This window comes from Bacillus haynesii, assembly GCF_001969855.1.
Taxonomy (GTDB): domain Bacteria; phylum Bacillota; class Bacilli; order Bacillales; family Bacillaceae; genus Bacillus; species Bacillus haynesii.
Genome location: NZ_MRBL01000043.1, coordinates 1 through 54430 on the forward strand (window position 1 = coordinate 1; position 54430 = coordinate 54430).

A 54430-nucleotide genomic window follows, 5' to 3' on the forward strand; every position below is an offset into this window, starting at 1 on the left:
CGCCGCTAACCTAAGGGAGCAAGCTCCCGTTGGTCCGCTCGACTTGCATGTATTAGGCACGCCGCCAGCGTTCGTCCTGAGCCAGGATCAAACTCTCCATGAAGTTTGATAATGACTACGCACACTCACATGTGCGATTTATTTAATGAATTAACAGGTACGTTTGTCTTGTTTAGTTTTCAAAGATCATTTCCGCTTCGTTCAGCGGCTTTAATAATATAACATCAAGCTCACATATTTGTCAATAACTTTTCTCAAAATTATTTTTTGGAGCTTTTTCATGTCGGCTGTTTATCAGCGACGAATAATAATATAACATGTTTATTCAAATCCGGTCAACCCTCTTTTTAATTTTTTTCTTAAGATGAATTATTGTTATGTTCTATTTTAAACAAGCATAGGATGAAAACAAAGCAGCATGGACAAGGAGGAGTTTTTCTGTGAACCATTTTTATGTGTGGCATATCAAACGGATTAAGCAGTTAATCATTATTATGATAGCTGCTTTTGCGACAGCAAGTTTTTTTTATGTACAAAACCTGCTCCCTCTTCCTGTGTTTTCTACAGAAGGCGGAGCAAAAGCGGTATATAGAGGAGATTCAGATACAAATGAAGTGGCCCTTACTTTTAATATCAGCTGGGGAGATCAAAAGGCCATACCTATTTTAGATACATTAAAAGCAAACGGTATTAAAGACGCGACCTTTTTTCTTTCAGCTTCATGGGCGGAACGCCATCCGGATGTCGTGGAAAGAATCCGTAAAGACGGTCATCAGATCGGGAGCATGGGCTATGCTTATAAAAACTATTCACAAATGAAGAAAAGCGAGATCAAAAAAGACTTAACAAAAGCACAAAACTCCTTTCAAAAACTCGGGCTTGACGACCTCACGCTTTTAAGGCCGCCGACCGGCCAGTTTAATAAAGACGTACTCGATGTCGCTAAACAGTACGGCTACACCGTCGTTCACTACAGTATTAACTCGGATGACTGGACGAACCCGGGGGTTCAAAAGATCGTCCAAAATGTAAATGAAACGGTGAACGCTGGCGATATCGTGCTCTTTCACGCTTCAGATTCGGCCAAACAAACAAAAGAAGCCCTGCCTGAGATCGTGCACCACCTCAGAGGCAAGGGACTCAAAAACGTAACCGTCAGCGAATTAATCGCCAATACGGATGCAAAATCATCAGAAGTAAAATAGGAACCGGTCTAAGTGCGCGCCTGAAACTTTGGCAGCATTAAAAGCTGAAAAGCGTTGCAGGCTAATAAAGGTAGCAGCATTAAATAGAGCCAGTCCTCTTCATTGACCCTTAACGCCGGGAACCACTCCATCACAGTAAAAACAAACATTAGAAATAATGCGGAAACGAACGTTTTTTTAGAGGACTGTTTTTGCTTTGCATAAGCGGCCGCAATGCCTACCGCCAAAATAAAGAGCGGCAGCCAAATATACGGAATGATGGAGCCTCCCTCTTTTTCAAAAAACAGAAAACGCAAGTAAACCAAATCAAACGCAACAAATATAATCAAAAACAGCTGAATCGAATTCCACAATGAATGAGATCTGAAGATTTCCAGTGCAAAGCGGTGAATCGTTAAGAAAATCACAAACCCCATTTGAGCAATCACGCTAAAGATCATGCCAACCCCGATAAACCAAAATAGAACAGAAAGAATCTCCAATACCTCGAATGAAAGAAACAGCTCCTGATATCTTCCCCACTCTAAGGCAAAACCGACAATACTTGTAGTCAAAGCTCCGACACCCAATACGGAAAAGAAAAATCGGACGAGATTACGGCTTTTCATTGAGACTTCCCAACCCCTAAGTAAACCGCTGTAACAGCGATATTTGTTATGTATAAATTTTTAAAAGACATTCATATTAAAGGTAAGACGAGTTTTCGAAAGGAGCTTAAGCATGTTCAAGACCACAATGCTATCGATAAGCTGTTTTCTGTTTCTATCTGTAACAGCTTGTGCTCCCACGGACCAAGCAGCTGAGATGGACTATGATCAAACCAAAAAGATGGTTGTCGATATATTAAAGACAGATGACGGAAAAAAAGCGATTCAAGAAATATTAAATGATGACAAATTAAATGAAACACTTGTAATGGATGAAAAAACGGTCAAGGAAACCGTTGAAAAAACAATGACCTCCAAAAAAGGAGCTGAATTTTGGAAAAAAGTCTTCGAAGATCCAAAATTCGCGGAAGGCTTTGCCAAAACACTTCAAAATGAACACGAAAAAGTGCTGAAAAAACTGATGAAAGATCCTGAGTACCAAAAAATGCTGATGCAGGTCATGCAGGATCCTGAAATGGCTAAAAAATACGGTGAACTAGTCAGAAGCCAGGAATTCCGAACCCACCTGCAGGAAGTCATATCCGACACCCTGACAAGCCCTCTCTACAGAAAGCAGTTTGAAGAGGAACTGAAAAAAGCTGCTTCTGAGAGCATGAAAGAAGAAATGAAAGGCGGCGAAGAAAAACAAAGTTGAGCCGCTTTTCATTCACCAAAAGCTTCTTCCGCGGAGGAAGCTTTTTAAGCTTTTGTGCAAATGCTTTCGTCGATTTTTTTGGCAATATCCAAATAAATGGCGCCGGTCGGGTGGCTTTCATCATAAACGGACGGCGCAAATTCGCTGTCATCCCAATCCGGCTGCTTCAGCGGAATTTTGCCCAGAATTGGAACGCCGAGTTCTTCTGCGAGCTTCTCGCCTCCGCCTTTGCCAAATACGTATTCTTTTTCACCTGTTTTGACGCTTTCGTAATAAGCCATATTTTCAACGATCCCCAAGATTTCATGATCGGTCTTCAAAGCCATCGCGCCCGCTCTTGCAGCGACAAACGCAGCAGTAGGATGCGGCGTCGACACGATCACCTCTTTGCAGCTTGGAAGCATGGAGTGAACATCAAGCGCTACATCGCCTGTTCCCGGTGGCAGGTCTAAGATAATATAATCGACATCTCCCCATTCAACCTCATGGAAGAAGTTATTCAGCATTTTTCCAAGCATGGGGCCTCTCCAAATGACAGGGGCATTGTCTTCAACAAAAAACCCCATCGAAATCACTTTGACCCCGAATCTTTCAACCGGCATGACCTTTTCTCCTTCGATCGTCGGCCGTACAGTGATTCCCATCATATCCGGAACGCTGAATCCGTAAATATCGGCGTCGATTAGTCCGACTTTTTTTCCGATTCGCGCCAGAGACACAGCCAAATTGACCGACACCGTCGACTTGCCGACGCCGCCTTTACCGCTTGCCACCGCTAAAAACACAGGCTGTTTTTCACTATTCAGCAGAGATTGATCCTGCCCTTGGGCAGACTCTTGATAACTCATCACGACTTCTTCAGGCAGCTCTTCAAAACGCAGGCCGACCGTCTCTGCACCGGCTTCCTTCAACCGTATGACGATTTCCTGCTGAAGCTGCATTTGTTCGGCAGACCCCGTTTTTGCGAGCGCCACCTTTACGCTGACGTGCCGCTTTTCGGGTTTTATTTTAATTTCCTTGACGGCATCCAGCTCTCTGAGCGGCTTGTGAAGAAATGGCTCGTCCAAATCGCCGACTATTTTTTTTACATCGTCTTCTCGCAACATTGATCTCACCCTTTGTTGTATTCGTTTACAAAATAAGTATAGCATATCTTTCCTTATAGTGTCTTTGACACAAAAAGAAACCCTCTTATTCAGGAGGGTCTCTGTCTTCTGTAAAGTAGCGCAATACGCCTTTATAAACGGATGCGGCGATTTTGTCCTGATATTTGGGCTTGGCCAGCTGTTTTGCCTCTTCCGGGTTAGACAAAAACCCGATTTCGACGAGGGCCCCCGGCTTTTTCACATTTTGCATCAAATAAATTCCGTGTATCCGCTTTGCCTTACGCGTCGTGTTTTCAAGATTATGTCTTAATTCATCCTGAATAAACTTGGCGGCCCGTTCGTTTTCTTCATATTGCCCGTAATAGAAGCTTTGCGCACCGCTCCATCGCGCAGAAGGAATCGCATTCAAATGGATGCTGAGGTAAAGGTCGGCTTCAGAATTGTTGATCATGTCGACCCTCTTCCGCAAGTCTTCCGCTTTCCTTCTGCTGAGTCCCTTCGTTTCTTCAGGAGCGAGATCATGATCGTCCTCCCTTGTAAGCATCACCAAGGCGCCCTGCTCCTGGAGATAGTCCCTGATTCTAAGGGATACTTCAAGTGCCACGTCTTTTTCAAGGAGTTCACCGCTTGATGCTCCTCCATCCGCGCCCCCGTGTCCAGGATCAATATAAATGATTTTGCCGCTTAGCGGAAGATTCCATGACCGCCAAGAATCATCATTGTGGAATTGATATTGAAATAAACATAATAAAACGACAAAGCCGAGTAAAAACCCGAGCCATTTTATTTTTTTCTTCATCCCTTTCCCTCCCGCTCGTCCTTACTACAAGATATGGGACAAGGAAAGGAAATATGATTCAGCTTGGCCGCACTTTTACATAAAACTTTGTTTTATCTGAGCCGAAGCTTAAAGCGTCTTTCCCGTTGACTGAAGCCTTCCTTCCACCAGCTTTGGATGAAGTATTCGCAGGCATAATAGAGCGGTTCATGAGCCGCTTGAATATTAAAAGCCTCAGACCAGCTGACCGCATATTCATAAAGCTCGTGCAGAAGCTGTTTTTCTTCTTTTTCTGAGCGGACCATCGCTCGTTGAACGGGTTCTCCGTGATAGCCGAACTTCCCGTACTCGGCTCCCAGCAAATATGCTTCAATGGCAAAATCGATGCAGCCGTCATACAAGATATCCGCGTGCTTAGAAAAAAAGTGAAAAAGAGGAGCAAAGCATTCCTCCGCAGAACTCAGCATTTTTTCCAAAGACAGCTCACGCAGAAGCTTTTTTTCCAAATTGATCTGCTTCTTTTGTTTTTCATTATTAAAAGATACGACCGTCCCCATAGAACCGCCTCCTTTTTACCTTGTATTGTGCAATCGGGAGCCGGAAATCATGCTTTTCTAAGGAAGGGAAACGGAGGAAGAAGCCGAAAATATTAGAAGAGGTGAGATGAGTGAAAGGATTATTTCAATATAATTGGGAAGTTCGACATGCGTGGTTTAAGTGGTGCCTCAGCCAGCCACAAGAGGAGCTGGTCAAGAAGCGTTCAGGCGGAATGGGAAGCATGATGAAAAATCTGTTTCATATTGTAGATGTGGAAACAAGCTGGATTTACGCCATTTTAGAAAAACCGGATATTCAACCTGATTACTCTCATTACCAAACGATTCAGCAGATCGTCCAATTTTCTGACGTGCACCGCTCCGAAATTGAAAGTGTGGTTTTCAATTATCACAGCGCATTCGAACATCTACCGGTTAAAGCGGCTTGGTCAGTTGAAACCTACACGCAAGGCGATATTTTAAGGCATTTAATCGCACACGAGATCCACCATATCGGCCAAATCTCCGTCTGGGCGAGGGAATCGGGCTCTGCTCCAGTATCCGCTTCATATGTAGGGCGGAAAGTATAACCAAAAAAACTCCCAAACCAAATGGTTTGAGAGTCTTTGAAACGCCAGAAATTAACGTTTTGAGAACTGAGGTGCACGGCGTGCGCCTTTAAGTCCGTATTTTTTACGCTCTTTCATACGTGCGTCACGAGTCAGTAGACCGGCACGTTTTAGAGTTGAACGGTATTCCGGATCTGCTTCAAGCAAAGCGCGAGCGATACCGTGACGGATTGCTCCAGCTTGACCGGATAAGCCGCCTCCATGTACGTTTACTAAAACGTCATAAGTACCAGCTGTTTCAGTCAAAGTTAATGGTTGTTTGATATCTTCGATTAGAGCTGCAGATGGGATGTGTTCGCTGATTTCACGATTATTAACGACGATACGGCCTTCTCCTGGAACTAAACGCACACGCGCTACAGAGCTTTTACGACGGCCAGTACCGTAATATTGAACCTGTGCCAAATTGGTAACCTCCTTTTTAATTAACCGCGAAGTTCGTAAACTTCAGGTTTTTGTGCTTCGTGTGGATGCTCAGAACCACGGTATACGTTCAATTTTTTGAACATTTGACGACCTAGAGAACCTTTTGGAAGCATGCCTTTGATAGCTAGCTCAAGCATTTTCTCAGGGTAGTTTGTACGCATTTCAAGAGCAGTTCTTGATTTTAATCCGCCTGGATGTTGAGTGTGACGGTAGTAGATTTTGTCCGTTAACTTTTTACCAGTTAACTCGATTTTTTCAGCGTTGATGATGATCACATGATCTCCAGTGTCAACGTGTGGTGTGTAAGTTGGTTTATGTTTTCCGCGAAGGATAGATGCAACTTCTGTAGAAAGACGTCCTAGCGTCTTGCCAGCAGCATCAACAACTAACCACTTGCGTTCAATATTACTTGCGTTAGCCATAGGTGTTGTACGCATTAAATTTCCCTCCTAAATGATCTGCCATTTTCAATAAACTTCAATTACGTTCTATTTCAAAACACAATAAGTTTCCGGGGCTTATCGTGGGGTTGAAATACATACCATATGATATCTTATAACTTTCTGTACTCTCTGTCAAGAAAATGTTACACCTGGTTTAGTTGTCATAGATAACACGCCATAAATACAAGCCGTGCGCCGGTGCAGTGCGCCCTGCGGCATCGCGGCTTCTGGCAAGAATCATCTTTTCAATGTCACCAGGGGAAAATTTGCCGGTTCCTACATCAAGAAGCGTGCCGACAATGATTCTAACCATGTTATACAAAAATCCGCTTCCCACAATTCTCATCTGCAGTCCGTCCCCTGTGTCAGACCATTCCAGTTCATGGACCGTTCTGACTTTGTCCTTCACTTCGGTTTTAGTCGCACAAAAGCTTGTGAAGTCATGGGTTCCGACCAGATAGCGGCAGGCTTCTTTGACTTTCTCCATATCAAGATCATATGGAACATGGTATGCATAGTAGCGCTTAAAAACGTCCGGATGTTTGCCCCTGTAGATCATATACCGGTATTCTTTTCTTTTCGCAGAAAACCTCGCATGAAATTGATCATCGACAGCTTCCGCCTTGTGGACCGATATATCATCAGGCAGCAGGGCATTCAAAGCATACGGCCATTTCGCCTCAGGGATGGATAGCGGACTGTCAAAATGAATCGTCTGTCCGACTGCGTGGACGCCGCTGTCGGTGCGCCCGGATGAAACGACAGGAATACGCTCCTTCGCTTTATGGAGCGTTTGCAGCGCTTTTTCAAGCTCATCCTGAACCGTTCTTTGCCCAGGCTGCACTTGGTAGCCGTAAAAAAGGTGTCCGTCATATGAAATCGTGCACTTCATTCTCATCGTCTATCACCTAAGTCCGCAATAAAATTAGCAAAACGCCAAGAACAGCTAAAATGAGGAGCACGGAAGTATCCTTCCATTTCCACGTCAGCTGCCTGTATTTTGTACGGCCTTCCCCTCCCCTGTATCCTCGCGCCTCCATCGCGGTTGCAAGCTCTTCGGCTCTTTTAAAGGCACTGACAAACAGCGGGACAAGAAGAGGAACGATCGCTTTGACACGCTCTTTCAGCGGGCCGTTCGTAAAATCGACGCCTCTTGCCATTTGCGCTTTCATGATTTTATCCGTCTCTTCGATCAGAGTCGGTATAAATCTGAGGGAGATGGACATCATGAGAGCGAGTTCATGAACAGGAAGCTTCAGTTTTTTAAACGGACCGAGCAAATGCTCCAAACCATCGGTCACTTCGATTGGAGTCGTCGTCAATGTTAAAATCGTTGTGATCATGATGAGGTAAACAAAGCGCAGCGAAATAAAAAGCCCTTGAACAAGCCCCTGCTCATAAATTTTAAACAGGCCGAGATCGGCGAGAACCGGTCCTTCCCTTGTCATAAAAATATGAAGCAGAAACGTAAACAGCACAATCCAGAACACCGGCTTCATTCCTTTTAAAAGGAATCGCACCGGAACGCCCGACAAAGCTGCGGCTGCAACCGTAAACAGGCCGAGCAATGCATATGTTTCCGTATTATTCGCGAAAAAAACGATAAAGACAAAAAGGAAAATGGTTAACAGCTTTGTACGCGGATCGAGCCGATGAATGATCGATTTCCCGGGTACATATTTGCCGATAATGATATTGTCCATCATAGAGCATTTTCCTCCTGAAAAAGAGCTTTAATTTCGGAGGCTGCTTCTTCAACCGTCAAGATCGGCGCTTTGAACGTAATGCCCAGCGTCTCTTCAAGGCGTTTTTGGAGTTTAATCGTTTCCGGCAAATCAAGCCCTAAGGCGGCGATATCGTCTTTCCTTGAAAAAAGCTCCCGCGGCGTTCCTTTTGCTTTGACCGTGCCTTTATGCATCACAATCAGTTCATCTGCATACGCTGCCGCATCTTCCATACTGTGGGTGACGAGAATCGTCGTCAGCTTCCTCTGCTTATGGAGGCTGTAGAACATGTCCATGATCTCTTTGCGGCCTCTTGGGTCAAGCCCTGCCGTCGGTTCATCGAGGACGAGAACTTCAGGCTCCATCGCCAGCACTCCCGCAATGGCGACGCGTCGCATTTGCCCGCCGCTTAGTTCAAACGGGGACCGGTCGGACAGCTCCTCATCCAAACCTACAAGCTTCAGCATTTCCCTCGCTTTTTCTTCCGCCTTCTCCCGGCTCATGCCGAAGTTGATCGGGCCGAATGCGATATCCTTTAAAATCGTTTCTTCAAACAGCTGATGTTCGGGAAACTGAAAGACAATCCCGACCTTTTTCCGCAAAGCTTTTAGGTGTTTATTCTTTTTGCCTGCTTCAAGAACGTCCTCGCCGAGGCGTATCTGTCCTTTTGTCGGTTTTAAAAGCCCGTTCAGGTGCTGAAGCAATGTCGATTTTCCCGAACCTGTATGACCGATCACAGCGACATAGCTTCCTTCTTTAATCACAGCGTTGACATCATAGATCGCCAGGCGTTCAAAAGGCGTTTTCATCTGGTATCGGTGCTCTACATCTTTGATTTCAATGTCCATAGCTCATTCACCAATCCTTCTTGTGTCAGATGATCGCCTTTCAGAGCCAGACCGCTTTCCTTCAGCATTTGGCTAAGCTGAAAAGAAAAAGGCAAATCAAGCCCGATTTTAATCAGGTCTTGATTCAGACGAAAGACTTCCTGCGGCGTGCCTTCGGCAAATTTTCTCCCGCTGTTCATGACGATGATCCGGTCGGCCTTAGCCGCTTCGTTTAAGTCATGTGTAATCGAAATGACCGTAACCATTCCTTGGTCTTTCAGCCTTCTAACCGTATCCAGCACTTCTTCCCGCCCCATCGGGTCGAGCATGGAAGTCGCTTCGTCGAGAATCATGATGTCAGGCCGGGCGGCAAGTACTCCCGCAATCGCAACACGCTGCTTTTGTCCTCCCGAGAGATGGTGCGGCTCTTGATCGAGAAATTCTTGCATGTTCACCTGTTGAACGGCCCAATCCACCCTTTCCACCATGTCTTCTCTTGGAACTCCGCTGTTTTCTAAACCAAAAGCCACATCATCGCGGACGGTTGTCCCGACAAATTGGTTATCCGGATTTTGAAACACCATGCCGACTTTTTTTCGGACATCCCAGACCGTCTCTTCCGTCAGCTTGATACCGCCGACTTCAATCGATCCTTCGTCAGGCAGGATTAGTCCGTTTAAAGCACGGGCGAGCGTCGACTTCCCTGAGCCGTTGTGACCGACGATCGCAAGCCATTCTCCTTTCGACACATGGAAAGATACGTGATCAAGTGCAGGCCTGTCTGCATCCTTCTGGTAGCGAAACGTGATATTCTCTGCAGCGATTAATCGCTCTTGATTCATTTGCCCGTCCGGCCTCCTCTCCTCTAAAGCTCTGCTTTTCTGACTATTCTTTTATCATAGAAAATTCCCCGGTATCTAAAAAAAGGGCATAGATCCAGTTAAAAACTGTCCCGCCCTTCTTTAGACACACAAAATATGTGATTAAACCAATTCGATGATAGCCATTGGTGCTCCGTCACCACGGCGAGGACCAAGCTTCATAATACGTGTGTATCCGCCTTGGCGCTCTTCATAACGAGGTGCTACATCAGAGAAAAGTTTTTGAAGTGCATCTTGGTCTTTCTCTGCATCTGCAACCTCATTGCGGATGTATGCAGCTGCTTGGCGGCGTGCGTGTAAATCTCCGCGCTTGCCAAGTGTAATCATTTTTTCTACAACAGAGCGAAGTTCTTTCGCGCGAGCTTCTGTTGTTTCAATTCTCTCGTTGATGATCAAGTCTGTTGTAAGATCACGCAGCATTGCTTTACGCTGTGCACTAGTGCGTCCTAGTTTTCTGTATGACATGTGGTGTCCCCTCCTTTATTGAAATACTCTATCTGAAATAAAAAACACACGAAAATCCTAGTTCACATGGAAACTAGTCAATCGTCTTTGCGAAGGCCAAGTCCAAGTTCTTCAAGTTTCGCTTTTACTTCTTCAAGCGACTTGCGACCCAGGTTGCGAACTTTCATCATATCTTCTTCAGTTTTGTTCGCAAGTTCTTGAACTGTATTGATTCCCGCACGCTTCAAGCAGTTGTAAGAACGGACAGAAAGATCGAGCTCTTCAATAGTCATTTCAAGAACTTTTTCTTTTTGATCCTCTTCTTTTTCAACCATAATTTCAGCATGCTGAGCTTCGTCGGTCAAACCGACAAAAATATTAAGGTGTTCAGTCAAAATCTTTGAACCAAGCGCAATTGCTTCTTTTGGTCCAGTGCTTCCATCTGTCCATACGTCAAGCGTAAGTTTGTCATAGTTTGTAATCTGACCCACACGAGTATTCTCAACTTGATAAGATACACGAGAAACCGGTGTAAAGATGGAATCAATCGGGATGACGCCAATCGGCTGATCGTCTCTTTTATTCGAGTCAGCTGGTGTATACCCGCGACCTCTTTGAGCGGTTAAGCGAACTCGAAAACTCGCATTTTGGCCAAGAGTCGCAATGTGAAGATCAGGATTCAAAATCTCAACATCACTGTCGTGGGTAATATCAGCAGCTGTTACAACTCCTTCACCCTGAACATCAATCTCAAGCGTCTTCTCTTCTTCAGAGTAGATTTTCAGTGCAAGTTTTTTAATGTTTAAGATAATCGTTGTAACATCTTCAACAACGCCTTCGATCGTCGAGAATTCATGCAGTACACCATCTATTTGGATCGATGTTACAGCGGCACCAGGGAGTGAGGATAAAAGGATACGACGTAAGGAGTTACCCAAAGTTGTACCATATCCACGCTCAAGTGGCTCTACGACAAATTTACCATACTTGGCATCGTCGCTGATTTCAACCGTTTCGATTTTTGGTTTTTCAATCTCGATCATTTCATAAAACCCTCCTTCAAAACGTCGAAACCCCGGAAAGAATTTCTCTGATTCTATCCGAAATTCCCCATTGTTTAGTCCCGTATGTGCTCAGGCAACGAGTGTGCATTCGTTTTATAAATTAACTGTATCATAACCCATTATTGACAGGGACACAAAATCTATACAAACAAATTACACGCGGCGACGTTTTGGCGGACGGCATCCGTTATGAGGAACAGGCGTTACGTCTCTGATCGCTGTAACTTCTAGTCCAGCAGCTTGAAGTGCACGAATTGCAGCTTCACGGCCGGAACCTGGTCCTTTTACAGTAACTTCAAGAGTTTTAAGTCCATGTTCGATAGAACCTTTAGCAGCTGTTTCAGCAGCCATTTGTGCAGCGAATGGAGTGGATTTTTTAGAACCTTTAAATCCTAGAGATCCGGCACTTGACCAAGAAAGAGCATTGCCATGAACATCTGTGATAGTAACAATCGTGTTGTTGAAAGTTGAACGGATATGAGCAATTCCAGCTTCAATATTCTTTTTCACGCGGCGTTTACGCGTGTTTGTTTTACGAGCAGCAGCCATTGTTTAATTACCTCCCTTGCTTATTTTTTCTTGTTAGCTACAGTACGACGCGGACCTTTACGAGTACGCGCATTATTTTTAGTATTTTGACCGCGAACAGGCAATCCGCGACGATGACGAATTCCGCGGTAGCTTCCGATTTCGATCAGACGTTTGATGTTAAGAGACACTTCACGGCGAAGGTCACCTTCAACTTTCAATTTGTCGATCACGTCACGGATTTTACCAAGTTCTTCTTCAGTCAAATCACGAACGCGAGTATCTTCAGAAACTCCAGCATCTTTTAAGATTTGCTGAGCCGTTGTACGACCGATTCCAAAGATGTATGTTAATGAAATAACAACACGCTTATCACGTGGGATATCTACACCAGCAATACGAGCCATCTCTCTCGCACCTCCTTAAAAATTATCCTTGTTTTTGTTTATGCTTTGGATTTTCACAGATCACCATTACTTTTCCTTTTCTGCGAATGACCTTACATTTTTCACAGATCGGTTTAACTGATGGTCTCACTTTCATGTGTTTCCAACCTCCTTCAATTTCCGGAGTGCTTTATTTGTAACGGTACGTAATTCTACCACGAGTTAAGTCATATGGAGATAATTCTACCGTAACTTTGTCTCCAGGTAAAATGCGAATGAAGTGCATGCGGATTTTACCAGATACGTGAGCCAAAACTGTGTGGCCATTCTCAAGTTCAACTTTGAACATTGCGTTTGGCAGCGTTTCGACTACAGTACCTTCCACTTCAATTACATCGTCTTTCGCCATTCAAGTGTTCTCCCTTCTTCAAATCAGTAACTTGCTCTCTGACAAATTTCAAAAGAGAAAATCTCAATTTTCCGTTTGTCACACGCCCTGTTTCGTTTATACTGTTCTGAACTTCCGGAGATACGCAATCATAAAAGGTTAAATGATTGATATTCTTTTTCTTAGGAGAATGAAATTTACGCTTTTCTCCGTCTGCTACCAGCACATGATGATGATCGACTATATCAATAACAACTGCGTATTGGTTCATTTCGCGGCCTCTTGTCATGCGTACGAACTGTCCAATTTCAGGTGTTTTCCGATACATCCCATTTCACCTAGGCTTTTGTCAGTATCTCAAAACCGGCATCCGTAATGGCAATCGTGTGTTCAAAGTGAGCACACTTCTTCCCGTCCACAGTTACAACCGTCCAGTTGTCAGCCAATGTTTTGACATAGCGTGTGCCTGCATTGACCATCGGCTCAATCGCCAATACCATGCCAGGCTTTAAACTCGGGCCTTTGTTCGGCGGACCGTAGTGAGGAATTTGCGGATCCTCATGCAGATCCTGCCCTACCCCGTGTCCTACATATTCCCTGACGACTGAAAATTGTTCGCTTTCGACATACGTTTGAATTGCGTGGGAAATATTCGACAAACGTTCTCCCGGTTTCGCTTCCTTCAAGCCTCTATATAAAGACTCTTCTGTCACATCCAGCAGCTTCTGATCATCATCGCTAATCGTACCCACTGGATAAGTCCATGCAGAGTCACCATGATAACCGTTCAGCTTCGCACCGATATCGATGCTGATGATGTCTCCGTCGCGAAGGACCCGGTTTCCCGGAATACCGTGCACGAGTTCTTCGTTGACCGAAACGCAAATGCTCCCGCGAAAACCATTATACCCTTTAAAAGATGGGATTGCACCTTGCTTTGTAATAAAACGTTCGGCAATTTGATCCAGTTCTTTTGTCGAGATGCCGGGTTTAATGTGCTTTTTTAGCTCCTGATGAGTTAAAGCGACAATTCGTCCAGCTTCCCGCATGATTTCGATTTCTCGGGGAGTTTTACAAATAATCATTTGTCCTGGCCTCCGAGAAGCTCCTTTATATCAGCGTAAACTTCATTGATGTGCTTCTGCCCGTCAATGTTTACGAGATATCCTTTATCCTCGTAGAAATCGAGTAAAGGCTGAGTTTGCTTCATGTTGACCTCTAACCGCGTGGATACGGTAGCTTCATTATCGTCTTCACGCTGATAAAGCTCGCCTCCACACTTGTCGCATACATTTTCTTTTGCAGGCGGATTAAAGACTAAATGATAAGTTGCACCGCAGTTTTTGCAGATTCTGCGTCCTGTCAGACGTTCCATCAATGCATCTTTATCGACTTGAATGTTGATGACATGGTCAATCGACTTGCCAAGTCCTTTAAGAATTTCCTCAAGTGCTTCTGCTTGAGCGACTGTTCTCGGAAATCCGTCCAGAAGAAAACCTCCGTCACAATCATTCTTGCCAAGTCTCTCCCTGACAATACCAATTGTCACTTCATCCGGAACTAGCTCGCCTTTATCAATGTATGATTTGGCTTCAAGTCCCAGATCCGTTTCTTCTTTCATCGCAGCGCGGAACATGTCTCCTGTTGAGATATGAGGTATCCCAAAATCTTCAACAATCCGTTCAGCCTGTGTCCCTTTACCGGCTCCAGGCAGTCCCATTAAGACTAAGTTCATTTCGGATTCCCCGTCCTCTCTATTTTAGAGGGAATGGGCGCGCCCCATTTCCTCTAGTGCTTCATAAATCCACGATAGTTTCGTTTTACCAGCTGGCTTTCAAGCTGCTTCATTGTTTCAAGTGCAACCCCGATGACAATCAGCAAACTTGTTCCGCCAATTTGTGCAGATGAAGGCAGCCCAGCAATATTAACGAACAAGACAGGAAGAATGGCAATCACGGCCAAGAATATGGAGCCTACAAATGTAAGTCGATACAAAATGCTCGTAATTCTATCTTGAGTCATTTTTCCTGGACGAACTCCCGGAATATAGCCACCTTGTTTTTTAAGATTATCGGCCATTTGCTCAGGGTTTACCTGCACAAATGCATAGAAATAGGTAAAGGCAATGATCAATGCCGCATAAACTCCCATTCCGACCGGATGCGTGTAATCAAACGTTTTTTGAATCCAATTCGTGACGTCATTGGTACCAAAGAATGTTGCCACGGTCCGCGGAGTGGTGATAAATGCTACTGCAAAGATAACCGGAATAACTCCCGCCGGGTTAACCTTCAGCGGCAAGTGTGTAGACTGGCCGCCAGGAACCGGTGAACGGCCTGAACCTTTCGCATATTGAATTGAGATTTTTCTAACTGCCTGTTGGATGAAAATAACGCCAACGACAATCGCCAAAATCGCAACCAATATAACGACAACCTTTATGATTTGCAAGAATAACTGATCTCCAGCATCTACAAACTGCTGAGCGTAGATCTGATTAATCGTCTGCGGAATGCCGGCAACGATACCGGCGAAGATGATAATGGATATTCCGTTACCAACTCCATGAGACGTAATTTGTTCTCCCAACCACATTAAAAAAGCAGTTCCAGCAGTTAGTACAATCGCAATAAGCAAATAAGTACCGACTCCAGGGTCTGTAATCAACGCGCCGCCGGCCATGTTGTTAAACCCGTAAGACATACCTAAAGCCTGGATAAATCCAAGAACGATTGTGAAGTACCTTGTGAACTGAGCTAGTTTTCGGCGACCAACTTCCCCTTGCTTAGACCATTCGGTAAACTTCGGTACAACATCCATCTGCAGGAGCTGGATGATGATTGAAGCTGTGATGTAAGGCATGATTCCCATCGCAAGAATGGAGAAGTTGAACAATGCACCGCCGCCAAATGTGTTTAGAATCCCAAATACGCTCATTTGATCCTGTGCCTTTAAAACTTCTGTGTTTACGTGCGGCACAGGAATGAACGAACCGAGACGAAAGACGATAAGCATTAAAAGAGTGAAGATAATCTTATTCCGAATATCCTTCACACGCATAAAATTGGAGATTGTCTTAAACAAGTTAGATCACCTCAGCTGTACCGCCAGCAGCCTCAATTGCTTGTTTAGCAGAAGCGGAGAATTTATTGGCTTTAACAGTTAATTTCTTTTCTAATTTACCGTCGCCAAGAATTTTCACTCCAGATTTCAACTTGCTGATTACACCTGTTTCTAAAAGAAGTTCAGGAGTAACTTCCGTCCCTTCTGCAAAGCTGTTGAGTTTGTCTAGGTTGACCACAGCGAATTCCTTGCGGTTGATGTTTGTGAAACCGCGTTTAGGAAGACGTTGGAACAAAGGCATTTGTCCACCCTCGAATCCAGGACGTACACCGCCGCCAGAACGAGCGTTTTGACCTTTATGACCTTTACCAGCTGTTTTACCGTTACCAGAACCAATACCACGACCTACGCGGTTGCGCGTTTTACGTGAACCTTCTGCGGGCTTTAATTCATGAAGTTTCATTTGGACACCTCCTTAGCCTATCGTTTATTTTTAAAGTTCTTTAACAGAAACTAAATGAGATACTTTGTTAATCATACCGCGGATTGCAGCGTTGTCTTCATGAACGACAGTTTGGTTTGTTTTCTTTAAACCGAGCGTTCTTACAGTAGTGCGCTGATCTTCCGGGCGTCCGATTACACTGCGTTTGAGGGTAATTTCTAATTTAGCCATTAATGTTCCCTCCTTATCCTAACAGTTCTTCTACAGATTTTCCACGAAGCTTCGCAACGTCCTCAGCGCGTTTCAGTTCGCTTAAACCTTGGACTGTTGCACGGATCATGTTGATCGGTGTGTTAGAACCTAAAGACTTAGAAAGGATATCAGCTACACCTGCAAGCTCAAGTACCGCACGTACTGGGCCTCCAGCGATAACTCCCGTACCTTCAGAAGCAGGTTTTAACAAGATGTTTCCTGCACCGAAACGTCCGATGATTTCGTGTGGAATTGTAGTTCCAACCATTGGTACTTCGATCAAATTCTTTTTCGCATCTTCAACAGCTTTGCGAATCGCTTCCGGAACTTCTTGTGCTTTACCAGTTCCGAAACCAACGTGACCGTTTTTGTCACCGACAACGACTAGAGCTGCGAAACGGAAACGACGACCACCTTTAACAACTTTCGCTACGCGGTTAACGGTAACTAAGCGTTCTTCTAACTCTAATTTGCTTGGGTCAATACGACGCATATTCATATGTCCCTCCTTCTTTTATTAAAATTCTAATCCAGCTTCGCGTGCAGCATCAGCTAATGCTTTTACACGTCCATGGTAAAGGTAACCGCCACGGTCGAACACGACATTTGTGATACCTTTTTCAGAAGCGCGTTTTGCAACAAGCTCTCCAACTTTTGCAGCCGCAGACGTATCGCTGCCATTTTCAGCGTTAAAGTCTTTATCAAGAGTAGATGCACTCACAAGTGTAACACCGTTCACGTCATCGATCACTTGTGCGTAAATATTTTTGTTTGAACGGAAAACATTTAGACGAGGTCTTTCAGGGGTTCCTGAAAGCTTCGCACGAACACGAGCGTGTCTTTTAAGACGTGCAGCATTCTTGCTTGTTTTCGTAATCATCTGGGTCACTCCTTTCTCACATTAAGCGGTTTTACTTAGCAGATTTACCTTCTTTACGACGAACCATTTCTCCTTCATAGCGGATCCCTTTGCCTTTGTAAGGCTCTGGAGAACGTACAGCGCGAATGTTTGCAGCGGTAGCTCCAACACGTTCTTTATCTGTACCTTTTACAACTACTTTTGTTTGAGATGGAACTTCGATTTCAATTCCGTTTTCAGGAACGATTTCTACAGGGTGAGAGTATCCAACGTTCAAAACAAGTTTGTTTCCGGATTTAGAAGCACGGTAACCGACACCGACTAATTCCAAACCTCTTTCAAAACCTTTAGATACACCTTCAACCATGTTTCCGATGATGCTGCGAGTTGTGCCATGCAGCGCACGGTGTTCTTTATTATCAGAAGGACGTTCTACAGTAAGTACATTGTCCTCAATTTTAATCTTCATATCAGGATGAAACGTACGAGTTAATTCTCCTTTTGGTCCTTTCACGGTTACAGTGTTGTCGTTCATAGTAACTGTAACGCCTGAAGGAATCTCAAGTAGCTTCTTACCTACACGAGACATACCAAACACCTCCATTCATGTTAAACTTCTTACCAAACGTATGCTAATACTTCTCCGCCAGCCTGTTTAGCGCGGGCTTCTTTATCCGTTAACACACCTTGTGATGTAGAAAGAATTGCGATTCCAAGTCCATTAAGTACGCGAGGCACTTCGTTTGACTTAGCGTAAACGCGCAGACCTGGTTTGCTGATTCTTTTAAGGCCAGTGATGACACGCTCGTTGTTTTGTCCGTATTTCAAGAAAACACGGATGATGCCTTGTTTGTTATCTTCAATGAATTCTACGTCACGGATGAAACCTTCTCTTTTCAAGATTTCAGCGATTTCTCTTTTCAACTTAGAAGCAGGAATTTCGAGCTTCTCATGACGCACCATGTTTGCATTACGAATACGAGTCAGCATATCTGCAATCGGATCTGTCATAACCATTATTTAATAACCTCCTTCCCATAAACGGGGATTACCAGCTGGCTTTTTTAACGCCAGGAATTTGTCCTTTATATGCAAGTTCACGGAAACAAATACGGCAAAGTTTAAATTTACGAATAACTGAGTGCGGACGGCCGCAGCGTTCGCAGCGAGTGTACTCTTGTACTTTAAACTTCGGTGTGCGTTTTTGTTTCGCAATCATTGACTTTTTAGCCACGATTTCGCCTCCCTTTCATTGATTATTTCTGGAATGGCATACCTAATTGAGTTAACAGTTCACGAGCTTCTTCATCAGTGTTGGCAGTCGTTACAATAACGATATCCATACCGCGAACTTTAGTTACCTTATCATAGTCAATTTCAGGGAAGATCAGCTGTTCTTTGATTCCTAGTGTGTAGTTACCGCGACCGTCAAAAGATTTTTTTGAAATTCCGCGGAAGTCACGTACACGCGGTAAAGAAACAGAAATTAGTTTATCAAGGAAATCGTACATGCGCTCTCCGCGAAGAGTTACTTTCGCACCGATTGGCATTCCTTCACGAAGACGGAATCCAGCAATAGATTTCTTCGCACGAGTAACGACAGGTTTCTGACCAGCGATAAACGTTAGTTCTTCAACAGCGCTATCGATAGCTTTAGCATTTTGAACAGCGTCACCAACACCCATGTTGATTACGATTTTTTCGATTTTAGGCACTTGCATCACAGATTTGTATTCGAACTTTTTCATTAATGCAGGTGTAATTTCTTTACTGTACTTTTCTTTAAGGCGGTTCATGAGATAGACCTCCCTTCCTTTATTACTAGTTATCTAGAACTTGCCCAGATTTTTTTGCAATACGAACTTTTTTGCCATTTTCTACTTTGTATCCTACGCGAGTCACTTCACCTGTTTTAGGATCGAGCGGCATTACGTTTGACACATGAATTGGCGCCTCTTGATTTAAAATCCCGCCTTGAGGGTTTGCTTGAGTCGGCTTTGCGTGCTTCTTCACCATGTTGACACCCTCAACAAGAACGCGGTCTTTTTTAGGGAAAGCTGCAAGGATCACACCTTGTTTCCCTTTGTCTTTACCAGAGATAACCATTACTTTATCGCCTTTTTTAACATGCATCCTGATCGCACCTCCTTAGTCCGGCATTAATATCATTAAAGTACTTCTGGAGCTAGAGAAACAATTTTCATGAAGTTGTTATCACGAAGTTCACGTGCTACAGGTCCGAAGATACGAGTTCCGCGCGGGCTTTTGTCGTCACGGATGATAACACATGCATTCTCATCGAATTTAATGTAAGATCCGTCATTTCTGCGCGCACCGCTCTTAGAACGTACGATTACAGCTCTTACGACCTCACCTTTTTTGACAACGCCTCCTGGTGTTGCTTGTTTAACCGTGCAAACAATGACATCACCAATGTTAGCTGTTTTGCGTCCAGAACCGCCAAGTACCTTGATTGTTAACACTTCACGGGCACCAGAGTTATCAGCTACTTTTAAACGAGTCTCTTGTTGAATCATTATTTGTTACCTCCCTTCGGAAAAAGGATTTCCGAACTTTATTAGATAATAACAGCTTCTTCGACAACTTCAACTAGACGAAAACGTTTAGTCGCAGATAATGGACGAGTTTCCATGATCTTTACAATGTCACCGATTTTAGCTTGATTATTTTCATCATGTGCTTTGAATTTTTTAGAGTACTTTACGCGCTTACCGTAGAGTGAATGTTTTTTGTAAGTTTCTACAACAACTGTGATGGTTTTATCCATTTTGTCAGAAACAACACGTCCTTGGTAGACTTTGCGCTGATTGCGTTCGCTCATGTTTTAGAGAACCTCCCTCCGGAATTATTTGTTGGCAGCAATTTCTCTTTCCCGAATCACAGTTTTCATGCGCGCGATTGACTTGCGCACTTCACGAATGCGAGCAGTATTTTCAAGTTGTCCTGTCGCTAATTGAAAGCGAAGATTGAAAAGTTCTTCTTTAAGAGACTTTACTTTTTGTTCAATTTCAGCAGTGGTAAGGTCACGAATTTCATTAGCTTTCATTTGATTCACCACCAATTTCTTCACGTTTTACGAACTTCGTTTTAATTGGCAATTTGTGAGATGCAAGACGAAGAGCTTCACGAGCGACTTCCTCAGACACACCAGAAATTTCAAATAAAACTTTGCCCGGTTTTACAACAGCTACCCATCCTTCAGGAGCACCTTTACCGGAACCCATCCGAACCTCTAGAGGCTTAGCTGTATAAGGCTTAGAAGGGAAAATTTTGATCCAAACTTTACCGCCACGTTTCATGTAACGAGTCATCGCAATACGAGCTGCTTCGATTTGGCGGTTTGTGATCCAAGAAGCTTCTTGAGCTTGGATACCGTATTCACCGAAATGCACTTCCGTGCCGCCTTTCGCACGGCCGCGCATTTTTCCGCGATGCTCTCTGCGATATTTAACGCGTTTTGGCATTAACATATTATTTTCCTCCTTCCTCAGTTTTCTTCTTAGTAGGAAGAACCTCTCCACGATAGATCCAGACTTTTACACCAAGCTTGCCGTAAGTTGTGTCGGCTTCAGATGTAGCATAGTCGATGTCTGCACGCAAAGTGTGCAATGGAACAGTTCCTTCACTGTAGTATTCAGAACGAGCGATGTCAGCTCCGCCAAGACGACCGGATACCATTGTTTTCACACCTTGTGCACCAGCGCGCATTGTGCGTTGGATTTGTTGCTTTTGCGCACGACGGAATGAAATACGGTTTTCCAATTGACGAGCAATGTTATCAGCAACTAGCTGAGCATCAAGATCAGCTCTCTTGATTTCAAGAATGTTAATGTGTACACGCTTGCCAGTAAGGCTGTTAAGGGCTTTGCGAAGCGCTTCGACTTCAGAGCCGCCTTTACCGATAACCATACCAGGCTTAGCTGTGTGGATCGTAATATTTACACGGTTTGCCGCACGCTCAATTTCCACTTTAGAAACAGAAGCGTCAGACAGGCGTTGATTAATAAATTCACGGATTTTTAGATCTTCGTGAAGGAAGTCAGCGTAATCTTTACCAGCGTACCACTTAGATTCCCAATCACGTATAACCCCAATACGAAGACCGACTGGATTTACCTTTTGACCCACGAGTTATCCCTCCTTCTTTTCTGATACAACGATAGTAATGTGGCTCGTACGTTTGTTGATTTGGCTTGCACGTCCCATAGCGCGCGGACGGAATCTTTTCAACGTCGGGCCTTCGTTTACGTAAGCTTGAGTAACTACCAGGTTGTTTGCATCCATTTCGTAGTTGTGCTCAGCGTTAGCGATAGCAGATTTTAAAACTTTTTCAATAATCGGGGAAGCAGCTTTTGGCGTAAGGTTTAAGATCGATACTGCTTCACCTACTTGCTTGCCTCGAATCAGGTCCATTACTAGACGTGCCTTACGAGGAGCAATACGGACTGTTCTTGCGACAGCTTTAGCTTGTTGCATTTAAAAGCCTCCTCTCATTAGCGTCTTGTTTTTTTGTCATCACTAGCATGACCTTTGTAAGTACGAGTCGGTGCGAATTCACCCAACTTGTGACCTACCATATCTTCAGAGATGTAAACAGGCACATGTTTGCGTCCATCATAGACTGCGATTGTGTGACCGATAAATTGCGGGAAAATAGTAGAACGGCGAGACCAAGTTTTCACAACTTGTTTCTTATCCGTTTCATTTAATTTCTCGATTTTTGTCATTAGATGATCATCGACAAATGGTCCTTTTTTTAAGCTGCGAGCCATTTTGGAACCTCCCTTCGTGATTGCACTACGGTCCGATACGAACCGTAGACAACCCCGTTATTTATTTTTACGACGACGTACGATGAATTTATCTGATTTGTTCTTTTTCTTACGAGTTTTGAATCCAAGAGTTGGTTTACCCCATGGAGACATAGGTGATTTACGTCCGATTGGCGCGCGTCCTTCACCACCACCGTGCGGGTGATCGTTAGGGTTCATAACAGAACCGCGAACTGTAGGACGGATGCCTTTCCAGCGTGAACGTCCTGCTTTACCGATGTTGATCAGTTCATGCTGTTCGTTACCCACTTGACCGATTGTTGCGCGGCAAGCTGAAAGAATCATGCGAACTTCACCAGAGTTCAGACGTACAAGAACGTACTTTCCTTCTTTACCAAGAACTTGGGCAGATGTACCAGCTGAACGTACAAGCTGTCCGCCTTTTCCAGGTTTTAATTCAATGTTGTGCACAACTGTACCAACAGGGATGTTGATCAGCGGAAGTGCGTTACCTACTTTAATGTCAGCTTCTGGACCTGACATAATTTCAGTACCTACTTGAAGGCCCTTAGGAGCCAGGATGTAGCGTTTTTCTCCGTCTACATAGTTAATTAGAGCAATGTTAGCTGAACGGTTTGGATCGTACTCAACTGTAGCAACGCGTCCAGGTATACCATCTTTATCGCGTTTGAAGTCGATAATACGGTATTGGCGTTTATGTCCGCCGCCTTGATGACGTACAGTTAATTTACCTTGGTTGTTGCGTCCGCCTTTTTTGTGAAGCGGAGAAAGCAAGGATTTTTCCGGCTGATCTGTCGTGATTTCTGCGAAATCAGAAGTTGTCATGCCGCGACGTCCGTTAGAGGTCGGTTTGTACTTTTTAATCGCCATTTTGAATTTCCCTCCTTCTTTTCACAAATAATTAAGCTTCAAAAATTTCGATTTCTTTGCTGTCTTCAGTAAGCTTGACAATCGCTTTTCTGCGTTTGTTCGTCATACCAGAGTAGCGGCCGACACGTTTGAATTTCCCTTTGTAGTTCATGATGTTGACTTTTTCAACCTTCACTCCAAAGATTTGTTCAACAGCGTCTTTCACTTCTGTTTTGTTGGCTTTTACGTCTACTTCAAACGTATACTTCTTTTCAGTCATTAAATCAGCAGAACGTTCAGTAATGACGGGGCGCTTTAGAACATCACGAGGATCTTTCATTATGCAAGCACCTCCTCTACTTTTTCAACCGCTGCTTTTGTCATCACAAGCTTCTCGTGACCGACAACATCGAGGACGTTGATTCCGTTAGCTTCAACAACAGTAACTCCTGGAAGGTTGCGAGCAGATAGTTCAACTGTCTCGTTTGCATCCGCAGTTACGATTAAAGCTTTCTTCTCGATAGACAGACCTTTAAGGATAACTGCCATTTCTTTTGTCTTAACCGCATCAAGAGTAAGATCTTCAAGAACGATCAAGTTGTTGTCATTCACTTTAGAAGACAATGCTGATTTGATAGCCAAGCGGCGAACTTTTTTCGGTAATTTATATGCATAGCTGCGTGGTGTAGGACCGAATACGATACCACCTCCGCGCCATTGCGGTGAACGGATAGATCCCTGACGAGCACGGCCGGTACCTTTTTGACGCCAAGGTTTACGACCTCCGCCACGTACTTCAGAACGATTTTTTACTTTATGAGTTCCTTGACGTAAGGAAGCTCTTTGCATAAGAATAGCGTCGAATACTACGCTCTCATTTGGCTCGATTCCAAATACAGAGTCGTTTAATTCGATATCACCAGCAGTAGAACCGTTTTGGTTATATAAAGCTACTTTTGGCATGATCAATTTCCTCCTTTCCTAAGAGAATTATTTAGATTTAACAGCACTTTTAACAGTGACTAGTGATTTTTTTGCACCAGGAACGTTACCTTTAACTAAAAGAAGGTTGCGCTCTGCATCCACTTTTACGATTTCAAGGTTTTGAACAGTGATTTGCTCTCCGCCCATACGTCCAGGCAACAGTTTACCTTTGAATACACGGTTAGGGTCTACCGGTCCCATTGAACCAGGACGACGATGGTAGCGTGAACCGTGAGACATAGGTCCGCGAGATTGTCCGTGGCGTTTGATAGCGCCTTGGAAACCTTTACCTTTCGATGTTCCTGTTACATCTACGACTTCTCCGTTAGAGAAAATATCAACTTTGACTTCCTGACCAACTTCATACGCACCCATATCCACTCCGCGTAATTCCTTAACGAAGCGCTTAGGAGCAGTTTCCGCTTTTGCAACGTGTCCTTTTTCCGGTTTGTTGGCAAGCTTCTCACGCTTGTCGTCAAAACCGATCTGAATCGCTTCATAGCCGTCGTTTTCAGAAGTTTTCTTCTGAAGTACAACGTTAGGAGCAGCTTCAATAACAGTTACCGGAATAAGATCACCGTTTTCTGCGAAAACTTGCGTCATACCAATTTTTCTTCCTAAGATTCCTTTGGTCATTCGTCACACCTCCTATAAAGATCATTCTATATTTTAGATTAAAGTTTAATTTCGATATCGACACCAGATGGTAAATCTAATCGCATTAGAGCATCGACAGTTTGTGGTGTTGGGTTCACAATGTCGATTAAACGTTTATGTGTACGCATTTCAAATTGCTCACGAGAATCTTTGTATTTGTGCACCGCACGAAGGATTGTGTAAACTGATTTCTCAGTTGGCAACGGAATCGGACCAGAAACGCTGGCTCCGGAACGTTTAGCCGTTTCAACAATCTTCTCAGCAGATTGATCAAGGATTCTATGATCATACGCTTTTAAACGAATACGAATTTTTTGTTTTGCCATTATTTTCCCTCCTTTTCGCCTACTTACATTAGACAATTCTCCGTGAGAAAAACCTGAATCACCTTGCCATGGCAAAGCGGCCGGGTGTGTCAGCAACCTCTCACTTCATCGCAGTCAAAGACCAACATGCACTATTATACAAAATTTATAGGCATGTTGCAAGGTAATATTGAATATTACCGGCTTTTGCACACTTTTTTTATTATACAGATTCCAGCAATGATAATCAAGGACTTACAGGCGGAAAATAAATCCCATTAACATGACAGAGCAAATAAAAAACGAGACCCGGCTGGATCTCGTTTTTTATTTTATAAGTATTATTCAGTGATAGAAGAAACTACGCCAGAACCAACTGTACGTCCGCCTTCACGGATAGAGAAGCGAGTTCCGTCTTCGATCGCAATTGTTGAAATCAATTCAACGGTCATTTCGATGTTGTCTCCAGGCATAACCATTTCTACGCCTTCAGGAAGCTGAATGATACCCGTTACGTCAGTTGTACGGAAGTAGAACTGAGGACGGTAGTTAGAGAAGAATGGAGTGTGACGTCCGCCTTCTTCTTTAGAAAGAACGTAAACTTCAGCTTTGAATTTTTTGTGCGGAGTGATTGTACCTGGTTTAGCAAGTACTTGACCGCGTTGGATATCTTCACGAGATACACCGCGAAGAAGTGCACCGATGTTGTCACCAGCTTCAGCATAATCAAGAAGCTTACGGAACATTTCAACACCTGTAACAGTTGTTTTGCTGTTTTCTTCTTGAAGACCGATGATTTCAACTTCGTCACCGACTTTAACTTGTCCGCGCTCAACGCGTCCAGTTGCAACTGTTCCACGACCAGTGATTGAGAATACGTCCTCAACCGGCATCATGAACGGTTTTTCAGTATCGCGCTCTGGAGTTGGGATGTATTCATCAACCGCATCCATCAGTTCGAAGATTTTAGCTTCGTAATCAGCGTCACCTTCAAGAGCTTTAAGAGCTGAACCTTTGATAACTGGTACATCGTCACCAGGGAACTCATACTCAGAAAGAAGATCGCGAACTTCCATTTCAACTAGTTCAAGAAGCTCTTCGTCGTCTACCATGTCGCATTTGTTCAAGAATACTACGATGTAAGGCACACCTACGTTACGAGAAAGAAGAATGTGCTCACGAGTTTGCGGCATTGGGCCGTCAGCAGCAGAAACAACAAGGATCGCTCCGTCCATTTGTGCAGCACCAGTGATCATGTTTTTAACATAGTCAGCGTGTCCTGGGCAGTCAACGTGTGCATAGTGACGAGTTTCTGTTTCGTACTCAACGTGTGCAGTAGAGATTGTGATACCGCGCTCACGCTCTTCTGGAGCACCGTCGATTTGGTCGTATGCCATAGCAGTACCTTTACCAGATTTCTTATGAAGCACAGTTGTGATAGCAGCTGTTAATGTAGTTTTACCATGGTCAACGTGTCCAATTGTACCAATGTTGGCATGTGATTTGGAACGGTCGAATTTTTCTTTAGCCATTCTGAAAATCCTCCTTAAAAAGGTTAGTTTTTGTTATATAGAGTGATAGAAAGTGAAAGCGATGTTTCACTTTCTCATCTTACAATAGTATTTATACTTTAATGAAGAGGCAAAATCAATTATTCACCTTGATTTTTTTTGATGATCTCATCAGCAATGCTCTTAGGCACTTCTTCGTAGTGGTCAAAGACCATTGTGAACGTACCGCGTCCTTGTGTGTTTGAACGGAGAGCCGTAGCGTAACCGAACATTTCAGAAAGTGGAACCATCGCGCGAACGACTTGAGCGTTTCCGCGTCCTTCCATACCTTCTACGCGACCGCGGCGTGATGTAATGTCACCCATGATGTCTCCCATGTATTCTTCTGGGATAACGACTTCAACTTTAGAGATCGGCTCAAGAATAACCGGGCTACACTTGCTTGCCGCGTTTTTAAGCGCCATTGAAGCAGCAATTTTAAACGCCATTTCGTTTGAGTCGACATCGTGGTAAGAACCGTCAAACAGTTTCGCTTTGATGTCGATAACAGGGTAACCTGCGACTACACCATTTTGAAGTGAATCTTCAAGCCCTGCTTGAACAGCCGGAATGTATTCACGAGGAACGACACCACCGACGATTGCGTTTTCGAACTCAAAGCCTTTTCCTTCTTCGTTTGGAGAGAATTCGATCCAAACGTGTCCGAACTGTCCGCGTCCACCAGACTGACGTACGAATTTACCTTCAACTTGCGCGCTCGCACGGAATGTTTCACGATACGCAACTTGAGGTGCACCAACGTTGGCTTCAACTTTAAATTCGCGTTTCATACGGTCAACGATGATATCAAGGTGAAGCTCACCCATACCGCCGATGATCGTTTGACCTGTTTCAGGGTCAGTATGCGCACGGAATGTTGGATCCTCTTCAGCCAATTTAGCCAGTGCAGTGGACATTTTGTCTTGGTCAGCCTTAGATTTAGGCTCGATTGCAACGTGGATAACAGGCTCAGGGAATTCCATTGATTCCAGAATAACAAGGTTTTTCTCGTCGCAAAGCGTGTCCCCTGTAGTCGTGTCTTTCAAACCTACAGCAGCAGCGATATCCCCTGCGTACACAGTAGCGATTTCTTCACGGCTGTTGGCGTGCATTTGCAGGATACGGCCGACGCGCTCACGTTTACCTTTTGTTGAGTTTCTCACGTATGAACCGGAATCAAGAGTTCCTGAGTACACACGGAAGAACGTCAATTTACCAACGTAAGGGTCAGTCATAACTTTAAATGCAAGTGCTGAGAAAGGTGCGTCGTCAGAAGATTCACGAGTAACCTCTTCTTCAGAATCAGGCAGAGTACCTTTGATTGCTGGTACGTCAGTTGGAGACGGCAGGTAGTCAAGAACTGCGTCAAGCACCAATTGAACACCTTTGTTTTTGAAAGCCGAACCACAAAGAACCGGATAGAACTCAACGTTACAAGTTCCTTTGCGGATTGCCGCTTTCAGCTCGTCAATTGTGATTTCTTCGCCTTCCAAGTACTTCATCATAAGCTCTTCATCAAGCTCAGCGACAGCTTCAATCAAGCTAGCGCGAAGCTCTTCAGCTTTGTCTTTGTACTCGGCAGGGATTTCACGCGCATCAGAGCGTGTTCCGAGATCATCTTCATAGTAGTACGCAACGTTTTCTACAAGGTCAATGATCCCTTCGAAATTGTCTTCGGCGCCAATCGGTAATTGGATCGCGTGAGCGTTCGCCTCAAGACGGTCTCTAAGAGTTCCTACAGAGTAAAGGAAGTCCGCACCCGTTTTGTCCATCTTGTTGACAAATACGATACGAGGTACTCCGTAAGTTGTTGCCTGACGCCAAACTGTTTCAGTTTGCGGCTCAACGCCTGATTGTGCGTCAAGAACGGCAACGGCACCATCAAGTACGCGCAGGGAACGTTCAACCTCAACTGTGAAGTCTACGTGTCCTGGTGTGTCGATGATGTTTACGCGGTAGCCTTTCCACTGTGCAGTTGTTGCAGCAGATGTGATTGTGATACCGCGTTCTTGTTCCTGCTCCATCCAGTCCATTTGGGAAGCCCCTTCATGAGTTTCACCAATTTTATGGATACGGCCTGTGTAGAACAAGATACGTTCAGTTGTTGTCGTTTTACCGGCATCGATGTGAGCCATGATTCCGATATTACGAGTTTTTTCTAAGGAGAACTCTCTTGCCATTGGGTCTTTTCTCCTTCCTTCTTAGGGAATAATATTTTGTCGTGTGAGATTACCAGCGATAGTGAGCGAACGCTTTGTTTGCTTCAGCCATCTTATGAGTATCTTCACGTTTCTTAACAGCAGCACCAGTGTTGTTAGCTGCATCAAGGATTTCGTTAGCTAAACGCTCTTCCATCGTTTTTTCTCCACGAAGACGAGCGTAGTTTACTAACCAGCGAAGTCCAAGAGTCGTACGGCGTTCAGGACGAACCTCTACAGGTACTTGGTAGTTCGCACCACCTACGCGGCGTGCTTTAACTTCAAGCACTGGCATGATGTTCTTCAATGCTTGTTCGAAAACCTCCATTGCATCGTTGCCGGTACGTTCTTTAATAATATCGAATGACTTGTATAGGATTGTTTGAGCTTTACCTTTTTTACCGTCGATCATCATTTTGTTGATCAAACGAGTAACCAGTTTAGAGTTGTAAAGCGGATCAGGTAAAACGTCTCTTTTTGTTACAGGACCTTTACGTGGCATCTGATTATCCTCCCTTCTCTTGTTACGGGTTTACAGTAAGCAGAGGGATTTCACGGTTCAGCTGCCGGGATCAAACTGACGCTTGGCGCGAAAAGCCTGATGCCCTTAACAGCATTGCCAGAACTCCTTGCTTTTAAAAACCCTATTATTTGTATTTAAACGCAATTATTTTTTCTTAGGACGTTTTGTACCGTATTTAGAACGGCCTTGTGCACGGTTTTCAACTCCGGCAGTATCAAGTGCACCACGCACGATGTGGTAGCGTACCCCCGGTAAGTCTTTTACACGTCCACCGCGGATCAATACGACACTGTGCTCTTGCAGGTTGTGTCCGATACCAGGAATGTAGGCCGTAACCTCGATTCCGTTAGTTAAGCGAACACGGGCATATTTACGAAGCGCTGAGTTCGGCTTCTTCGGTGTCATAGTACCAACACGGGTACATACTCCGCGTTTTTGTGGTGAAGATACGTTAGTGTGCTCTTTCTTGAAGCTGTTGTATCCTTTGTTAAGTGCTGGAGACTTAGATGTTTCAACTTTGCTTACGCGTCCTTTGCGGACTAGCTGATTAATTGTAGGCATTTTGTATTTCCTCCCTTCATCATGTTTTATAACCCACATACCCAGGTGGTTCATTTAAAAGCAAAAAACAATGCCTTTGCATAAAAGCAAAAACAACGAGTACGTTATTGAATAATGGCAACAGCTGCAGCTCCGACTTCAATTCCGCAGGCTTTGCCGAGCTTTTTCATGGACTCTGCCATTGAGACGGGAACCCCTTGTTCATTTGCCAGGTTAATAACACCAGACGTCAGACAAGGATCAGCGTCTTCTGCTACGACGACTTCCTTAACAGAATTGCGCTTCAGCGCTTTGACTGTCTGCTTCGTACCGATAATAATAGATTGAGCCTGTGATACTTTATCATAAGACATCATATATCCTCCAAAGTAACAGGTTTAAATTGAGCACCTTGGTTATATTATCATCCTGAAAGAAGGATGTCAACAGATGATGACAATTTTTAGTGACATCCTTCTTTAGGATTTTTTTATCTATTCAGCCGGAACCATTTCATCAGATGATTGGACTTGCAATACCGGCTTCACTTTACGATAGTTCAGCATACCCGTTCCAGCAGGAACAAGCTTACCGATGATAACATTCTCTTTCAGGCCGAGAAGCTCATCACGTTTTCCTTTGATCGCGGCATCTGTCAGGACACGTGTTGTTTCCTGGAATGACGCGGCAGACAGGAAGGAATCCGTTTCAAGCGATGCTTTGGTGATACCGAGAAGCACCGGACGGCCTGTTGCAGGGCGTTTGCCTTCAAGCAGAACTTTTTTGTTTGCTTCTGTAAACTGGTGAATATCGAGCAGCGTGCCTGGCAGCACATCCGTGTCGCCGGCATCAATGACACGCACTTTGCGAAGCATCTGGCGAACCATAACCTCGACGTGCTTATCTCCGATTTCAACCCCTTGCATACGATAAACCTTCTGCACTTCATGAAGGAGGTATTCTTGCACCGCGGTGATGTCAGTGACTTTTAGAAGCTCTTTCGGATCGACCGAACCTTCTGTCAGTACTTGACCACGGGAAATTTTCTCTCCTTCAGTGACTTTCAGGCGCGCGTTGTAAGGCGCCGTATATGAACGGCTTTCAACTTCGCCCTGAACGACGATTTCCTGCTGTTTATCGCGGACTTCATTAATTTCGGCCACGACACCGTCAATTTCAGAGATTGTCGCTTGACCTTTAGGGTTTCGCGCTTCAAACAATTCCTGGATACGCGGCAAACCTTGTGTAATATCGTCTCCGGCAACCCCGCCCGTATGGAAGGTACGCATCGTTAACTGTGTACCCGGCTCACCAATGGACTGGGCAGCGATGATTCCGACTGCTTCCCCGACTTCGACATCGGTTCCTGTTGCCAGGTTGCGGCCGTAGCATCGTTTACATACACCATGTGACGTATTACATGTAAATGCGGAGCGGATCCACACTTCTTCAATGCCTGCTTCGACAATTTCGAGCGCTTTATCTTCGTCGATCAGCTCGTTTTCATTCACGAGCACTTCTCCTGTTTCCGGATGTTTAACAGGTTTTCTCGCGAATCGGCCGACAAGACGCTCTTCAAGACGCTCGATCACTTCTGTGCCTTCCGTGATGGCCTTGGCAAGAATGCCTCGGTCGGTACCACAGTCAGTCTCACGAATGATGACGTCTTGGGCTACGTCTACGAGACGGCGTGTCAGGTAACCTGAGTCGGCTGTCTTCAGGGCCGTATCCGCAAGACCTTTACGCGCACCGTGAGTAGAAATAAAGTACTCGAGTACCGTTAAACCTTCGCGGAAACTTGACTTGATCGGAAGTTCGATGATCCGTCCAGCCGGGTTGGCCATCAGACCGCGCATACCCGCAAGCTGCGTAAAGTTTGATGCGTTACCCCGGGCTCCGGAATCACTCATCATGTAGATCGGGTTGATTTCATCCAAGGATTTCATCAGCTTGCCTTGGATCGTATCTTTAGCTGCACTCCAGATGGAAATGACCCGTTCATAACGCTCTTCTTCAGTAATCAGACCGCGTCTGAACTGCTTCATCACGTTATCGACTTTTCCTTGCGCTTCTTCAAGGATTTCCTGTTTGTCATCCAATACGACGATATCGGAAACACCAACCGTAATTCCGGCTTTTGTAGAATATTTAAAGCCGAGGTTTTTCATGCGGTCAAGCATTTTTGATGTTTCTGTAATATGGAATCTTTTGAAGATCTCCGCAATGATTTTACCCAAAATGCCTTTTTTGAACGGCTGGTTGATTTCCTGGTTCTTGATGGCTTCTTTAACATCTGCACCGTAATCCAAGAAGAAACGGTCAGGCGTTTTTTCTTCAATGTTGCTCTTCGTCGGTTCGTTCATGTACGGGAACGACGGCGGAAGAATTTCGTTGAAGATCAGTTTTCCGACAGTTGTAATGAGCAGCTTGGAACGCTGTTCTTCTGTAAATGTTTCATTTTTCAGGGAGTTAACCGCAACGGCTACTCTCGTATGCAAATGAACATATCCGTTTTGATAAGCAAGAAGCGCTTCATCCGTATCTTTGAAAACCATACCTTCGCCGACTGCACCAGAGCGTTCCAGCGTCAGATAGTAGTTTCCAAGTACCATATCCTGAGACGGCGTAACAACCGGTTTTCCGTCTTTAGGGTTCAGGATGTTTTGCGCAGCAAGCATAAGAATGCGCGCCTCAGCTTGCGCCTCTGCTGATAAAGGAACGTGAACCGCCATTTGGTCTCCGTCAAAGTCAGCGTTGTATGCCGTACATACAAGCGGATGAAGACGGATGGCACGGCCTTCAACAAGCGTTGGCTCAAACGCCTGAATACCCAATCTGTGAAGCGTAGGTGCACGGTTGAGAAGCACAGGGTGTTCTTTGATAACTGATTCAAGGACATCCCAGACTTCCGGCTGAACGCGCTCAATTTTACGCTTCGCACTCTTAATGTTGTGAGCAAGACCTTTTTCAACAAGCTCTTTCATGACGAATGGCTTGAACAGTTCCAGCGCCATTTCCTTCGGAAGACCGCATTGATACATTTTCAGGTTCGGACCTACGACGATAACCGAACGTCCTGAGTAGTCAACACGTTTACCGAGAAGGTTTTGACGGAAACGGCCTTGTTTACCTTTCAGCATGTGAGAAAGGGATTTTAACGGTCTGTTTCCCGGACCTGTAACAGGACGGCCTCTGCGTCCGTTATCGATCAACGCGTCTACGGCTTCTTGAAGCATGCGCTTTTCGTTTTGCACGATAATGCTTGGCGCTCCAAGATCCAAGAGACGTTTTAAACGATTGTTTCGGTTGATGACACGGCGGTACAAATCGTTCAGATCGGAAGTTGCAAAACGTCCACCGTCAAGCTGTACCATAGGTCGCAGCTCAGGCGGAATGACCGGAAGAACGTCCAGGATCATCCATGACGGCTTATTTCCGGAGTTGCGGAATGCTTCCAATACTTCCAAGCGTTTGATCGCACGTGTGCGGCGCTGTCCTTGTGACGTTTTAAGCTCTTCTTTCAGCATATCCACTTCTTTATCGAGGTCGATATCCTGAAGGAGCTTATGAATCGCTTCAGCACCCATTGATGCTTGGAACTTATTTCCGTATTTATCAAGGTACGCGCGGTACTCTTTTTCAGAAAGAAGCTGTTTTTTCTCAAGCGGTGTATTGGCCGGATCTGTTACAACGTAAGAAGCAAAGTAAATGACTTCTTCCAATGCGCGCGGAGACATATCCAGCACAAGACCCATACGGCTCGGAATACCTTTAAAATACCAGATGTGAGAAACCGGGGCTGCCAGCTCGATATGCCCCATTCTCTCACGACGGACTTTAGCCCGGGTTACTTCAACTCCACAACGGTCGCAGACTACGCCTTTATAACGAACCCGCTTGTACTTTCCGCAGTGGCATTCCCAGTCCTTTTGAGGACCGAAAATGCGCTCGCAGAAGAGACCATCTTTTTCAGGTTTCAAAGTACGATAGTTGATTGTTTCAGGCTTTTTCACTTCTCCGTAAGACCATGAACGGATTTTGTCAGGTGAAGCGAGACCGATGTTCATATACTCAAAATTGTTCACATCCAGCAAGGGGCCTACCTCCCTTTTTATCTTCGGGTTATACCCTGTCACTTGCGTATATCATTCGTTTATTCTTTTGTGACGACATCGCGTTCTGCGTCAGCAGAAACGAACTCTTCGGACTCTTCATCATTCGGCAGAGAAAGCCCTTCGTTTTGTTTCGCGTCTTCGTCGTCTTCCAAGTCTCTCATTTCGATTTCTTCTTCGTCGCTTGATAGAATTTTGACGTCCATACCTAAGCTTTGAAGCTCTTTGATCAATACTTTGAATGATTCCGGAACACCAGGTTCTGGAACATTGTCGCCTTTTACGATGGCTTCGTATGTTTTCACACGGCCTACGACATCATCCGATTTAACAGTCAGGATTTCTTGAAGCGTGTATGCTGCACCGTAAGCTTCAAGCGCCCAAACTTCCATCTCTCCAAAACGCTGTCCACCGAACTGCGCTTTACCTCCGAGAGGCTGCTGAGTAACGAGTGAGTAAGGACCTGTTGAACGTGCGTGCAATTTGTCGTCAACCATGTGAGCCAGTTTGATCATGTACATGATACCGACAGAAACACGGTTGTCAAACGGCTCTCCAGTTCGGCCGTCGTAAAGGACGGTTTTTGCGTCTCTTGACATGCCGGCTTCTTCAAGCGTTTCCCACACGTCTTCTTCACGGGCACCGTCAAATACCGGTGACGCGACATGGAGACCGAGGCGGCGTGCAGCCATACCAAGGTGAAGCTCCAACACCTGCCCGATGTTCATACGCGATGGTACGCCCAGCGGGTTTAACATGATGTCAATCGGCGTTCCGTCAGGCAGATACGGCATATCTTCCTCCGGAAGGATTTTCGAAATAACACCTTTGTTACCGTGGCGTCCGGCCATTTTATCCCCTTCAGAAATTTTACGCTTCTGAACGATGTAGACGCGGACGAGCTGGTTAACGCCCGGAGGCAGTTCGTCTCCGTCTTCGCGGTTGAACACTTTTACATCAAGGATGATACCGCCGCCTCCGTGAGGTACACGCAGCGACGTATCGCGAACTTCACGCGCTTTTTCTCCGAAGATGGCGTGAAGCAGGCGCTCTTCGGCTGTAAGCTCAGTAACACCTTTAGGCGTTACTTTACCAACAAGAAGATCTCCGTCTTTCACTTCAGCACCGACACGGATAATTCCGCGTTCATCAAGATTGCGAAGAGCGTCTTCGCCGACGTTTGGAATATCGCGTGTGATTTCTTCAGGTCCGAGCTTAGTATCCCGGGCTTCTGATTCGTATTCTTCAATATGAATAGACGTGTATACGTCGTCTTTTACAAGGCGTTCACTCATGATGATGGCATCCTCGTAGTTGTAGCCATCCCATGTCATAAAGCCGACCATGACGTTGCGTCCAAGGGCAAGCTCACCTTTTTCCATGGACGGACCGTCAGCTAAAATTTCACCTTTTACAACCTCATCACCGACGCTTACGATCGGACGCTGGTTGTAGCAAGTTCCCTGGTTGGAACGAACAAACTTCAGCAGGCTGTATTTATCAAGGTTCCCTTTGACTTTCTGGCCGTCGACTTCTTCATAGCGACGCACCCAGATGTTTTTCGCTTCCACCCGTTCAACGATTCCAGGGTGGCGGCAAATAACAGCGGCACCGGAGTCTTTCGCAGATACATACTCCATTCCGGTTCCGACGATCGGCGATTCAGGCTGCATAAGAGGTACAGCCTGACGTTGCATGTTCGCTCCCATAAGGGCACGGTTTGAGTCATCGTTTTCCAAGAAAGGAATACATGCAGTCGCGGCAGAGACAACCTGTTTAGGCGAAACGTCCATATAGTCGACGCGGTCTTTCGGAACAACGGTGTTCTCCCCTCTGAAACGGGCGACGATGCTGTCGTCCACAAAAGATCCGTCATCATTCAGGCGTGCGTTTGCCTGGGCAACGACATAGTTGTCTTCTTCATCAGCTGTCAAGTAATCGATTCTCGGCGTTACTTTTCCAGTCTCAGGGTCAACGCGGCGATAAGGCGTTTCGATGAAGCCGAAACGGTTCACTTTCGCGAATGAAGAAAGCGAGTTGATCAAGCCGATGTTTGGACCCTCAGGGGTTTCAATCGGACACATCCGGCCGTAGTGGGAATAGTGAACGTCACGGACTTCCATTCCGGCGCGCTCACGGGTCAAACCGCCCGGTCCGAGCGCTGACAGACGGCGCTTATGCGTCAGCTCAGCAAGCGGATTCGTTTGATCCATAAACTGAGAAAGCTGCGAGCTTCCGAAAAACTCTTTAATTGATGCGATGACAGGGCGAATATTGATCAGCTGCTGCGGCGTGATCGTGTTTGTATCTTGAATAGACATTCTTTCACGAACAACACGCTCCATTCTGCTTAAACCGATACGGAATTGGTTTTGCAGAAGCTCTCCCACTGAACGGAGACGGCGGTTTCCTAAATGGTCGATATCGTCGGTATCGCCCACTCCGTGAAGCAGGTTAAAGAAATAGCTGATGGAAGAGATAATATCAGAAGGTGTAATATTTTTAACGCCTTCTTCAATATAAGCATTTCCAATCACATTGATTGTCTGCTCCCCTTCTTGATCTGTCGGGGCATAGATTTTGATAGACTGAAGCGTCACTTCATCTTCGACAACTCCGCCGTTCGGATACAGCTTTTTAAAACCGATTCCGTTTTCAAGGTACGGCAGGACTTTGTCAAGCGTTCTTCTGTCTAAAATCGCGCCTTTTTCGGCAAGGATTTCGCCTGTTTCAGGATCGACCAGCGTTTCAGCAAGCCGCTGATTAAACAGTCGGTTTTTGATGTGAAGCTTTTTATTAATTTTATAACGTCCTACACTTGCAAGGTCATATCTTTTCGGATCAAAGAACCTTGAATCAAGCAGGCTTTTTGCGTTTTCTACTGTAGGCGGCTCCCCTGGACGAAGACGCTCGTAGATTTCAAGAAGCGCTTTATCGGTGTTTTCCGTATTATCTTTATCAAGCGTATTGCGCAAATACTCGTTTTCACCGATGAGATCAATGATCTCTTGGTCAGATCCGAAGCCAAGAGCACGCAAAAGAACCGTAACCGGCAACTTACGTGTGCGATCGATGCGTACGTAAACAACATCTTTCGCATCAGTCTCGTATTCTAACCATGCGCCACGGTTTGGAATGACAGTCGCGGTAAAACCTTTCTTACCGTTTTTGTCTACTTTACCACTAAAATATACACTTGGAGAACGAACGAGCTGAGATACAATGACCCGTTCCGCACCGTTGATAATAAAGGTTCCAGTGTCTGTCATAATAGGGAAATCACCCATGAAGACATCCTGATCCTTTACTTCGCCGGTCTCTTTGTTGATTAAGCGAACTTTAACCCGCAGCGGAGCTGAGTAGGTCACATCGCGCTCTTTTGATTCTTCTACCGGATACTTAGGCTCGCCCAAGCTGTAGTCGATAAATTCCAGAGAGAGGTTACCAGTGAAATCCTCAATTGGCGATATGTCTTGAAACATCTCTCTAAGACCCTCATCAAGAAACCACTGATAAGAAGAGGTTTGAATTTCAATGAGATTTGGTAATTCTAACACTTCGCTAATGCGTGCATAGCTTCTGCGCTGGCGGTGTCGTCCATACTGAACTAGTTGACCTGTCAACTGATTCACCCCTCAAATCATGCGTAATATATGTGTAACAAGCATTTCTTCCGCAAATATGTAAGAAATACTTTTACAAGACAAAAGAAAAAAGGGTTTCTAATTTAGAAAACCACATCCAAAAACAAAATACCGATTTTATTAGTGTTCCCAATAATGTATATTTTATACAAACCTAGGCGTTTCTTGAAAACAGCAGCAAAATATATACATTGGCATTTTATAATATTAACATAGCTGAAAATCCGAGTCAAACTTTTTTTGCTTTGATGATATAGTACCCTTTCTTTTTGTGAACGACTTCAACGTCCGCAAAAAGTTCTTTTAATTTTTCAATGGCAGAAGGCCCGCCTTGTTTTTTCTGAATGACGACCCACAGCTCTCCTGAAGGCCGCAAATGTTCAGCGCTTTTTTCAAAGATGGCGTGCACAGTTTTTTTCCCGGCGCGTATGGGGGGATTAGTAATAATAGAAGCGAATTTTTTTGCAGGTTCGACGTTGGCAAACAGATCACTCTGATAGATCTTTATGTTGTCGATCTGATTATTTAACGCGTTTTCCTTCGAAAGTTCGACAGCTCTTTCATTAACATCGATCATGTGAACCATTCGATCTTCGAAATCCGCAGCAAGCGAAAGACCAATCGGGCCATAGCCGCAGCCTACATCCAAAAAATCACCTTCTGCATCCGGTTCCCGGAAAGCTTCAATCAGCAGCCTTGAGCCAAAGTCCACTTCTCTTTTTGAAAAAACTCCGCTGTCGCTGATAAAAGTAAACGTCCGGTTTCTCAAGTGAAATGCCCACGTTGATCTGCTGCTTTTTGCTGAAGGTTTTTCCGAATAATAATGGTCAGTCATCACAGAACCTCCTCAGTTGGTGAACTCTCAAGATATCTTGAAACAAGATGGCTTATCTTATGCGGAAGGGACTACAATTAATTAGCAAAGAAAAAGCCCGCTTTTAAAAGCGAGCTTTCCCCTAAAGATTAGGTGAAGATTACTTAACTTCTACAGAAGCGCCAACTTCTTCAAGTTTAGCTTTAAGCTCTTCAGCTTCTTCTTTCGCAATACCTTCTTTAAGAGGTTTTGGAGTGTTGTCAACAAGTTCTTTAGCTTCTTTCAAGCCAAGACCAGTGATTTCACGAACCACTTTGATAACTTTGATTTTTTGATCTCCTGCACCAGCAAGAACAAGATCAAATTCAGTTTGTTCTTCAGCAGCACCGCCTGCAGCAGCTCCGCCAGCTACAGCTACAGGAGCAGCAGCAGTTACGCCGAATTCTTCTTCGATTGCTTTTACTAAGTCGTTCAATTCAAGTACAGTTGCTTCTTTAACGGAAGCAATGATTTCTTCGATATTTAAAGCCATTTGTAATTCCTCCATTTTGTTTTATTTTTTAGATACTGACAAAATTAAGCGCCTTGTTCTTCCTTTTGTTCTGCAACAGCTTTAGTTGCAAGAGCAAGGTTGCGAACTGGAGCTTGAAGTACGCTAAGCAACATAGAAAGCAAGCCTTCGCGAGATGGAAGTTCAGCAAGAGCTTTCACTTCTTCAACTGTAGACACTTTGCCTTCGATTACGCCCGCTTTGATTTCAAGAGCTTCGTGCTTTTTAGCAAACTCGTTAAGAACTTTAGCTGGAGCGACAACATCTTCAGTGCTGAATGCAATCGCATTCGGTCCTGTTAAGAAATCGTTCAAACCATCAAGTTCAGCTTGTTCAACCGCACGGCGAGTCATCGTGTTTTTGTACACTTTGAACTCAACGTTAGCTTCGCGAAGCTGTTTACGAAGTTCTGTTACTTCAGCTACGTTAAGGCCGCGATAGTCAACGATGATCGTTGATTTACTTTCTTTCAGTTTAGAAGTAATTTCTTCAACAACAACTTTTTTTGTTTCAATTGCGCTGCTCATGGTTACACCTCCTGTAAGATTCATCTGTGTAACACTTATACCGTTCGGTGATCACGTTCTTTAACGACATGTTCCATATAAAAAGCCTCCATTCGACATGGAGGCTGTATATACAAGCATACGTAACGCTAGAGCTGTGATATATATACACCTCGGTAGGAAATTAAGCCTTATCGGCACCTACTGTCTACGGTATAAATGGACATATTTTATTTTTACAACGTTTTGAATTATATCAGAACGTCTTATTAAAAGTCAATATTATTTTACGTTGAAAGTTGAAGGGTCCACTTTGATTCCAGGTCCCATTGTAGATGTAACAGAAACGTTTTTCACGTATACACCTTTAGCAGCAGCAGGTTTCGCTTTCAAAATTGTGTCGTACATTGTCGCGAAGTTTTCTACAAGCTTGCCTTCTTCGAATGACACTTTTCCGATTGGAACGTGGATGTTTCCTGCTTTATCAACGCGGTATTCAACTTTACCCGCTTTGATTTCGTTGACTGCTTTTTCAACTTCAAATGTAACCGTTCCTGTTTTAGGGTTTGGCATAAGACCTTTTGGTCCAAGCACGCGTCCGATTTTACCGACTTCACCCATCATGTCAGGAGTCGCAACGATCACATCAAAATCAAACCAGCCTTGCTGAATTTTGTTGATGTAATCTGCATCGCCTACGTAGTCTGCACCAGCAGCTTCTGCTTCTTTCGCTTTTTCACCTTTAGCGAAAACAAGAACGCGCTGAGTTTTGCCTGTTCCGTTTGGAAGTACAACTGCACCGCGGATTTGCTGGTCGTTTTTACGAGGGTCAACACCTAAACGGAATGCTGCTTCAACAGTAGCATCGAATTTAGCTGTGTTTGTTTTTTTCACAAGCTCAATCGCTTCGTTTACGTCGTAAGCTTTTGTACGCTCTACAAGCTTGGCAGCTTCGACGTATTTTTTACCTTTTTTAGCCATTTTAAAATTTCCTCCTTAGTGGTTTTAGCGGAATAACCTCCCACGAATAAGGGTTGCGAACTTGTCTATCCAAACTCGCAACCCAGCAAAGAGACAAAAATTAGTCTTCGATCACAATACCCATACTGCGGGCAGTTCCTTCAACCATACGCATAGCCGCTTCAACATCTGCCGCATTTAAGTCAGGCATTTTTGTTTCGGCGATTTCACGTACTTTATCGCGTTTAACAGTTGCGACTTTATTACGGTTAGGCTCACCAGAACCTGACTCAATGCCAGCCGCTTTTTTAAGCAATACAGCAGCAGGCGGAGTTTTTGTGATAAATGTAAATGAACGGTCTTCGTAAACCGAAATTTCTACAGGAATGATCAGACCAGCTTGGTCAGATGTACGAGCGTTAAACTCCTTACAGAATCCCATGATGTTAACACCGGCTTGACCTAACGCAGGACCAACTGGCGGAGCTGGATTCGCTTTCCCAGCAGGAATTTGCAATTTTACAACTTTAACTACTTTTTTAGCCACGAGACACACCTCCTTAAGTCCGTGATGTGGTAATAGGGTGAACCCTCCCACTCAAGGTCTCATTCTTTATATGAATGATGAAAATATCAAGCTAGCTGCCTTGACCTTTTTGCCAAGACGCACCTTTGTATATTATCACTTTTATATAGTGATTTCAAGCGCTTTTCCATTACAATTTGTCAACTTGAGTAAATTCGAGCTCAACCGGGGTCTCTCTTCCGAACATATTAACAAATACTTTGACTTTATTTTTGTCGTGGTCGATCTCTTCGATCGTCCCTGTGAAATCAGCAAACGGGCCATCGATAACCTTGACGGTTTCTTTTAATTCAAAGTCAATTTCTGTTTTTCTTTCTTCAAGTCCCATCCGCTTCAGGATTTTTTCCGCTTCGCCCGGAAGCAGCGCAGTCGGCTTTGAACCTGATCCGGCAGAACCGACAAAACCGGTCACGCCAGGCGTATTTCGAACAACATACCAGGAATCATCCGTCATGACAAGTTCGACAAGTACATACCCAGGAAATACTTTCTTTTTAACGACTTTTTTCTTGCCGTTTTTAATATCGGTTTCTTCCTCTTCAGGTACAACGACGCGGAATATCTTATCTTGCATCCCCATCGATTCTACCCGCTTTTCCAAATTCGCCTTTACTTTATTTTCATAGCCGGAGTACGTATGAACCACATACCATTTCTTTTCCATTCTCATTCAGGACCCTTTCAGTCCTTCCCTCCCCACACCTTAAAAGTTTATTGGCCGTACCGGGAAACTGACACTTTCTTTTATACGAGCCTCATATTTTGAAACAATGAAAAAACCCGTTAAACGGGTTTTTTGGCAAGTCATATTTAGATCTATTATAACACGTTATGCTGATCATTATTCAACTATTAAACGAATTAATTGCGTAATACCCGAATCGATGAGTGCAAAAAAGATGGCGAAAAAGACAACGGTGGTGATAACTGTGATCGTATAGCGCGTTAATTCTTTTCCTTTAGGCCAGGTGACCTTTTTCATTTCTTTTCCGACATTCTTTAAAAATTTGATAATACCCATGGTAAGAAACCTCCACAACCTAAAAACAAAAACACCTATTTTGTTTCCAGATGTACTGTATGTGAATTGCAGTTATTGCAGTATTTCTTTACTTCGAGCCGTTCAGCCAAAGCTGCGGAGCTTTTCATTGTCGTATAATTACGATTTCCGCATTTTTTGCAGGCCAACGTTACTTTTTTCTTCATGTTTACACCTTTTTCTGGACGATCATTTCCTAAGTAACATATCACAGTCATAAAATGACTGTCAATATGCCATAAGCAGCGGCTACAAGCTGATTTCGCGGAGCTCCAGGTACTTTTCAAGCTTCCTTTTGACACGCTGGAGCGCATTATCGATCGATTTCACATGGCGGTTTAGTTCTTCGGATATTTCCTGATAGGATCTTCCGTCGAGATAGAGCGCAAGAACTTTTCTTTCTAAATCACTAAGCAATTCTCCCATTTTCAGCTCGATATCATCGAATTCTTCCTGATTGATGATCAGCTCTTCAGGATTCATAACCTTGGCTCCTGAAATGACGTCGAGAAGCGTCCGGTCTGATTCCTCGTCATAAATGGGCTTGTCCAGCGACACATAAGAATTGAGCGGAATATGTTTCTGGCGAGTAGCTGTTTTGATAGCGGTAATAATTTGGCGGGTAATGCATAATTCTGCAAAAGCTTTGAATGAAGTCAGCTTGTCCTCTCTAAAATCACGGATAGATTTGTAGAGTCCAATCATGCCTTCCTGAACGATATCTTCCCGATCAGCTCCGATTAAGAAGTAGGATCTTGCTTTTGCCCTTACAAAATTACGGTACTTTGTAATCAAGTAATCTAACGCATCACTGTCTCCGACATGAACCATTTCAATGACCTGCTCGTCTTCCAACTGGCAAAAACGTTCTTTGCTGAACTGCTCTTTGCTGAATTTTCCCTGGTTGTTTTGTAAGTTCACTCCGATCCCCCCGACCGCACGTAGATAGAAATATTATACAGTAATGGACAAAAAAGCGTCAACCTAATCCAAGTCGCCACGCCGCCATTTTTCGAAGATCTTCAAGACATCTTCTGACAATGGAATTTTCCCTGCAGGACGTTCTGAGGTGATTTGTTTCACCCTTTTTTCGATTTGCCTTTCGATCGCTTCGACTTCCCTGAGCAGCTCCCTGGCCGATTTGCGCAGGGCCCCCTGGCCAAAAATCGCCCACTGCTCTGTGTAATCGGATGTGGCAACATGGAGCTGCGTCTGAATATTATTCAAGTCTGACACCAGTTTCTCGATCCGTTCATCAGCCGTTTCATTTTCCCTTGTAAATATCACTTCTACGCGATGATTAACCTTCTTTTTCTCAATTCCTTTAACGAGATGCGCATCAAAGACAACGATTACCCGAAATCCAGTATACGATTGATATTCCGCCATCTTCTGAATCAACAGGTCCCTTGCTTCTTCAAAACTGTTTTCTTTTAAATCTTTCAGCTGAGGCCATGCCCCAATCATGTTATAACCGTCGACCAACAGGATGTCCATTCCGTCTATTCTCCCAGAGGGCTTCGTTTCCGGTACACTTCATACATCAGCAGGCCGGCTGCAACTGAGGCGTTCAGGGACGTGACTTTTCCCGCCATCGGCAGGCGAATGAGAAAATCACATTTCTCTTTAACTAGCCTTCCCATGCCTTTTCCTTCGCTGCCGATGACAAGCGCAAGCGGCATATTTCCGTCCAGTGACCTGTAGTCCTGTTGTCCAGACGCATCGGTACCGACGACCCAAATGCCCCGTTCCTTCATTTCTTCCAGGGTCCGCGACAGGTTGGTCACTTTGACGACCGGAATATGTTCGATGGCTCCTGTCGAGGCTTTGGCGACAGTCGTCGTAAGGCCGACCGCGCGCCTTTTCGGAATGATGATGCCATGCGCCCCGACCGCGTCTGCGGTGCGCATAATAGAGCCCAGATTGTGCGGATCCTCAATTTCGTCTAATACGAGGATAAACGGCTGTTCATTTCTGTCTTCGGCCTTTTGAAACAGATCATCCAGCTCGGCATACTCGTAAGCCGCGACCTGGGCGACGACGCCTTGATGCTGTCCGGAAACCATTTGATCGAGTTTTTTTCTTGGGACATAATGAATCGTGATGCCTTTTTTGGCGGCGAGCTCGACGACTTGCTGGGCCTGTCCCTTCACTGTGTTTTCCGCCATCCACAGCTTATACAATTCCCGGCCGGACTTTAATGTTTCGATGACCGCGTTTTTTCCTATGACGTAATCATGCTGTTGACTCATTTGACTTCCTCCCTGCCATCCCGTTTTTCCAGCGCTGCTTTGATGAGTTCATTAAGCCTATCTTCCCTGTTCTCAAGAAAAAGATACCCGATGACCGCCTCAAAAGCCGTACTGTAACGATATGTTTGGACATCCGTGTTTTTCGGTACCGTTCCGGATTTGGCATTCCGTCCTCTTCTCAGCACAGCCTGTTCTTCCTCGGTGAAAAATTCCTGCTCCTCCAGCGCAAACAACATGCTTGCCTGCGACTTGGCGGAGACATAGCGCCTCGACTGTCTGTGCAGATCGTTGGGCCTTGTCATGCCTTGCTTTAAGAGGTGATGCCTGACGTATACCTCTAATACGGCATCACCCATGTAAGCAAGCGCCAAACCATTCAGCTGTTTGGCGTCTTTAATGGTTTCCAAATTCATGTTTATGATTCTCCTCTTTTCCAGCGCGTACCCTGTGGAGTGTCCTCCAGGATAATGTTCATGCTTTTCAGCTGGTCGCGAATCTGGTCAGATGTTGCAAAGTCACGGTTTCTGCGGGCTTCATTGCGCTTCTCGATCAGTTCTTCGATGTCCTTATCCAAAAGTTCCTGTCCCTTCAGGGAGAAGCCGAGCACTGAGCAGATTTCGTCAAACAGCTGTAGAAACGCCTGAATGACATGTTCTGCAGTATTCTTTTCCTGCAGATAGTAGTTGGCGTGTTTGGCCAGATCAAACAGGACGGAAATGGCATTCGCTGTATTGAAATCATCGTCCATTGCCTTTTCGAAGGCTTTTCGCTGCTCTTCAATTTTTTCAAGCCATTCTGAATCGCCCTCTGTTAAATTTGTACTGCTTTTCAGGCGATACTGCAAATTGCTATAAGCTGTTTTTAGACGCCCAAAAGCGTTTTTTGTGTTCTCGAGAAGTTCGACCGAATAGTTGATCGGATGTCTGTAATGAACAGACAGCATGAAAAACCGCAGCACTTGGGGATCATGCTCTTTAATAATGTCATGTACCAGCACAAAGTTGCCGAGCGATTTTGACATTTTCTCATTATCGATATTAATGTAGCCGTTATGAAGCCAATATTTTGCGAAAGGCTTCCCTGTCAATGCTTCCGATTGGGCAATTTCGTTTTCATGATGCGGGAAGGCCAAATCCTGACCGCCGGCGTGAATGTCGATCGAATCGCCCAAATATTTTTTCGCCATCGCAGAGCACTCGATATGCCAGCCGGGACGGCCTTTTCCCCAAGGGCTATCCCAGGAGATTTCGTTATCTTTAGCCGCTTTCCATAATGTGAAATCGAGCGCATCTTCTTTCTTTTCGCCCACTTGAATCCGGGCGCCTGATCTCAGTTCATCGACCGATTGGTGCGACAGCTTTCCATAGCCTTCAAACGATCTTGTTTTATAATAAACATCTCCGTCCGCCTCATAGGCATAGCCCTTATCGACCAGTGTCTGAATAAAATCGATGATCTCATCCATGTTTTCAGTGACGCGCGGATGGCAGTCAGCTTTTGTGCAGCCCAGTGAACCGACATCTTCGAAGTATGCCTTAATAAAGCGTTCGGCGATGACCGGCACTTCCTCGCCAAGCTCATTTGCCGCTTTAATTAATTTATCATCGACATCGGTAAAATTAGAGACATATTGGACGTCATAGCCTTTATACTCTAAATACTTTCTGACCGTGTCAAACACGATTGCCGGCCTTGCGTTTCCGATGTGGATGTAGTTATATACGGTCGGACCGCACACATACATTTTGACCTTGCCTTCTTCAAGAGGCACAAACGGCTCTTTTTTTCGTGTGAGAGTATTATACAGTGTTAGTGTCACAGCTCATCTTCCCTTTCTTTTCTCCGGAGCTCTTGTTTCAGCTGCCTGATTTCGTTTTCTAATTCTCTGAAGCGGTCAGCCACCGGATCCGGCAAATCCTGGTGATTCAAGTCGCGTCTGATTTTCTTTCCGTTTTGTACGACGACGCGGCCCGGGATGCCGACAACGGTGGAACATTCAGGCACATCGTGCAGGACGACAGAGCCGGCGCCGATTTTCGCCCCTCTTCCGACTGTAATAGATCCAAGCACTTTTGCCCCTGTTGAGACCAGGGCATCGTCCTCGATTGTCGGATGCCTTTTGCCTTTTTCTTTTCCTGTTCCCCCAAGCGTCACGCCCTGAAAAACCGTGACATTGTTTCCGATCTCACAGGTTTCGCCGATCACTACCCCCATGCCGTGATCAATGAAAAATCTCCTGCCGATCTTGGCACCTGGGTGAATTTCGATTCCCGTAAAGAAGCGGGCGATTTGAGAGATCGTTCTGGCGATGAAAAACCTTTTTCTTTTATATAAAGCATGTGCAATTCGATGTGCCCATATAGCATGTAAACCTGAATAAGTTAAGATGACTTCAATGTAGCTTCTCGCAGCTGGATCTTGGTCAAATACGACGTCTACATCTTCTTTCAGCATTTTAAAGAACACATGATTCCCCCCGTTCCCCGCTTCCTTTGTCTCTATTATCAAACCATATAAAAAACGCCTCTGTCTAATGACAGAGACGCTTTTTGACGCGCGGTTCCACTCTGTTTAGAAAACAGCATAGCTGTTTTCTCAACTCTCTTCCATAACGGCGGATACCGCCTTTGAATACTAGTCATAAAAACGTTCTTCAAAGGTCTCAAGAGGTGCATTTCTAAAGCCCGGCGCTTAAGTCTTTTCCAGCCGATGAAGACTCTCTCTTTAAAGGCCCTGGCTTTATACTTATCCCTGTCAACGATTTATCTTATTGAATAATGTTATTCAGCCGTTTTAAAACGGTGTCTTTCCCCAATAATTCAATGGACTGAGGCAGTTCAGGACCGTGGGTCTGGCCTGTCGTCGCTACGCGGATCGGCATAAACAGCTTTTTCCCTTTATGTCCTGTTTCTTTTTGAACGGCTTTGATGGATGCCTTGATCTCATCTGCCGTAAACGAGTCAAGCTGCTCAAGCTTTTCAGCAAATACGCGAAGCACTTCCGGAACCTGCTCTTCTTCTAAAACTGCTCTTGCTTCACGATTATACTGGATATCGTCTTTAAAGAACAACTCTGTTAACTCGACGATTTCAGCACCGTAGCTCAACTGTTCCTGGTATAGGGAAATCAGCTTGCGAACCCATTCCTGTTCGCTGCCTGAAAGCTCTTCTGAAACCCTGCCCGCTTTTTGCAAATGCGGAACGGTCAATTCGATCACCTGATCAAGATCAAGTTTTTTCACATACTGGTTGTTGACCCATTTCAGTTTATGCGTATCAAACACCGCTGGTGATTTTGACAAACGGTTTACATCAAATATCTCAATAAACTGTTCTTTTGTAAACAGTTCTTCTTCTCCGACCGGCGACCAGCCGAGAAGAGTGATGAAGTTAAACAATGCTTCCGGCAAATAGCCGAGCTCTTCGTACTGTTCGATAAACTGAATGATGGACTCATCACGTTTGCTCAGTTTTTTGCGGTTTTCATTGACGATTAATGTCATATGTCCAAATGCCGGGATATCCCAGCCAAGGGCGTTGTAAATCATGATCTGCTTTGGCGTATTGGAAATGTGGTCTTCGCCGCGCAGGATATGCGTCATTTTCATTAAATAGTCATCGACCGCTACCGCAAAGTTGTAAGTAGGCGTTCCGTCTTTCTTCACGATAACGAAGTCGCCGATGCCGTCTGTTTCAAAAGAAATTTCTCCTTTGACGATGTCATTGAAGTTGATGACTTCTCCTTGAGGCACCTTAAAGCGGATGCTCGGCTGTCTTCCTTCAGCTTCGAGCTTTTCCTGCTCTTCTTTTGTTAAATTGCGGCACTTGCCGGAGTAGCGCGGCATTTCTCCGCGGGCAGCCTGTTCCTCACGCTCTTTCTCAAGCTCTTCTTCCGTGCAGTAACATTTGTAGGCAAGCCCTTTTTCAAGAAGCTCCTCGTAATATGTTTTGTAAATGTCGTTTCTTTCGGATTGGCGGTATGGTCCGTATTCCCCGCCGACATCCACGCTTTCGTCCCAGTCGATGCCCAGCCATTTTAAATAGTTAAGCTGGCTTTGCTCTCCACCTTCAATGTTGCGCTTTCGGTCCGTATCTTCAATGCGGATGATGAATTTTCCGCCTTGGCTCCGGGCAAACAAATAATTAAAGAGAGCGGTTCTGGCATTTCCAATATGTAAATGGCCTGTTGGGCTCGGCGCATAACGAACCCGAACTTCGTTTCCCATCTGTCTAACTTCCTTTCGTCTCTAGCAGAGTTCAAATTTATTTCCTATTCTATCATCAAATGAACCTGTCTTCAAAATGAATTATGCCTTTTGGAGCAGAACGGAAGCCTGGGCGGCGATTCCTTCGGCTCTTCCCGTAAATCCGAGCTTTTCGGTTGTGGTCGCTTTTACGTTAATTTGGGAAATTTCCACCTCAAGCCCTTCGGCAATTCTGGCTCTCATGTCTTCGATATACGGCGCCATTTTAGGCTTTTGGGCGATGATTGTACAATCCAGGTTCCCGAGCGTGTAACCTTTTTCCTTCACAATCATCCAGACGTGACGAAGGAGTTTGAAGGAGTCGGCATCTTTGAATTCAGGGTCGGTATCCGGAAAGTGTTTTCCGATATCGCCCTCGCCGACGGCACCGAGACATGCATCCGCAATCGTGTGCAAAAGCACATCGGCATCCGAATGTCCGAGAAGGCCTTTCTCGTAAGGAATCGTAATTCCCCCGATAATAAGCGGCCTGCCCTCCACTAGTTGATGGACGTCAAATCCTTGGCCTATTCTAAACATGTTCATTCCTCTTTTCCGCTTCTAATATCGCTTCTGCGACAAGCAAGTCATCCGGGGTCGTCAGTTTGATGTTTTGATAATCCCCTTGAATGATTGCAACCGTACCCCCGGCTTCCTCGACCAGACTGGCGTCGTCCGTACCGAGGAAACCTTTTGCTTCAGCCTCAAGGTGAGCATTCATCAGAATAGAAAGACGAAAAGCTTGTGGGGTTTGAGCGGCCCACAAGCTTGAACGTTCAATCGTTCCGGCTACCTCACCGTCTTGAACGCGTTTGATCGTATCTTTAACAGGAACGGCAACGATGGCTGCCCCTGTTTCCTTCGCTTTCTCGACAAGCTGTTCGATATATTCCCGTTTAATAAAGGGTCTTGCTCCGTCGTGGACGAGGATCGTTTCCTCTTTGCCGGCCGCTTTAATGCCCGCAAATACGCTTTGCTGGCGTTCTCTTCCGCCCGGCACCATCTCGATCGGAGTTGTAAAATGATAGGTTTTTAAAAGGGTACTGAAATCACCGAATTCCTGTTCATTGATGACAAGAATGATCCTTTTGCAGGCATCATGGTTTTCAAACACCTTTAATGTATGAATAATCACAGGTATTCCTTTCGCCTCGATAAACAGTTTGTTTTTCCCAGCATTCATTCGTTTACCTTGGCCGGCGGCAGGAATGACGACTTCATAATTCATTTTATTTCTCCCTTTTTCAAAGCGCCTTTTCCAGCAGTTTCGGCTTGGCGAATATCATTCTGCCTGCCGCTGTCTGCAGCACGCTGGTCACGAGCACGTCGATATGTTTGCCGATATAATTTCGCCCTTCTTCCACGACAATCATCGTGCCGTCGTCCAGATAAGCCACGCCCTGATTATGTTCTTTTCCGTCTTTGATGACCTGCACCTTCATTTCTTCTCCCGGAAGCACGACAGGTTTGACGGCGTTGGCAAGGTCGTTGATATTCAATACGGCAACCTTTTGGAGCTCGCATACTTTGTTCAAATTGAAATCGTTTGTGACGACAACGCCTGAGGTCAATTTCGCCAGTTTGACAAGCTTGCTGTCGACCTCTTGAATATCTTCAAAATCGCCTTCATAAATTTCAACTTTGATATCGAGCTCTTTCTGGATCCGGTTTAATATATCCAGTCCTCTCCGCCCTCTGTTTCGTTTGAGGACGTCTGAAGAGTCGGCGATATGCTGCAGCTCCTCAAGTACAAACTGAGGAATCACAATGACGCCTTCAAGAAATCCGGTCTGACAAATATCAGCAATTCTCCCGTCTATAATAACACTTGTGTCTAAAATTTTCAGCTTTTTGTCTTCTTCCGGACGCTCTTCCTCAGCAGAACCTTTTTTCTTTCTTGATGTAAAAAGTGTCAGCATTTCATCCTTTTTCTTAAAACCTACACGGAATCCGAGATAGCCGAGAAATGCGGCCAACACAATCGGAATGACCGTGCTGATCAACTGATAAGGGATGTCTTTTAACGGAATGACGTTGACGATAAGATAAGCGAGCATAAGTCCGAAGATTAATCCCAAAGAGCCGAACAATAAATCTGAGACAGGTGCTTTGATCAAAGAATCCTCAATCTGCTTCACCCAGTTGATGACATGATCCGCACACCAGATGCCCAGAAGAAAAAAGATGATAGCTCCTAAACAAGCGGACGCATACGGGTTTGTTACTAAAGGTATGTCCTGTACATTTAACAGTACAAACAATTCCGGTATGAGAAATATACCGATAACGCCTCCCAAAATCGCAAAGAACGCTTGAACTATTCGTTTTAACATACCTTCACCTCCTTTAAAATAATCGTTTTAATTTTTATGAATGCAGCTGTTTCAACCTGAAAAAGGGAAAACAAAAAGTAAGAATAATATACCCATAAATTGCAAATTTTAATCACTTCTAGAAAATTTTCTCACAGCTGCCTGTCAGTATAATGTTTCTCCTGAAGCCTCTTTAACCCTTTCTTTATCTTTTGGGCACGAACAGCTCCAATTCCTTCCACTTCGTCCAAATCTTTTACATCCGCTTCGATAATGAGCTTTAAATGGCCGAATGCTTCGACAACATTCTCGACGATCGGCATCGGGAGGCGGGGGATTTTGTGAAGAAGTCTGTAACCTCTCGGAAAAACGTATTCTTCCATGTTCGTAGTGGCTGAATAACCTAAAAGCTTAAGAAGAATCGCGTCATCCAGCAATTCGAAACTCGACATATCCTGAAGCTGTTTCAGCAGAACAAACGGATCTTTGATCTTTTCTTTCACATAATCTTTAACGAACAGCGCCGCTTCCTGCTCCATATCGGTGATCAGTTCGCTAACCTGGAGCCTGATGAGATGGCCTTCTGTTCCAAGCTCTTTTATATACATATTAATTTCATTTTTGATTCTGAGCACCATTTCATACCGATGCAGAACGGAGATGACATCCCCAAATGTAACAAGCTCTTCAAACTCCAGCGCATTCAAATTGGAAATCGCATGGTCCAAAATAAGTTTGTATTTTTCGAGCGTCTGAATCGCCTGATTGGCTTTTGTTAAGATAAAGCCGATATCTTTGAGTATATATTTCATATTTTCCTGATAGAGCGTAATCACATTCCGCCTTTCAGAAATCGCAATGATTAGACAGCCGGTCTGCTTGGCCACACGCTCGGCTGTTCTGTGCCTCATACCCGTCTCAGAGGAGGGGATCGTCGCCTCAGGCATGAGCTGTGTATTGGCATATAGAATTTTTTGCCCTGAATCGCTGAGAATAATCGCCCCGTCCATTTTAGCCAGCTCGTACAGGTGAGCCGGAGAGAAAGAAGAATTAATGTGGAATCCTCCGTCAACCACTTCTTTCACTTTATCGTTGAAGCCGACCACGATTAATCCGCCTGTTTTGGCCCGGAGGACGTTTTCAATTCCTTCGCGAAGAGGCGTGCCGGGGGCGACAAACTGCAATATTTCTGAAAGATCCTGTTTCGCTCCTTTTTTGTCTTTTTCCATATATTATGATCCTCCTAATGAAGCGCGAAGGGCCTCAGCTACATTTTCAACGCCGACGACTTCAATTCCTTTCGGCTTTGTCCATCCTTCCACATTTGCAGAAGGAATAACCATTCTTTTAAAACCAAGCTTCGCCGCTTCCTGCACTCTCTGTTCTATCCTTGATACTCTGCGGACCTCCCCTGTCAATCCGACTTCTCCGATAAAACAATCCGTCGGTTGAGGCGGGGTGTCTCTGAAGCTTGAGGCGATGCTCACCGCAACGGCTAGATCAATCGCCGGCTCGTCCAGCTTGACGCCGCCGGCGACTTTCAAATAGGCGTCTTGATTTTGCAGGAGCAGGCCAACCCTTTTTTCTAAAACCGCCATCAGCAATGAGACGCGGTTATGGTCAATTCCGGTTGCCATCCTGCGCGGATTTCCAAAACTCGTCGGGGAAATCAGCGCCTGAATCTCTACTAAGACCGGCCTCGTGCCTTCCATTGAGGCCACGACACTCGATCCGGCTGCTCCCGCCGAGCGCTCTTCGAGAAAGATTTCCGACGGATTCAACACCTCTGTCAGGCCCTCTTCCCTCATTTCAAAGATTCCCATTTCATTCGTTGATCCAAACCTGTTTTTAACGGCTCTTAAAATCCGAAATGTATGATGCCGCTCACCTTCAAAGTAAAGAACGGTGTCGACCATATGTTCCAGAAGTCTCGGTCCGGCAATCGAACCTTCTTTTGTGACATGCCCGACGATAAATATCGGAATCCCTTTCGTTTTTGCAATTCTCATCAGCTCAGCGGTGCATTCCCTGACCTGGGACACGCTGCCCGGAGCGGATGTGATATCACTTTGGTAAACGGTTTGAATCGAATCAACCACCACGAATGATGGATTCATCTCTTCTATAGAAGACGTAATATACTCCATATCGGTTTCAGATAAAACGTGGAGAGTGGGGCTGTTGATGCCTAGACGATCTGCTCTCAGCTTTGTCTGCTTGACCGATTCTTCACCTGAGATGTACAGGACATTTTCTTTTGAATCAGCAAGCTGGGCAGATACTTGAAGCAGCAAAGTTGATTTTCCGATGCCGGGATCGCCTCCGATTAAAACGAGCGAACCTTTGACGATACCGTTTCCCAAGACGCGGTTGAATTCGCCCAGTTTCGTTTTAATTCGCGGCTCTTCTGTTGTTTCGATTGAAGTAAGAGGTGAAGGCTTTTGCACGGTTTGAACGGAATGCGAAAAAGCAGTTCTTCTGTTGGCGGCGGGTTTTTTTACCGTTTCTTCCACCATGGTATTCCATGTGCCGCATCCGGGGCACTTCCCCATCCACTTGGCGGATTCGTAGCCGCATGAGTGACAAATGAATTTAGTCTTTGTTTTAGCCATTGATTTTTCAAAACGCTCCCTTTATAAGAAAGTGAGGCATACTGATGAACATCGTATGCCTCTTTCTTTTGTCTCTATATTAGTTCGTTTTAGCTTCGGTTTTTACGACAAATTCTCCGTCTTCTACATCCAAAACAATATGCTGGCCTTTTTCAATATGGCCTTTCAGGAGCTCTTCAGAAAGCCGGTCTTCCACGTGTTTTTGGATTGCTCTTCTGAGAGGGCGCGCCCCGTATTCGAGATCCACGCCTTCATCGGCAATTTTTTCTTTAGCCGATTCAGTCAGCTCAATTGAAAGATCCTGTTCTTTCAGACGCTTGGTCAATTGTTCTGACATGAGGGATACAATATCTTTCAAATGTTTTTTCTCCAAAGAGTGGAAGACGATAATTTCATCAATCCGGTTGATAAATTCAGGTCTGAAGGCGCGTTTTAATTCACCCATGACTTTGTCTTTCATATCTTTATAATTCTGGGTTTCATCCTGCACATTAAACCCGACGTATTTATTTCTTCTGAGTTCGCTCGCACCGACATTTGATGTCATGATCAAAATCGTATTTCTAAAGTCGACCGTGCGCCCTTTTGAATCAGTCAGGCGGCCGTCTTCAAGCACTTGCAGCAAAATATTGAAGACATCAGGGTGAGCTTTCTCGATTTCGTCAAGCAAGACGACGGAATACGGTTTTCTTCTCACTTTTTCAGTGAGCTGTCCGCCTTCATCATAGCCGACATATCCCGGAGGGGAACCGACGAGTCTTGATGTTGAATGTTTTTCCATGTACTCGGACATATCGATGCGAATCATTGCTTCTTCATCGCCGAAAATGGACTCGGCAAGTGCACGGGCAAGCTCTGTTTTCCCTACGCCTGTAGGACCGAGGAAAATAAACGAACCGATAGGACGTTTTGGATCTTTTAAGCCGGCACGTGCGCGTCTGACTGCTTTTGCCACCGCAACGACGGCTTCATCCTGGCCGATAACGCGGGAATGAAGAATGCTCTCCATGTTCAGCAATTTGTCTGTTTCAGTCTGCGCAATTTTGGAAACCGGCACTCCAGTCCAGCTTGATACAACCATTGCAATATCGTCGACG

72 protein-coding genes, 1 rRNA gene and 2 other annotated features (1 of these 75 cut by a window edge) are annotated in these 54430 nt (G+C 44.9%); of the genes, 3 read left to right on the plus strand and 70 right to left on the minus strand.

Annotated elements, in window-relative coordinates; translation table 11 throughout:
* A 16S ribosomal RNA gene (locus tag BTA31_RS21490) occupies positions 1–103 on the minus strand; the annotation flags it as partial.
* 337 nt (positions 104–440) lie between these two features.
* Between BTA31_RS21490 and pdaB the strand changes: the two genes are divergently transcribed.
* On the plus strand, positions 441–1205 hold the full coding sequence (pdaB, locus tag BTA31_RS21495; protein ID WP_043925529.1) for a polysaccharide deacetylase family sporulation protein PdaB: 765 nt from the start codon (positions 441–443) through the stop codon (positions 1203–1205).
* A gap of 8 nt (positions 1206–1213) precedes the next feature.
* On the opposite strand, the gene BTA31_RS21500 is transcribed toward pdaB, so the two are convergent.
* Positions 1214–1813, minus strand: a complete 600-nt coding sequence (locus tag BTA31_RS21500; protein WP_076794159.1) for a KinB-signaling pathway activation protein — start codon at positions 1811–1813, stop codon at positions 1214–1216.
* 112 nt (positions 1814–1925) lie between these two features.
* Between BTA31_RS21500 and gerD the strand changes: the two genes are divergently transcribed.
* The gene (gerD, locus tag BTA31_RS21505; protein ID WP_043925527.1) at positions 1926–2507 is read left to right on the plus strand and encodes a spore germination lipoprotein GerD; all 582 of its coding nucleotides are present in this window, start codon (positions 1926–1928) and stop codon (positions 2505–2507) included.
* Between the two features lie 44 nt (positions 2508–2551).
* On the opposite strand, the gene BTA31_RS21510 is transcribed toward gerD, so the two are convergent.
* The 3 genes from BTA31_RS21510 to BTA31_RS21520 form a co-directional block, all read right to left on the minus strand.
* A complete protein-coding gene (locus BTA31_RS21510; protein WP_076794161.1) occupies positions 2552–3613 on the minus strand; it encodes an Mrp/NBP35 family ATP-binding protein in 1062 nt (353 codons plus the stop codon).
* 85 nt (positions 3614–3698) lie between these two features.
* Complete coding sequence (cwlD, locus tag BTA31_RS21515) at positions 3699–4412, minus strand: N-acetylmuramoyl-L-alanine amidase CwlD (protein ID WP_043925525.1); 714 nt, start codon at positions 4410–4412, stop codon at positions 3699–3701.
* 92 nt (positions 4413–4504) lie between these two features.
* Positions 4505–4948, minus strand: a complete 444-nt coding sequence (locus BTA31_RS21520; RefSeq protein WP_076794164.1) for a YbaK family protein — start codon at positions 4946–4948, stop codon at positions 4505–4507.
* A gap of 110 nt (positions 4949–5058) precedes the next feature.
* Here BTA31_RS21520 and BTA31_RS21525 point away from each other — a divergent pair, with 110 nt between their 5' ends.
* Complete coding sequence (locus tag BTA31_RS21525; RefSeq protein WP_076794167.1) at positions 5059–5517, plus strand: DinB family protein; 459 nt, start codon at positions 5059–5061, stop codon at positions 5515–5517.
* 51 nt (positions 5518–5568) lie between these two features.
* Here BTA31_RS21525 and rpsI read toward each other — a convergent pair whose 3' ends face one another.
* The 65 genes from rpsI to clpC all read right to left on the minus strand — a co-directional run.
* Positions 5569–5961: a 30S ribosomal protein S9 gene (gene rpsI, locus BTA31_RS21530; protein ID WP_006640345.1), complete on the minus strand. Its 393-nt coding sequence runs from the start codon at positions 5959–5961 to the stop codon at positions 5569–5571.
* A 20-nt stretch (positions 5962–5981) separates the two neighbouring features.
* Positions 5982–6419 carry a 50S ribosomal protein L13 gene (gene rplM / locus BTA31_RS21535; protein ID WP_020449881.1) on the minus strand — a complete coding sequence of 146 codons (438 nt, stop codon included), beginning with the start codon at positions 6417–6419 and terminating at the stop codon, positions 5982–5984.
* Between the two features lie 160 nt (positions 6420–6579).
* The gene (truA, locus tag BTA31_RS21540; protein WP_076794169.1) at positions 6580–7323 is read right to left on the minus strand and encodes a tRNA pseudouridine(38-40) synthase TruA; all 744 of its coding nucleotides are present in this window, start codon (positions 7321–7323) and stop codon (positions 6580–6582) included.
* Between the two features lie 10 nt (positions 7324–7333).
* Positions 7334–8131, minus strand: coding sequence for an energy-coupling factor transporter transmembrane component T family protein (locus BTA31_RS21545; RefSeq protein ID WP_076794171.1), 798 nt, complete (start codon positions 8129–8131; stop codon positions 7334–7336).
* Positions 8128–8997 carry an energy-coupling factor ABC transporter ATP-binding protein gene (locus BTA31_RS21550; RefSeq protein WP_043925520.1) on the minus strand — a complete coding sequence of 290 codons (870 nt, stop codon included), beginning with the start codon at positions 8995–8997 and terminating at the stop codon, positions 8128–8130. The genes BTA31_RS21545 and BTA31_RS21550 overlap by 4 nt, the downstream gene beginning before the upstream one ends.
* Positions 8973–9818, minus strand: a complete 846-nt coding sequence (locus BTA31_RS21555) for an energy-coupling factor ABC transporter ATP-binding protein (protein WP_076794174.1) — start codon at positions 9816–9818, stop codon at positions 8973–8975. The genes BTA31_RS21550 and BTA31_RS21555 overlap by 25 nt, the downstream gene beginning before the upstream one ends.
* Before the next feature lie 141 nt (positions 9819–9959).
* Positions 9960–10322, minus strand: a complete 363-nt coding sequence (gene rplQ, locus BTA31_RS21560; RefSeq protein ID WP_020449876.1) for a 50S ribosomal protein L17 — start codon at positions 10320–10322, stop codon at positions 9960–9962.
* A gap of 77 nt (positions 10323–10399) precedes the next feature.
* Complete coding sequence (locus BTA31_RS21565) at positions 10400–11344, minus strand: DNA-directed RNA polymerase subunit alpha (RefSeq protein ID WP_043925518.1); 945 nt, start codon at positions 11342–11344, stop codon at positions 10400–10402.
* 174 nt (positions 11345–11518) lie between these two features.
* Positions 11519–11914, minus strand: coding sequence for a 30S ribosomal protein S11 (rpsK, locus tag BTA31_RS21570; RefSeq protein WP_043925517.1), 396 nt, complete (start codon positions 11912–11914; stop codon positions 11519–11521).
* A gap of 20 nt (positions 11915–11934) precedes the next feature.
* Positions 11935–12300, minus strand: a complete 366-nt coding sequence (gene rpsM / locus BTA31_RS21575) for a 30S ribosomal protein S13 (RefSeq protein ID WP_043925516.1) — start codon at positions 12298–12300, stop codon at positions 11935–11937.
* A 22-nt stretch (positions 12301–12322) separates the two neighbouring features.
* Positions 12323–12436, minus strand: a complete 114-nt coding sequence (gene rpmJ, locus BTA31_RS21580) for a 50S ribosomal protein L36 (protein WP_003156543.1) — start codon at positions 12434–12436, stop codon at positions 12323–12325.
* A gap of 33 nt (positions 12437–12469) precedes the next feature.
* Positions 12470–12688 (minus strand): translation initiation factor IF-1, encoded by a 219-nt coding sequence (gene infA / locus BTA31_RS21585; RefSeq protein WP_003178377.1) that lies wholly within the window; start codon positions 12686–12688, stop codon positions 12470–12472.
* A complete protein-coding gene (locus BTA31_RS21590) occupies positions 12666–12995 on the minus strand; it encodes a KOW domain-containing RNA-binding protein (protein ID WP_003178375.1) in 330 nt (109 codons plus the stop codon). Before BTA31_RS21590 ends, infA begins: the two co-directional genes overlap by 23 nt.
* A gap of 10 nt (positions 12996–13005) precedes the next feature.
* Positions 13006–13752 carry a type I methionyl aminopeptidase gene (map, locus tag BTA31_RS21595; RefSeq protein WP_076794176.1) on the minus strand — a complete coding sequence of 249 codons (747 nt, stop codon included), beginning with the start codon at positions 13750–13752 and terminating at the stop codon, positions 13006–13008.
* Positions 13749–14402 carry an adenylate kinase gene (locus tag BTA31_RS21600; protein WP_043925514.1) on the minus strand — a complete coding sequence of 218 codons (654 nt, stop codon included), beginning with the start codon at positions 14400–14402 and terminating at the stop codon, positions 13749–13751. The genes map and BTA31_RS21600 overlap by 4 nt, the downstream gene beginning before the upstream one ends.
* A 53-nt stretch (positions 14403–14455) precedes the next feature.
* The gene (secY, locus tag BTA31_RS21605; RefSeq protein ID WP_043925513.1) at positions 14456–15751 is read right to left on the minus strand and encodes a preprotein translocase subunit SecY; all 1296 of its coding nucleotides are present in this window, start codon (positions 15749–15751) and stop codon (positions 14456–14458) included.
* 1 nt (position 15752) lies between these two features.
* The gene (rplO, locus tag BTA31_RS21610; RefSeq protein WP_003178364.1) at positions 15753–16193 is read right to left on the minus strand and encodes a 50S ribosomal protein L15; all 441 of its coding nucleotides are present in this window, start codon (positions 16191–16193) and stop codon (positions 15753–15755) included.
* A 30-nt stretch (positions 16194–16223) separates the two neighbouring features.
* Positions 16224–16403, minus strand: a complete 180-nt coding sequence (gene rpmD / locus BTA31_RS21615) for a 50S ribosomal protein L30 (RefSeq protein WP_043925512.1) — start codon at positions 16401–16403, stop codon at positions 16224–16226.
* A gap of 13 nt (positions 16404–16416) precedes the next feature.
* On the minus strand, positions 16417–16917 hold the full coding sequence (gene rpsE / locus BTA31_RS21620) for a 30S ribosomal protein S5 (RefSeq protein WP_023855910.1): 501 nt from the start codon (positions 16915–16917) through the stop codon (positions 16417–16419).
* Between the two features lie 24 nt (positions 16918–16941).
* A complete protein-coding gene (rplR, locus tag BTA31_RS21625; protein ID WP_043925511.1) occupies positions 16942–17304 on the minus strand; it encodes a 50S ribosomal protein L18 in 363 nt (120 codons plus the stop codon).
* Positions 17305–17335: 31 nt separating this feature from the next.
* On the minus strand, positions 17336–17872 hold the full coding sequence (rplF, locus tag BTA31_RS21630) for a 50S ribosomal protein L6 (RefSeq protein WP_043925510.1): 537 nt from the start codon (positions 17870–17872) through the stop codon (positions 17336–17338).
* Positions 17873–17901: 29 nt separating this feature from the next.
* Positions 17902–18300: a 30S ribosomal protein S8 gene (rpsH, locus tag BTA31_RS21635; protein WP_003178355.1), complete on the minus strand. Its 399-nt coding sequence runs from the start codon at positions 18298–18300 to the stop codon at positions 17902–17904.
* A gap of 31 nt (positions 18301–18331) precedes the next feature.
* A complete protein-coding gene (rpsN, locus tag BTA31_RS21640) occupies positions 18332–18517 on the minus strand; it encodes a 30S ribosomal protein S14 (RefSeq protein WP_003178353.1) in 186 nt (61 codons plus the stop codon).
* A gap of 22 nt (positions 18518–18539) precedes the next feature.
* On the minus strand, positions 18540–19079 hold the full coding sequence (gene rplE / locus BTA31_RS21645; RefSeq protein WP_043925509.1) for a 50S ribosomal protein L5: 540 nt from the start codon (positions 19077–19079) through the stop codon (positions 18540–18542).
* A 25-nt stretch (positions 19080–19104) separates the two neighbouring features.
* Positions 19105–19416: a 50S ribosomal protein L24 gene (gene rplX, locus BTA31_RS21650; protein WP_043925508.1), complete on the minus strand. Its 312-nt coding sequence runs from the start codon at positions 19414–19416 to the stop codon at positions 19105–19107.
* A 35-nt stretch (positions 19417–19451) separates the two neighbouring features.
* Positions 19452–19820 (minus strand): 50S ribosomal protein L14, encoded by a 369-nt coding sequence (gene rplN / locus BTA31_RS21655; RefSeq protein ID WP_020449864.1) that lies wholly within the window; start codon positions 19818–19820, stop codon positions 19452–19454.
* A gap of 41 nt (positions 19821–19861) precedes the next feature.
* Positions 19862–20125, minus strand: coding sequence for a 30S ribosomal protein S17 (gene rpsQ / locus BTA31_RS21660; protein WP_003178345.1), 264 nt, complete (start codon positions 20123–20125; stop codon positions 19862–19864).
* Between the two features lie 24 nt (positions 20126–20149).
* Entirely contained in the window at positions 20150–20350 is a 201-nt protein-coding gene (rpmC, locus tag BTA31_RS21665) for a 50S ribosomal protein L29 (RefSeq protein ID WP_003178343.1), read from the minus strand.
* Positions 20340–20774: a 50S ribosomal protein L16 gene (gene rplP, locus BTA31_RS21670; RefSeq protein ID WP_006640324.1), complete on the minus strand. Its 435-nt coding sequence runs from the start codon at positions 20772–20774 to the stop codon at positions 20340–20342. Before rplP ends, rpmC begins: the two co-directional genes overlap by 11 nt.
* Before the next feature lies 1 nt (position 20775).
* A complete protein-coding gene (gene rpsC / locus BTA31_RS21675) occupies positions 20776–21432 on the minus strand; it encodes a 30S ribosomal protein S3 (RefSeq protein ID WP_023855912.1) in 657 nt (218 codons plus the stop codon).
* Positions 21433–21435: 3 nt separating this feature from the next.
* Positions 21436–21780 (minus strand): 50S ribosomal protein L22, encoded by a 345-nt coding sequence (gene rplV, locus BTA31_RS21680; RefSeq protein WP_020449862.1) that lies wholly within the window; start codon positions 21778–21780, stop codon positions 21436–21438.
* Positions 21781–21797: 17 nt separating this feature from the next.
* On the minus strand, positions 21798–22076 hold the full coding sequence (rpsS, locus tag BTA31_RS21685) for a 30S ribosomal protein S19 (protein ID WP_006640321.1): 279 nt from the start codon (positions 22074–22076) through the stop codon (positions 21798–21800).
* Positions 22077–22133: 57 nt separating this feature from the next.
* Complete coding sequence (gene rplB, locus BTA31_RS21690; RefSeq protein ID WP_043925507.1) at positions 22134–22967, minus strand: 50S ribosomal protein L2; 834 nt, start codon at positions 22965–22967, stop codon at positions 22134–22136.
* 31 nt (positions 22968–22998) lie between these two features.
* Positions 22999–23286, minus strand: coding sequence for a 50S ribosomal protein L23 (gene rplW / locus BTA31_RS21695; protein ID WP_003178328.1), 288 nt, complete (start codon positions 23284–23286; stop codon positions 22999–23001).
* A complete protein-coding gene (rplD, locus tag BTA31_RS21700; RefSeq protein WP_043925506.1) occupies positions 23286–23909 on the minus strand; it encodes a 50S ribosomal protein L4 in 624 nt (207 codons plus the stop codon). Before rplD ends, rplW begins: the two co-directional genes overlap by 1 nt.
* A 27-nt stretch (positions 23910–23936) precedes the next feature.
* Positions 23937–24566 carry a 50S ribosomal protein L3 gene (gene rplC, locus BTA31_RS21705; RefSeq protein WP_076794179.1) on the minus strand — a complete coding sequence of 210 codons (630 nt, stop codon included), beginning with the start codon at positions 24564–24566 and terminating at the stop codon, positions 23937–23939.
* Between the two features lie 38 nt (positions 24567–24604).
* Positions 24605–24913 (minus strand): 30S ribosomal protein S10, encoded by a 309-nt coding sequence (gene rpsJ, locus BTA31_RS21710; protein ID WP_003156464.1) that lies wholly within the window; start codon positions 24911–24913, stop codon positions 24605–24607.
* A 320-nt stretch (positions 24914–25233) separates the two neighbouring features.
* Positions 25234–26424 carry an elongation factor Tu gene (gene tuf, locus BTA31_RS21715; protein ID WP_043925504.1) on the minus strand — a complete coding sequence of 397 codons (1191 nt, stop codon included), beginning with the start codon at positions 26422–26424 and terminating at the stop codon, positions 25234–25236.
* Positions 26425–26543: 119 nt separating this feature from the next.
* Positions 26544–28622 carry an elongation factor G gene (gene fusA / locus BTA31_RS21720; protein WP_076794182.1) on the minus strand — a complete coding sequence of 693 codons (2079 nt, stop codon included), beginning with the start codon at positions 28620–28622 and terminating at the stop codon, positions 26544–26546.
* A 49-nt stretch (positions 28623–28671) separates the two neighbouring features.
* On the minus strand, positions 28672–29142 hold the full coding sequence (gene rpsG, locus BTA31_RS21725) for a 30S ribosomal protein S7 (RefSeq protein WP_076762588.1): 471 nt from the start codon (positions 29140–29142) through the stop codon (positions 28672–28674).
* A gap of 165 nt (positions 29143–29307) precedes the next feature.
* Positions 29308–29724, minus strand: coding sequence for a 30S ribosomal protein S12 (rpsL, locus tag BTA31_RS21730; RefSeq protein ID WP_003178315.1), 417 nt, complete (start codon positions 29722–29724; stop codon positions 29308–29310).
* Positions 29725–29828: 104 nt separating this feature from the next.
* The gene (locus BTA31_RS21735; RefSeq protein WP_043925501.1) at positions 29829–30077 is read right to left on the minus strand and encodes a 50S ribosomal protein L7ae-like protein; all 249 of its coding nucleotides are present in this window, start codon (positions 30075–30077) and stop codon (positions 29829–29831) included.
* 120 nt (positions 30078–30197) lie between these two features.
* On the minus strand, positions 30198–33797 hold the full coding sequence (rpoC, locus tag BTA31_RS21740; RefSeq protein ID WP_043925500.1) for a DNA-directed RNA polymerase subunit beta': 3600 nt from the start codon (positions 33795–33797) through the stop codon (positions 30198–30200).
* A gap of 59 nt (positions 33798–33856) precedes the next feature.
* Entirely contained in the window at positions 33857–37438 is a 3582-nt protein-coding gene (gene rpoB / locus BTA31_RS21745; protein WP_076794185.1) for a DNA-directed RNA polymerase subunit beta, read from the minus strand.
* Positions 37439–37688: 250 nt separating this feature from the next.
* On the minus strand, positions 37689–38294 hold the full coding sequence (locus BTA31_RS21750) for a class I SAM-dependent methyltransferase (protein WP_043925498.1): 606 nt from the start codon (positions 38292–38294) through the stop codon (positions 37689–37691).
* A 139-nt stretch (positions 38295–38433) separates the two neighbouring features.
* On the minus strand, positions 38434–38805 hold the full coding sequence (gene rplL / locus BTA31_RS21755; RefSeq protein ID WP_043925497.1) for a 50S ribosomal protein L7/L12: 372 nt from the start codon (positions 38803–38805) through the stop codon (positions 38434–38436).
* Between the two features lie 44 nt (positions 38806–38849).
* The gene (rplJ, locus tag BTA31_RS21760) at positions 38850–39350 is read right to left on the minus strand and encodes a 50S ribosomal protein L10 (protein WP_003178304.1); all 501 of its coding nucleotides are present in this window, start codon (positions 39348–39350) and stop codon (positions 38850–38852) included.
* A 69-nt stretch (positions 39351–39419) separates the two neighbouring features.
* Positions 39420–39561, minus strand: a sequence feature (ribosomal protein L10 leader region).
* 50 nt (positions 39562–39611) lie between these two features.
* Positions 39612–40310 (minus strand): 50S ribosomal protein L1, encoded by a 699-nt coding sequence (gene rplA, locus BTA31_RS21765; RefSeq protein ID WP_043925496.1) that lies wholly within the window; start codon positions 40308–40310, stop codon positions 39612–39614.
* Positions 40311–40410: 100 nt separating this feature from the next.
* A complete protein-coding gene (gene rplK / locus BTA31_RS21770; RefSeq protein WP_003178300.1) occupies positions 40411–40836 on the minus strand; it encodes a 50S ribosomal protein L11 in 426 nt (141 codons plus the stop codon).
* A gap of 169 nt (positions 40837–41005) precedes the next feature.
* Entirely contained in the window at positions 41006–41539 is a 534-nt protein-coding gene (nusG, locus tag BTA31_RS21775; protein WP_003178298.1) for a transcription termination/antitermination protein NusG, read from the minus strand.
* Positions 41540–41716: 177 nt separating this feature from the next.
* Positions 41717–41896 (minus strand): preprotein translocase subunit SecE, encoded by a 180-nt coding sequence (gene secE / locus BTA31_RS21780; RefSeq protein ID WP_043925495.1) that lies wholly within the window; start codon positions 41894–41896, stop codon positions 41717–41719.
* A 35-nt stretch (positions 41897–41931) separates the two neighbouring features.
* Complete coding sequence (rpmG, locus tag BTA31_RS21785) at positions 41932–42081, minus strand: 50S ribosomal protein L33 (protein ID WP_076794187.1); 150 nt, start codon at positions 42079–42081, stop codon at positions 41932–41934.
* Positions 42082–42163: 82 nt separating this feature from the next.
* A complete protein-coding gene (gene sigH, locus BTA31_RS21790) occupies positions 42164–42835 on the minus strand; it encodes an RNA polymerase sporulation sigma factor SigH (protein ID WP_003178288.1) in 672 nt (223 codons plus the stop codon).
* Between the two features lie 63 nt (positions 42836–42898).
* Entirely contained in the window at positions 42899–43411 is a 513-nt protein-coding gene (gene rae1, locus BTA31_RS21795; RefSeq protein WP_020449848.1) for a ribosome-dependent mRNA decay endonuclease Rae1/YacP, read from the minus strand.
* A 5-nt stretch (positions 43412–43416) separates the two neighbouring features.
* A complete protein-coding gene (gene rlmB, locus BTA31_RS21800) occupies positions 43417–44166 on the minus strand; it encodes a 23S rRNA (guanosine(2251)-2'-O)-methyltransferase RlmB (RefSeq protein WP_043925493.1) in 750 nt (249 codons plus the stop codon).
* Positions 44163–44579 (minus strand): Mini-ribonuclease 3, encoded by a 417-nt coding sequence (locus tag BTA31_RS21805; RefSeq protein ID WP_003178284.1) that lies wholly within the window; start codon positions 44577–44579, stop codon positions 44163–44165. Before BTA31_RS21805 ends, rlmB begins: the two co-directional genes overlap by 4 nt.
* A gap of 2 nt (positions 44580–44581) precedes the next feature.
* The gene (gene cysS, locus BTA31_RS21810) at positions 44582–45985 is read right to left on the minus strand and encodes a cysteine--tRNA ligase (RefSeq protein ID WP_076794190.1); all 1404 of its coding nucleotides are present in this window, start codon (positions 45983–45985) and stop codon (positions 44582–44584) included.
* Positions 45982–46632: a serine O-acetyltransferase gene (gene cysE, locus BTA31_RS21815; RefSeq protein WP_043925491.1), complete on the minus strand. Its 651-nt coding sequence runs from the start codon at positions 46630–46632 to the stop codon at positions 45982–45984. The genes cysS and cysE overlap by 4 nt, the downstream gene beginning before the upstream one ends.
* Before the next feature lie 69 nt (positions 46633–46701).
* Positions 46702–46933, minus strand: a binding site (T-box leader).
* Complete coding sequence (gene gltX, locus BTA31_RS21820; protein WP_076794193.1) at positions 46934–48391, minus strand: glutamate--tRNA ligase; 1458 nt, start codon at positions 48389–48391, stop codon at positions 46934–46936. It lies immediately after the preceding feature.
* Positions 48392–48472: 81 nt separating this feature from the next.
* Positions 48473–48949 (minus strand): 2-C-methyl-D-erythritol 2,4-cyclodiphosphate synthase, encoded by a 477-nt coding sequence (gene ispF, locus BTA31_RS21825; protein ID WP_076794195.1) that lies wholly within the window; start codon positions 48947–48949, stop codon positions 48473–48475.
* Positions 48942–49637: a 2-C-methyl-D-erythritol 4-phosphate cytidylyltransferase gene (gene ispD / locus BTA31_RS21830; RefSeq protein WP_076794198.1), complete on the minus strand. Its 696-nt coding sequence runs from the start codon at positions 49635–49637 to the stop codon at positions 48942–48944. The genes ispF and ispD overlap by 8 nt, the downstream gene beginning before the upstream one ends.
* Before the next feature lie 16 nt (positions 49638–49653).
* A complete protein-coding gene (locus tag BTA31_RS21835) occupies positions 49654–50742 on the minus strand; it encodes a PIN/TRAM domain-containing protein (RefSeq protein WP_009330350.1) in 1089 nt (362 codons plus the stop codon).
* Between the two features lie 131 nt (positions 50743–50873).
* The gene (gene disA / locus BTA31_RS21840) at positions 50874–51950 is read right to left on the minus strand and encodes a DNA integrity scanning diadenylate cyclase DisA (protein WP_043925487.1); all 1077 of its coding nucleotides are present in this window, start codon (positions 51948–51950) and stop codon (positions 50874–50876) included.
* Positions 51951–51953: 3 nt separating this feature from the next.
* Positions 51954–53333 (minus strand): DNA repair protein RadA, encoded by a 1380-nt coding sequence (gene radA, locus BTA31_RS21845; protein ID WP_076794200.1) that lies wholly within the window; start codon positions 53331–53333, stop codon positions 51954–51956.
* 79 nt (positions 53334–53412) lie between these two features.
* A protein-coding gene (gene clpC, locus BTA31_RS21850; RefSeq protein ID WP_076794202.1) for an ATP-dependent protease ATP-binding subunit ClpC crosses the window boundary here: on the minus strand, positions 53413–54430 show its 3' end. 1415 nt of this gene lie beyond the right edge of the window; the window shows 1018 of its 2433 coding nt (coding positions 1416–2433); the start codon falls outside the window, past its right edge; its stop codon occupies positions 53413–53415.

Bases quoted from the DNA above. Each gene is read 5' to 3' on its own strand.
- BTA31_RS21500 (WP_076794159.1), bottom strand. From the start codon at position 1,813: ATGAAAAGCCGTAATCTCGTCCGATTTTTCTTTTCCGTATTGGGTGTC.
- gerD (WP_043925527.1), top strand. From the start codon at position 1,926: ATGTTCAAGACCACAATGCTATCGATAAGCTGTTTTCTGTTTCTATCT.
- BTA31_RS21510 (WP_076794161.1), bottom strand. From the start codon at position 3,613: ATGTTGCGAGAAGACGATGTAAAAAAAATAGTCGGCGATTTGGACGAG.
- cwlD (WP_043925525.1), bottom strand. From the start codon at position 4,412: ATGAAGAAAAAAATAAAATGGCTCGGGTTTTTACTCGGCTTTGTCGTT.
- BTA31_RS21520 (WP_076794164.1), bottom strand. From the start codon at position 4,948: ATGGGGACGGTCGTATCTTTTAATAATGAAAAACAAAAGAAGCAGATC.
- rplM (WP_020449881.1), bottom strand. From the start codon at position 6,419: ATGCGTACAACACCTATGGCTAACGCAAGTAATATTGAACGCAAGTGG.
- truA (WP_076794169.1), bottom strand. From the start codon at position 7,323: ATGAGAATGAAGTGCACGATTTCATATGACGGACACCTTTTTTACGGC.
- BTA31_RS21545 (WP_076794171.1), bottom strand. From the start codon at position 8,131: ATGATGGACAATATCATTATCGGCAAATATGTACCCGGGAAATCGATC.
- BTA31_RS21550 (WP_043925520.1), bottom strand. From the start codon at position 8,997: ATGGACATTGAAATCAAAGATGTAGAGCACCGATACCAGATGAAAACG.
- BTA31_RS21555 (WP_076794174.1), bottom strand. From the start codon at position 9,818: ATGAATCAAGAGCGATTAATCGCTGCAGAGAATATCACGTTTCGCTAC.
- rplQ (WP_020449876.1), bottom strand. From the start codon at position 10,322: ATGTCATACAGAAAACTAGGACGCACTAGTGCACAGCGTAAAGCAATG.
- BTA31_RS21565 (WP_043925518.1), bottom strand. From the start codon at position 11,344: ATGATCGAGATTGAAAAACCAAAAATCGAAACGGTTGAAATCAGCGAC.
- rpsK (WP_043925517.1), bottom strand. From the start codon at position 11,914: ATGGCTGCTGCTCGTAAAACAAACACGCGTAAACGCCGCGTGAAAAAG.
- rpsM (WP_043925516.1), bottom strand. From the start codon at position 12,300: ATGGCTCGTATTGCTGGTGTAGATATCCCACGTGATAAGCGTGTTGTT.
- rpmJ (WP_003156543.1), bottom strand. From the start codon at position 12,436: ATGAAAGTGAGACCATCAGTTAAACCGATCTGTGAAAAATGTAAGGTC.
- infA (WP_003178377.1), bottom strand. From the start codon at position 12,688: ATGGCGAAAGACGATGTAATTGAAGTGGAAGGTACTGTAGTCGAAACG.
- BTA31_RS21590 (WP_003178375.1), bottom strand. From the start codon at position 12,995: ATGTATCGGAAAACACCTGAAATTGGACAGTTCGTACGCATGACAAGA.
- map (WP_076794176.1), bottom strand. From the start codon at position 13,752: ATGATTATTTGTAAAACTCCCCGAGAAATCGAAATCATGCGGGAAGCT.
- BTA31_RS21600 (WP_043925514.1), bottom strand. From the start codon at position 14,402: ATGAACTTAGTCTTAATGGGACTGCCTGGAGCCGGTAAAGGGACACAG.
- rplO (WP_003178364.1), bottom strand. From the start codon at position 16,193: ATGAAACTTCATGAATTAAAGCCCGCAGAAGGTTCACGTAAAACGCGC.
- rpmD (WP_043925512.1), bottom strand. From the start codon at position 16,403: ATGGCTAAATTAGAAATTACCCTCAAACGCAGTGTAATCGGACGCCCG.
- rpsE (WP_023855910.1), bottom strand. From the start codon at position 16,917: ATGCGTCGTATTGACCCAAGCAAATTAGAGTTAGAAGAACGCTTAGTT.
- rplR (WP_043925511.1), bottom strand. From the start codon at position 17,304: ATGATTACGAAAACAAGCAAGAATGCTGCACGTCTTAAAAGACACGCT.
- rplF (WP_043925510.1), bottom strand. From the start codon at position 17,872: ATGTCTCGTGTAGGTAAGAAGCTACTTGAGATTCCTTCAGGCGTTACA.
- rpsH (WP_003178355.1), bottom strand. From the start codon at position 18,300: ATGGTTATGACAGATCCGATTGCAGATATGCTGACTCGTATTCGTAAT.
- rplE (WP_043925509.1), bottom strand. From the start codon at position 19,079: ATGAACCGCCTTAAAGAAAAGTACAGTAAAGAAATTACACCTGCATTA.
- rplX (WP_043925508.1), bottom strand. From the start codon at position 19,416: ATGCATGTTAAAAAAGGCGATAAAGTAATGGTTATCTCTGGTAAAGAC.
- rplN (WP_020449864.1), bottom strand. From the start codon at position 19,820: ATGATTCAACAAGAGACTCGTTTAAAAGTAGCTGATAACTCTGGTGCC.
- rpsQ (WP_003178345.1), bottom strand. From the start codon at position 20,125: ATGAGCGAACGCAATCAGCGCAAAGTCTACCAAGGACGTGTTGTTTCT.
- rpmC (WP_003178343.1), bottom strand. From the start codon at position 20,350: ATGAAAGCTAATGAAATTCGTGACCTTACCACTGCTGAAATTGAACAA.
- rplP (WP_006640324.1), bottom strand. From the start codon at position 20,774: ATGTTAATGCCAAAACGCGTTAAATATCGCAGAGAGCATCGCGGAAAA.
- rplV (WP_020449862.1), bottom strand. From the start codon at position 21,780: ATGCAACAAGCTAAAGCTGTCGCAAGAACAGTCCGTATTGCTCCTCGT.
- rpsS (WP_006640321.1), bottom strand. From the start codon at position 22,076: ATGGCTCGCAGCTTAAAAAAAGGACCATTTGTCGATGATCATCTAATG.
- rplB (WP_043925507.1), bottom strand. From the start codon at position 22,967: ATGGCGATTAAAAAGTACAAACCGACCTCTAACGGACGTCGCGGCATG.
- rplW (WP_003178328.1), bottom strand. From the start codon at position 23,286: ATGAAAGATCCTCGTGATGTTCTAAAGCGCCCCGTCATTACTGAACGT.
- rplD (WP_043925506.1), bottom strand. From the start codon at position 23,909: ATGCCAAAAGTAGCTTTATATAACCAAAACGGTTCTACTGCTGGTGAT.
- rplC (WP_076794179.1), bottom strand. From the start codon at position 24,566: ATGACCAAAGGAATCTTAGGAAGAAAAATTGGTATGACGCAAGTTTTC.
- rpsJ (WP_003156464.1), bottom strand. From the start codon at position 24,913: ATGGCAAAACAAAAAATTCGTATTCGTTTAAAAGCGTATGATCATAGA.
- tuf (WP_043925504.1), bottom strand. From the start codon at position 26,424: ATGGCTAAAGAAAAATTCGACCGTTCCAAATCACATGCCAACATTGGT.
- fusA (WP_076794182.1), bottom strand. From the start codon at position 28,622: ATGGCAAGAGAGTTCTCCTTAGAAAAAACTCGTAATATCGGAATCATG.
- rpsG (WP_076762588.1), bottom strand. From the start codon at position 29,142: ATGCCACGTAAAGGTCCTGTAACAAAAAGAGACGTTTTACCTGATCCG.
- rpsL (WP_003178315.1), bottom strand. From the start codon at position 29,724: ATGCCTACAATTAATCAGCTAGTCCGCAAAGGACGCGTAAGCAAAGTT.
- BTA31_RS21735 (WP_043925501.1), bottom strand. From the start codon at position 30,077: ATGTCTTATGATAAAGTATCACAGGCTCAATCTATTATTATCGGTACG.
- BTA31_RS21750 (WP_043925498.1), bottom strand. From the start codon at position 38,294: ATGACTGACCATTATTATTCGGAAAAACCTTCAGCAAAAAGCAGCAGA.
- rplL (WP_043925497.1), bottom strand. From the start codon at position 38,805: ATGGCTTTAAATATCGAAGAAATCATTGCTTCCGTTAAAGAAGCAACT.
- rplJ (WP_003178304.1), bottom strand. From the start codon at position 39,350: ATGAGCAGCGCAATTGAAACAAAAAAAGTTGTTGTTGAAGAAATTACT.
- rplA (WP_043925496.1), bottom strand. From the start codon at position 40,310: ATGGCTAAAAAAGGTAAAAAATACGTCGAAGCTGCCAAGCTTGTAGAG.
- nusG (WP_003178298.1), bottom strand. From the start codon at position 41,539: ATGGAAAAGAAATGGTATGTGGTTCATACGTACTCCGGCTATGAAAAT.
- secE (WP_043925495.1), bottom strand. From the start codon at position 41,896: ATGGGTATTATCAAATTTTTAAAGAATGTCGGAAAAGAAATGAAAAAG.
- rpmG (WP_076794187.1), bottom strand. From the start codon at position 42,081: ATGAAGAAAAAAGTAACGTTGGCCTGCAAAAAATGCGGAAATCGTAAT.
- rae1 (WP_020449848.1), bottom strand. From the start codon at position 43,411: ATGGACATCCTGTTGGTCGACGGTTATAACATGATTGGGGCATGGCCT.
- rlmB (WP_043925493.1), bottom strand. From the start codon at position 44,166: ATGAGTCAACAGCATGATTACGTCATAGGAAAAAACGCGGTCATCGAA.
- BTA31_RS21805 (WP_003178284.1), bottom strand. From the start codon at position 44,579: ATGAATTTGGAAACCATTAAAGACGCCAAACAGCTGAATGGTTTGGCG.
- gltX (WP_076794193.1), bottom strand. From the start codon at position 48,391: ATGGGAAACGAAGTTCGGGTTCGTTATGCGCCGAGCCCAACAGGCCAT.
- ispF (WP_076794195.1), bottom strand. From the start codon at position 48,949: ATGTTTAGAATAGGCCAAGGATTTGACGTCCATCAACTAGTGGAGGGC.
- ispD (WP_076794198.1), bottom strand. From the start codon at position 49,637: ATGAATTATGAAGTCGTCATTCCTGCCGCCGGCCAAGGTAAACGAATG.
- BTA31_RS21835 (WP_009330350.1), bottom strand. From the start codon at position 50,742: ATGTTAAAACGAATAGTTCAAGCGTTCTTTGCGATTTTGGGAGGCGTT.
- disA (WP_043925487.1), bottom strand. From the start codon at position 51,950: ATGGAAAAAGACAAAAAAGGAGCGAAACAGGATCTTTCAGAAATATTG.
- radA (WP_076794200.1), bottom strand. From the start codon at position 53,333: ATGGCTAAAACAAAGACTAAATTCATTTGTCACTCATGCGGCTACGAA.